This window comes from Pseudomonas sp. JL2, assembly GCF_031570495.1.
Lineage (GTDB): Bacteria > Pseudomonadota > Gammaproteobacteria > Pseudomonadales > Pseudomonadaceae > Aquipseudomonas > Aquipseudomonas rhizophila.
On the sequence record NZ_JAKUDH010000028.1, the window covers coordinates 1 to 55,914 of the forward strand.

A 55,914-nucleotide genomic window follows, 5' to 3' on the forward strand; every position below is an offset into this window, starting at 1 on the left:
GATGGCCACGGCTGCGACGACGATCCAGAGGGCGTTGATCGCCTCTCCCCGACGCAATGCCACGACGCCCAGGGCGCTCGCTCCCAAGACGGCCAGCAGTAGCCAGGGTATGTGGCGCAGCAGGCTATTATTATTCGTCATTTTTATATTCCGGCCAGGGTGGACAAGAAAGACAGCCATCGGAGTTTAGCGCTAACGAGAACAAAGGCCACCCCCGACATTTGTCTGCCCAGCAGCCCAACGGTGACGACGGCGCGCCAGTTGGGTCTATAGTCAATCAATCTCCAGAAAGGAATGCGTAATGAGCGAACGCCGCCGCTTCGTACGAATCGAGTTCCATGCCCGAACCGAGCTGAGTCAGGGCAAGGACGAGGACAAACTGACTTGGCCGGTCGAACTGCTGGACCTGTCTCTCAAGGGCCTGCTGATCAAAAAGCCCGAGCCCTGGCTTGGCAATCCCGAGAAGACTTTCGTAGCCGACATTCACTTGAGCAACGACGTGGAAGTGCAGATGGAGGTTCGGTTGACCCACGACGACCATGGCCATCTGGGCTTTGTCTGCGAGCATATCGACCTGGACTCCATCGCCCATCTGCGCCGGCTGGTGGAGTTGAACCTCGCCGATCAGGCTGAGCTTGAGCGGGAATTGGCGGCGTTGGTACATATTTGAATAACCCTGCACCACGCAGCAGGCCTCGGAGTTATTCGAACAATGCATCCAGCGCCTGTTCCAGGCGAGTCACGGCAATGATCTGCAACCCGGCAGGCGCTTCCTTCGGCGCGTTGCCCTTGGGCACGATGGCGCGTTTGAAACCGTGCTTGGCCGCCTCCTTGAGCCGCTCCTGTCCGCTGGGCACCGGCCGGACTTCCCCCGACAGCCCCACTTCACCGAACACCAGCAGATCATGGGGCAGCGGCCGATTGCGCAAGCTGGACATGACCGCCGCCATCAACGCCAGGTCAGACGCGGTTTCCAATACTTTGACGCCGCCCACCACGTTGAGGAAAACGTCCTGATCGTGGGTGGGAATGCCACCGTGTCGATGCAGGACCGCCAGCAACATGGCGAGCCGATTCTGATCCAGCCCCAAGGTGACCCTACGCGGGTTCGCCAAATGGCTGTCATCCACCAGCGCCTGAACCTCCACCAGCATCGGTCGGGTGCCTTCCCAGGTCGCCATGACCACACTGCCCGGCACTTCTTCCTGGGCGCGCGTGAGAAAAATCGCCGAAGGATTCGAGACTTCTTTCAAGCCTCTGTCGGTCATGCCGAACACACCCAATTCATTGACGGCGCCAAAGCGATTCTTCACTGCCCGCAACAAACGCAGGCGACCGTCGGACTCACCCTCGAAATACAACACGGTATCCACCATGTGCTCCAGCACCCGCGGGCCAGCCAGCGCGCCTTCCTTGGTGACGTGGCCCACCAGGAAAATCGCCGTACCGCTCTGTTTTGCGTAGCGCACCAGCAACGCCGCGCTTTCACGCACCTGGGACACGCCGCCCGGCGCCGATTGCAGTTGTTCGGTGAAAATCGTCTGGATCGAGTCGATCACCATGACCTTGGGTTTTTCCAGGCGGGCCGTGGCGATGATGGTTTCGATGCACGTCTCGGTCATGACCCGCAGTTGATCCTGGGGCAGCCCCAGACGCCGGGCGCGCATGGCGACTTGCTGCTGGGATTCCTCGCCAGTGACGTACAGCGCCGGCATGCGCGTGGCCAGGTTGCACAAGGTTTGCAACAGGATGGTGGACTTGCCGATGCCCGGGTCCCCGCCAATCAGCACGACCGAACCGTCCACCAGACCACCGCCCAATACGCGGTCCAGCTCGCCGGACGCGGTGGAAAACCGTGGAATTTCCTCGACGCTGACTTCGGCGAGGGTCTTGATTTGCGCCTGCTGACCGGCCCACCCCGTGCGACCGGTGGGGGCTGCGGCACCGCCACTCTCCACCATGGTTTCGGTCAAGGTGTTCCAGGCACCGCACTCACTGCACTGGCCGGCCCATTTGGGAAAGGTCGAGCCGCACTCGGTGCAGCCATACATGCGCTTTGCCTTGGCCATCTGAACTCCGGGATAAAAACCGCGATGATAGCCCACGCGGGGGTCAGCGCGGGGCCGGCATTCTGATTTCACCGTTGGCCAGGTTCGCCGCGGTATTGCCCAGCGGATCCTGGGCCTGCAGGTCCGCCCCTTTGGCCGCCAAGGCGTCGAGCAACTCGACGCGCTTGAACAGGCCGGCGTACATCGCTGCGGTCTGTCCGGCACCGTTGCGCTGGTCCGGGTTGCAATCGGTGGACAACAAACGGCGCGCGATCTGCACTTGGCCCTTGAAAATGGCGCCCATCAGCGCCGTGTTGCCCCGGTTGTCCTGGGTGCAGGCATCGGCGCCAGCGGCCAGCAGCCGCTCCACCGCCGCGCCATGGCCGTGGTAAGCGGCCAGGATCAGCGCGGTGTAGCCCTTTTCGTCCTGGCGGTTGAGCGAGTAACCGGCCTCGATAAAGGTCTCGAGCATCGGCACGTCGCCCCGGCGGGCGGCGTCGAAGTAATAAGTTTGCAACTGCTCTTGGACAGCAACCGGGTCGGTGGGCATGGGCTGATCGGCCCATACGCTCAACGACCCGATTGCGAGCATCGAAAACAGGAAGTTACGCAGCATGACGTCTCCTTGGCGCAAGGCTGTAGATGCCGGGTTGCGGGAGCATGGCTTGCCCGCAACGCAGACGACTCGGTCTGGCTTCAGACCGCAGCGCCTGCTTCGCGAGCAAGCTTTGCTCCCACGGGTTATGCACGTGCCAGGCTGTGGATCAGTCGCTGAGTTTTTCCGCCAGCGCCTTGACCCGGGTCAGATCGCCTTTGGCGACACGGGCTACACCAGTGCCGTATTCAGGATCAGCCTTGTAGAGGAACGACAGGATGATGTGCTTGCTCTCCTCATCGGTGGTCGCCAGCGATCCGCCGAAGCTTTCGATCAGGTCATTGCGCTCTTTCTGGTTGAACGAGCGGTACAGGTCACCGGCTTGCTTGAAGTTCTGCTCACGCTGGATCTTCGCCTGCTGGGTACTGCCAGTCAGCGCGGTCTTGCTGTAGCGTGCCGTTGGCTGTTCCTGGCGAGGCATCAGGCGGCTCGGCTGATAATTCACGCCGGTGCTGGTGGCGCCCGAATTCATCGCGCCGTCCTGGTTGCCATTGTTGACCGCCACCTTCGGCGCATTGATGGGCAACTGAAGCGCGTTGGGTCCCACTCGATACATTTGCGTATCGGCATAGGAGAACACCCGCCCCTGCAACAGCCGATCTTCCGACGGCTCGATGCCCGGAACAAGATTGGCCGGCGCCATCGCCACCTGCTCGGTTTCCTGGAAAACATTCGCCGGGTTACGGTTCAAAACCATTTGCCCGACTTTGCGTTCAGGCACACCCGGCCAGATTTTTGTCGCATCAAGAGGATCGAAATCAAACGTGGAAAGGTCCTGCGGGTTCAGCACCTGAACGTACAAGTCCCATTTCGGGAAGTCGCCCTTATTAATATGACTCACCAGATCGTTAGTCATATGGCTGTAATCTTGCCCCTGAACTTTCACAACTTCTTTCGGATCGAGGTTTTTCAGCCCCTGCAAACTTTTCCAATGAAACTTTACGTAGTGAACTTCACCCTTTGCATTCACCAACTTGTAGGCATGCACACCGTTACCGTCCATTTCACGATAACTGGCCGGCGTGCCGGAATTGGAATACAACTCGGTCAGCGTGCGCGTTGCTTCGGGCACGTGAGAAAAGAAATCGAAACGGCGGGCGTCATCATCCAAGTTGGTCCGAGGGTCGGGCTTGAAAGCATGGACCATGTCTGGAAACTTGATGGCATCGCGAATGAAGAAGGTCGGGAAGTTGTTACCCACCAGATCCCAGTTACCCTCGGCCGTGTAGAACTTGGTGGCAAAACCACGGGGGTCACGCAGGGTTTCCGGCGAATGGTTGCCATGCACTACAGCAGAAAAACGCACGAACACCGGCGTGGCCTGGCCAGCGGCGAAGACTTTGGCCTTGGTCAGATCACTGAGGTCGTCGGTGACTGTAAATGTGCCATGGGCGCCGGTTCCTCGTGCATGCACCACGCGCTCGGGGATGCGCTCGCGGTCGAAGCGCTGGAGTTTCTGGATCAGTTGCACGTCTTGCAACAAGGTCGGCCCGTTAGGACCGGCTGTTTGCGAGTTCTGGTTGTCGCCCACGGCCGCACCGTTATCGCGGGTCAGGGTGGCCGCGTTAACGGACAAGGACAACAGGCTGGCGGTGAGCACAAAAAAAGCACGGCGAGGGGTAAAAGTCCCGCCGCCAAGGGAAATGTTCATAGGCGTTTCCTCTGATGTTATAGAGCGCATCCATGTGCGCCTTGCAGAGGCTAGTGCTCGAAAAAGAAAAACCTAAATAGAAATGCCGCACCGATCCGATAGAAAAATCCTTATAGGGAATCGGCTCGGGACCGCGTATCACGCGCGATTGATGGCACTTTGTAAACTTTTCCTCCTGTCCCGAGTCGATAACTGAAGCTTTGTAAGCAGGCGTTTCGAGCAGGACGCGTTTGGCTGATTTACACTGCCACCATCCACTTCATCTGTCACAAGGAACAACTCATGGGCGTGATTAACGAGTTCAAGGCCTTCGCGGTCAAAGGCAATGTCGTCGACATGGCCGTCGGGATCATTATCGGTGCTGCTTTCGGCAAAATCGTTTCGTCCTTCGTTGGCGACGTCATCATGCCTCCGATCGGCCTTTTGATTGGCGGGGTGGACTTCAGCGACCTGGCCATCACACTCAAGGCGGCACAAGGCGATGCGCCGGCGGTGGTATTGGCCTATGGCAAATTCATTCAAAGCACCATTGATTTCATCATTGTGGCGTTCGCCATTTTCATGGGCGTCAAGGCCATCAACCGTCTCAAGCGCGAAGAAGCCGTTGCTCCCAGCGCGCCACCGGTTCCGACCAAGGAAGAACTGTTGCTGAGCGAAATTCGCGACCTGCTCAAGGCCCAGAACGAGAGGCCCTGACTCACGCTTCGCCGCCTGTGGCGTGGGTTTTTATCTCCTCGCCACAGGCGCCTTTTCTACCAATAGTTTTCCACGGCCACCTGACCTGGCCGACGGCTGAGACTCAGTTGCAGGCCCCTGGCCTTGAGCAGCTTGCGCGTGTCATCAATCATCTGCGGATTGCCGCACAACATCACCCGCGAGTGTTCCGGCGTCAGCTCGATGTCAGCCGCCCTTTCCAACTCGCCATTTTCGATCAGTGTCGTGATTCGTCCGCTGAGCGCACCGGGATGCTGTTCACGGGTGACGGTCGCGATGAAACGAAACTTGTGGGCGTAGCCGGCCAGGTAGTCGCGCTGGGTCAACCCTTTGATCAGCTCCTGATATGCCAGCTCCCGTGCCTCGCGGACGCTGTACACCAGGACGATCGTCTCAAATTTTTCCCATGCTTCGAAATCCTGGAGAATCGAGAGGAACGGTGCGACGCCCGTTCCCGTGGACAGCAGCCACAAATCGCGCCCGTCAACGAAACGATCAAGCGTCAGGTAGCCAAAGGCCTGGCGATCAACCAGCAGGCTGTCGCCTGGCTGCAGCCGACTCAGTTCGCTGGTGAACTCGCCGTCCGGTACCACGATGGAAAAAAACTCGAGGAATTCATCGAACGGCGAAGACACCATGGAATATGCCCGCCAAACGATGGTGCCATCCGCTTTAGCGACCCCGAGCCGGGCGAACTGGCCCGCCCGAAAACGAAAACCGCGATCCCGTGTGGTACGCAACGTAAACAAATGAGGTGCCACGGGCTGCACATCGAGCAAGGTTTGACGGGTGAACTTCTCTGAGCTGTCGATCATGAGCCACTCCAACGAGACAAGACTTACAGTGTCCCGCAAAGTGAGCCCCTTCACCACTGACAACGAGTAGTGGCACTTTAGCTACTAATGCCTCCGTCGCCGAGCATATCTTCTACCAGACTTATACAAAACTATCCCAACTGTAAAATCATACTCAAAAAGTTTATTTCTTAAACATTTCAAACTGTAAGCAAATAAAAAAAAGCTCACTGCAATTTAAGAATAGTCCTACACTAAAAATTCGCATCATGGATTGGATCCGCATGGACGAACTCAACCCAGGAGAGAGCGATGGACAAGTGGAAGGACTTGCTGTTGAGGAAGTTATCCTGTGAAAAGGACTTACAGACGGCCTATCGTCTAGTCCTGAATTTCTTTAACAATCAGGGATTTGAATATTGTGCATTCTCAGCCTATCTCGGAAGCCCGGACAAGCATACCAACAAGGTAAACCTGAATAACTACCCTTATGGATGGGACAGACTATATGAACAGAACGGCTATGCATCGAACGACCCACTAGTAGCACATTGCAATCAATCACCGCTTCCAATCTTGTGGGATGAGACTGTTTTTGCTCAGGCCCCCAAGTTGTGGCGAGAACTTAATCGACAGGGACTCAAGTATGGCTGGACCCAGGCCGTTCATGATGAACAGGGGGCACACTGCAGCCTTTTCAGCCTGGCCCGGACTCATTGCCCCATCGATATCGACGAGCACTACGCAAATCTGGGCTACGCCATTTTCGCCAGTCAAAGACTGCATGCGCTGGCCAGCAAAAAACTGGCTGACGCTGCCGCGACTCCACAAAAATGTCATTTATCACCCAGAGAGATCGAAGTATTGAGGTGGTCGGCCGAAGGCAAGACGGCTTCGGAAGTGGGCAGAATCCTCTGCCTCTCCGAGCGCACCGTGAACTTCCATGTGTGCAGTTGCATGCGAAAGCTGAACGTCAACAACAAAATCTCAGCGGTAGCCAAGGCGGCCCACATCCATGTGATCTGAACCGTGCGGCGCACTTACCAACCTGAAAAAACCCGCGAGTAATGCCTGGAAAAAAAACGTACCATTTACGGCTCCACTTGAATGATGACGCGCCCAGTACGCGACGAAGTTCATTCAGGCGGTCCCGCTGAGACACCTGCCCCGGGGCAGCGGGACATTCGTTGATCTCCAGAGTCCCAGCCATGCCCTTGCTCGACAGTCCCTTCGCCCAACTTGACCTGATCCGCCAACCCGAACAGCAGAACGAGCCGCTGCAAGCCTTTGACGCAGCCGACGAATACCTGCTCGCGTATCTGGCCGAGCAACAGCCGCTCGCCGATACCCGGGTCCTGGTCCTCAATGACAGCTTTGGTGCCCTGGCGGCGAGCCTTGCCGGCAAGGTTGAAGTCATCAGCAGCAGCGACTCGTACCTGGCCTTGCAGGCGCTGGAGAAAAACCTGGTGCGCAACGGCCTGCCCTTTGATGCAGTGCCGACGTTGCCGGCCAGCGAACCGTTGACCGGACCTTTCGACCGCGTCCTGATCAAAGTGCCAAAAACCCTGGCCCTGCTGGAAGAACAGTTGATTCGCCTGCAAGGCCAATTGGCCCCCGGTGCCCAGGTGATTGCTGCTGCGATGGTCAAGCATCTGCCACGGGCCGCCGGTGACCTGCTGGAACGCTACGTTGGCCCGGTGCAGGCCTCGCTGGCAGTGAAAAAAGCTCGCTTGTTGATCGCCACGCCAGAAGCGCTCCAGCCAGAAACCCGAGTGCCGGCCGCATCCCCCTACCCCACGCGCTATTGGCTGGAAGAGCCGAAGATCGAATTGCTCAACCACGCCAACGTGTTCTGTCGCGAAGGCCTGGACATCGGCACCCGGGCATTTCTGCCGCATCTGCCAAAGAACCTGGGCACCGCCCGCGTCGCGGACCTGGGGTGCGGCAACGGTGTACTGGCAATCGCCAGCGCCCTGCAGAATCCCGAGGCCCACTACACCTTGGTGGATGAATCGTACATGGCCGTGCAGTCGGCCGCCGAGAACTGGCGCGCCGCCCTGGGCGAGCGTGAGGTGACCATTCGAGCTGGGGACGGTCTGGCCGGGCAAGAGGCGCAGTCATTGGATGTAGTGCTGTGTAATCCGCCTTTCCACCAACAGCAGGTGGTGGGCGACTTCCTCGCCTGGCGGATGTTTCAGCAGGCGCGCGAAGCACTGGTGGTCGGCGGCGCGCTGTACATCGTCGGCAATCGGCACCTGGGCTACCACAGCAAACTGGCGCGGTTGTTCCGGGGGGTCGAACAAGTGGCCGCAACCCCGAAATTCGTCATCCTCAAGGCCCGCAAATAATTTGACCCTGCCCGGGAGCGTCAGTGGGTGGTCAGCCCTGCGGCGTTCATGAACATCCGCATCAGGCTGGCGACGATAAACAGGGCCAGCACACTGCCGGCCCAGATCAGCGCCAGCCAGCCAAGTCGCTGCCAGAGCGGCTTCTTTTCAGCCGCTTCGATGTCTTTCAAATCAGGCTTGGCCATTTTCAATGCCTCGCAGGTCAATCAATGGTAGCCGTCGTCATGGGTCACCTTTCCCCGGAACACGTAGTAGCTCCAGAAGGTGTACACCAGAATCAAAGGAATGATGAACAGCGTCCCGACCAGCATGAACCCCTGGCTCTGTGGCGGTGACGCCGCGTCCCAGATGGAGATGGATGGCGGCACGATGTTCGGCCACAAGCTGATGCCCAGACCGCTGTAACCGAGGAAGATCAGCGCCAGCGTCAGAATGAACGGCGTGTAGTTGGCGTTGCGGGCAACGGCGCGAAACAACCCGTACATGGTCACCAGCACCAGGATCGGCACCGGCAGGAACCAGAACAGATTTGGCAGGGTAAACCAGCGCGCCGCGATATCGGCGTGAGCCAGCGGAGTCCAGATACTGACGATACCGATCACCGCCAGCACCCCGAACGCCAGCGGCCTGGCCAGGTTATGCATCTGCTCCTGCAACTTGCCTTCGGTTTTCATGATCAGCCAAGTGCAGCCGAGCAAGGCGTAGGCGACGATCAAGGCCAGGCCACAGAAGACGGTGAACGGTGTGAACCAGTCCAGGGAGCCGCCGGCGAACTGGCGATCGACCACTTCGAATCCATCAATGAACGCCCCCAACGCCACCCCCTGGAAGAAGGTGGCCGTCAGGGAACCGCCGATGAACGCCTTGTCCCACAGATGGCGCTTGTGAGCCTTGGCCTTGAAGCGAAACTCAAAGGCCACGCCGCGGAAAATCAGCCCGATGAGCATCAGGATCAGCGGCAGGTACAGCGCCGAAAGCACTACCGAATAAGCCAGCGGAAACGCCCCGAACAGGCCCGCGCCACCCAGCACCAACCAGGTTTCGTTACCGTCCCAGACCGGCGCTACGGTGTTCATCATCACGTCACGATCACGCTCAGCCTTGATGAAGGGGAAAAGAATGCCGATCCCCAGGTCAAAGCCATCCATGATCACGTACATCATGATGCCGAAGATGATGACCACGGCCCAGATCAGCGGAAGATCAATACCCATGACTCAATTCCCCTTGTGCGAGCTGTCGTTATGGTCCACTTCGTCGTCGCCATCATCGGCGGCCGACAATGGACGGGCCGGGGTACGTTTCTGACCCGGGCCACCGTCGGCCGGCTCATCTTCATGGGCTTCCGGCCCTTTGCGCACCAGGCGCATCATGTAGCTCAGCCCCGCACCGAACAGCGCGAAATACACCACGACGAACAGCACAAGCGTGATGCTCATCTGCGCAAAGCTGTGGCCGGAGGAAGCATCGGCCGTGCGCATCAGGCCGTAGACCACCCAGGGCTGGCGACCGATTTCGGTGGTGAACCAGCCTGCCAGGATCGCGATCAGGCCGGACGGCCCCATCCACAAGACCATGTGAAGGAACGGTCGAGACTGGTAGAGCCGGTCGTTGCGGCGCAACCAGAGACTGCACAGACCGGTGAAGATCATCAGCAGCCCCAGGCCAACCATGATCCGGAACGACCAGAACACAATGGTCGAATTCGGTCGGTCTTCAGGCGGGAACTCCTTGAGGGCCGGCACCTGCTTGTCCAGGCTATGGGTCAGGATCAGGCTGCCCAGGTAGGGGATTTCCACGGCGAACCGGGTCTTTTCCGCCTGCATGTCCGGCCAGCCAAACAGGATCAGCGGGGTAGGCTCATTGCCGACGTTTTCCCAGTGACCTTCGATGGCCGCGATCTTGGCCGGTTGATGCTTGAGGGTGTTGAGGCCATGGAAGTCGCCAATGACGGCCTGGATCGGCGCCACCAGCAACGCCATCCACATCGCCATCGAGAGCATGCGGCGAATGGCCGGGGTATCCCGACCGCGCAACAAGTGCCAGGCCGCCGACGAACCGACGAAAAACGCCGTGGCGACAAACGCTGCCGTGGACATGTGCAACAGGCGATAGGGGAACGAGGGGTTGAACACCACCGCCAGCCAGTCCACCGGGATGACCCGGCCATCGATGATTTCGTAGCCCTGGGGAGTCTGCATCCAGCTGTTGGAGGACAGGATCCAGAACGTCGAGATCAGCGTGCCGATCGCTACCATGACTGTGGAAAAGAAATGCAGACCACGCCCGACGCGGTTCCAACCGAACAGCATCACCCCCAGGAACCCGGCTTCGAGGAAGAACGCCGTGAGCACCTCGTAAGTCAGCAGCGGCCCGGTGACCGCACCGGCGAAGTCAGAGAAACGACTCCAGTTGGTGCCGAACTGATAGGCCATGACCAAACCGGATACCACCCCCATGCCGAAGTTGACGGCAAAGATCTTCGACCAGAAGTGGTACAGGTCGCGGTAGGTGTCGTCGCGGGTCTTGAGCCACAAGCCCTCGAGTACCGCCAGGTAACTCGCCAGGCCGATGGTGATGGCCGGGAACAGGATATGGAACGAGATGGTGAACGCGAACTGGATTCGGGCGAGATCGAGCGCCTCCAAACCGAACATAAGTCTTCCTCTGTCAGGTAAAACCGGCTGCGGGCGGGGCTTGCATCGCAACCTCCAGGGATATGGAGTGCGATGCTTTTCAAATCGTTCTTTTTTTAAACCGTCACAACGCAGGAACGTGGCCGGATGGCCGCCAGCCCAAGGCCCCGGAGGGTATTGACCTGGATCAAGCAATGCTCAAAGAGTAGTCGCATTATGGCCGCCGGACGGCGTGGTCTTTTGTCGCGTGACAGGTTGTCTCAGTGCTGCAATCCTGCTCTAAGCCAAGATTTCTTGAATCTTGAGGAGTGCACTGTTGTGGTGAGGGGATTTATCCCCGATCGAGTGCGCAGCGCTCGCAAAAGCTTGGGGCCGCTTCGCACCCCAGCGGGGATAAATCCCCTCGCCACAAAAAAAGCGTGCTATGTGAAAAGTAGATGCTTGGCTAACTATTTTTCCAGCAACCGCAACCTCCAGTTACAACTCGGTGATAATCTCGATGCCCTCATCACCGGACCCGTCATAGATGCCCAGCCAAGCGCCATTGCTGCTCCGCCATCACCGCCCCTTCATCGCCTTCTGGCTGGCCCGGATTTTCACCGCCAGTGGCTTCCAGATGCTCACCGTGGCCATCGGCTGGAACCTCTATCAACTGACCGGCAACGTATTGGACCTGGGTCTTGTAGGGTTGGTGGAGTTTGCTCCGCGTGTGCTGTTCATGCTGCACACCGGGCATGTGGCCGATCGCTATGATCGCCGCAAGGTCGCGGCGATCTGCCAGTCGTTGCAGGCGATGATTGCCCTGGCGCTGGTCATCGGCAGCGCCACCGATAACGTCACGCGGGAGATGATCTTCATCCTCGCCTTCCTGCTGGGCGCCGCCCGCTCCTTTGAGATGCCGACCACCCAAGCGCTGCTGCCGAGCATCGTGCCGGCCGCGCTGTTTCCCCGCGCCGTGGCCGCCGCGCAGTCGGCCCAGCAGTCCGCGACCATCGTCGCCCCGGCACTGGGCGGTCTGCTCTATGCCTTCGGCAGCGTCTGGGTCTATGGGCCGACCGTGTTGCTCTACGTCATCGCCTGCTGCCTGATGCTCAACCTGCCCGCCCGCCAGACGCCGCTGAACAAAGGCAAGGCAACCATGGATTCGTTGCTGGCCGGGATTCGCTTCATCCGCAGCCGCCCGGACATTCTCGGGGCGATTTCCCTGGACCTGTTCGCGGTACTGCTGGGCGGCGCGACCGCGCTCTTGCCGGTGTTCGCCAAGGATATTCTGCTTACCGGCCCTTGGGGCCTGGGCCTGCTGCGCTCGGCTCCGGCGGTGGGGGCCTTGCTGATGTCGCTATGGCTGGCGCGGTTTGCCGTGGAGCGCAAGGTCGGTCGGGTGATGTTCACCGCCGTGGGCGTGTTCGGCGTCGCCACCATTGCCTTCGGCCTCTCCACTTCGTTCTGGTTTTCCCTGGCGGTGCTGGTGGTGCTAGGCGCGGCGGACATGATCAGCATGGTGATCCGCGCCTCCTTCGTGCAGTTGGAAACGCCGGACGAAATGCGCGGCCGGGTCAGCGCCGTGAACGGGCTGTTCATCGGCGCCTCGAACCAGTTGGGCGAGTTCGAGTCCGGCCTGACCGCCCACTGGTTCGGCACCGTGCCGGCGGTGGTCATGGGCGGTGTCGGCACACTGCTGGTGACCGGGGTCTGGATCAAACTGTTCCCGACCCTGGCCAACCGTGACCGGATGCACGAACCGGTGGACGCTACGAAAACCTAAAGCAATTTATCCAGCGTGATGGGAAAGTCCCGGACCCGTTTGCCGGTGGCGTGATAAATCGCATTGGCCACGGCCGCCGCCACACCAACGATGCCAATCTCACCGACGCCCTTGGAGCCGAGGGCATTGACGATCTCGTCGTGCTCGTCGACAAAAACCACGTCAATGTCCCCGATGTCGGCGTTCACCGGCACATGGTATTCCGCCAGGCTGTGATTCATGTGCCGGCCCAACGCATGGTCAGTCAAGGTTTCTTCGTGCAAGGCCATGCCGACGCCCCAGACCACGCCGCCGAGGATCTGGCTGCGCGCGGTTTTCGGGTTGATCACCCGTCCGGCGGCGATGGCGCTGACCACCCGATTGACCTTCACCGTGCCCAAGTCCTCATCCACCAGCACTTCGACAAACACCGCCGAATGCGTGGCCGTGGCGTAGGCTTGGCGTTTTTCCTCCGGCTCGGCAGTGACCTGAACCTGCAAGGGCGTCTCGCCGCTTTTTTGCGCCAACTCTGCCAACGAGACACAGGCCTCGCCCAACCGTAGCTGACCGTCGGCAAACGTCACTTGCTCAAGGGTCGCGCCAGCAAAGGCCGGACAGCTCTGCCGCGCCACAGCCAGGAGTTTTTCCTTCAGGGCTTCACAGGCCTGCTGCACAGCGGTGCCCACCGACGAGACGGTGAACGAGCCGCCCTGCAGCGGCGCAGTCGGCAGCGACGAATCACCGAGGACAAAGGTGACGTTTTCCAGGGAAATCCCTGACGCTTGGGCGGCGATCTGGGTCATGACTGTGTAGGTGCCAGTACCGATGTCAGTGGTGGCACTGCTGACGGTCAACTGACCGTTGGCATCCAGCGAGGCCCGAGCGCTGGCCTTCTGCTGCATGGCCTCCCACACACCGCCCGCCATGCCCCAACCGACCAACTGCCGACCTTCACGCATGCTGCGCGGTTCCGGGTTGCGCTTGTCCCAGCCAAAACGACGGGCACCTTGGGCATAGCACTCACGCAACTCCTTGCTGGAATATGGCTTGTCTTCGTTCTCGTTACGCTCGGCATAGTTGAGCAACCGCAGTTGAACCGGATCGATCGCCAGGGCACAGGCCAGTTCATCCATGGCGCACTCCAGGCCGATCAGTCCCAAGGCAGCGCCAGGGGCGCGCATGTCCAGCGGCGTATAGACGTCCAGCGGCACCAGTTTGTAGGTCAATTCAACGTTGTCGCAGTGATAGAGCATGCCGCTCCACTCCACCACATGCTCGGTGAAATCTTCAAAGCGCGAGGTCTGGCCGATGGCGGTATGCGCCACCGCCAACAGTCGCCCGTTGGCCGCGGCCCCCAGTTGCAGGCGCTGAAAGGTCCGTGGTCGATAGCCAAAGGTAAACATCTGCTGGCGCGTCAGACTGACCCGCACCGAGCGTTTGAGCGTCAGCGCTGCCATCACCGCCAGGGGCAGTTGGTACTGTGGCCGCAGCCCGGAACCGAAGGCGCCGCCCACATAGGCGGCAAACACTCGCACCTGCTCTTTCTCAAGCCCGAAGACCTTTTGCACATAGGCTTGGCAGTTTTGCGTGCCTTGGGTCTTGTCGTGGATGTGCAGGCTGCTGTCAGGCTGATACAGCACGGTGGAGGCATGAGGCTCCATCGGGTTGTGGTGTTCGATCGGTGTGCTGTAGGACACGTCCACACTGAGGGCCGAACTGGCGTACTCGCCCTGAAAATTCCCACGGGGCTTGGGCAATTCTGCCGGCGCCGGATGGGCTTCGTTTTGCAGGATTGCCAGATCGGTCTGATGGTCCCGGGCTTCATATTCGATTTCAATAAGCGAACCGGCGTAACGGGCCAGCTCGAGGTTTTCAGCGACCACCAAGGCCAACGGCTGGCCGCCGTAGAGTACCTGATCGTTGTACAGCGGTCGGAACGGCGAACCCTCTGCCGCATCGGCGTCCTCGTAAGGCTCGTCGTAGCTGGCGATCCTGGGGCGGTTGGTGTGGTCGATCACCGTGACCACCCCGGGCAACGCCAACGCTCGGGTGGCATCGATGCGCAGCACGCGGCCACGGGCGATGCTGCTGGAGACGACGCTGCCGTGCAGCAAACCGTCCTCGGGGTATTCGCCGGCATATCGGGCCTGGCCGGTGACCTTGAGCAGGCCATCGACCCGGTCAAGTGGTTGCCCTATGGATTTGCTCGAAGCATTCATCAGGCTTGTCCTCCCACCAGTGCGGCATCGCTCAAGGCGCGGACCACTGCCCGGCGCGCCAGTCTGACCTTGAAGCCGTTATGTTCCAGCGGCTCGGCGTTTTGCAACAGCGCGTCAGCGGCAGCAGTGAAGGTTTCGCGGCTGACGGTCTGGCCGGTCAGCCAGCTCTCCACGGCCCGGTCGCGCCAGGGTTTGTGGGCCACGCCGCCGAGGGCCAGGCGCGCCTGGCGGATCACCGGCCCGTCCAGCTCGAGCGCCGCCGCTACCGAAACCAGCGCAAAGGCGTAGGAAGCCCGGTCCCGAATTTTCAAGTAATGGCTGTGTTCAGCGAAACCGGCGGCAGGCAACTCAATGGCGGTGATCAGTTCATCATCGGCCAGTTGGTTGTCCCGTTCCGGGGCATCGCCGGGCAGACGGTGAAAGTCAGCGAACTCGATGGTCCGTGCCCCGCCCCGACCGATAACATGCACCACGGCCTCCAAGGCAGCCAGTGCCACGCACATGTCGGAAGGGTGCGTGGCGACACATTGATCACTGGCGCCGAATATCGCGTGCATACGGTTCAAGCCGTCCCGAGCCGGACAGCCGCTGCCTGGCCGTCGCTTGTTGCACGGCACGTTGGCGTCATAGAAGTAATAACAGCGGGTGCGTTGCAGGAGGTTACCGCCGGTGCTGGCCATGTTGCGCAACTGCGGCGAGGCGCCCGCCAGGATTGCCTGGGAAAGCAGCGGATAGCGGCGCTGGATCCAGGGATGCCAAGCCAGATCGGCATTGCTCACCAACGCGCCGATCATCACCCCACCGGAAGGGGTTTCGCTGAGGTCCGCCAGGGGCAGCCCGGTAATGTCGATCAGGTGCTCGGGGCGGGTGAGGTTTTCTTTCATCAGGTCCAGCAGGTTGGTGCCACCGGCAATGAAGCGTGAAACCGGGCTCGACAAGTCGACGGCGGCCTGCACGGTGTCGGGCTTGCTGTATTGGAAAGGGTTCATTGATCACCTCCCTGCTGACAGAGCGGCAATGCCTCTTCGATAGCGTCACGAATGTTGTTGTAGGCGCCGCACCGGCAGAGATTGCCGCTCATCAGTTCGCTGATCTGCGCCCCAGTCTGTGCCCGGCCTTCATTGGCCAATCCCACCGCGGAACAGATCTGCCCAGGCGTGCAGTAACCGCACTGGAAGGCGTCGTGCTTGATGAAAGCCTGCTGCATGGGATGCAACTGATCACCGTTGGCCAACCCCTCGATGGTGGTCAGCTCAGCGCCGTCGCACATCACCGCCAGGGTCAGGCAGGCGTTGATCCGCTTGCCATCGCGCAGCACCGTACAGGCACCACATTGACCGTGGTCGCAACCTTTCTTGCTGCCCACCAGATCCAGTTGCTCACGCAGCAGGTCCAGCAGCGTGGTCCAGGGCAGCACGTGCAGTTCGCGCGCCTGACCATTGAGCGTCAGGCGGATCGGATGGCGGACGAAGGACGCCGGTGTCGCTTCGGACAGGGTCGCGCTCATAAACACCTCACGGTTGGTCGTACACTCGCGGCGTTTTCGCAAACCGCCGTCATAAGGGGTACGACTTCGGGGTGGGGTGAGCGTTCAAGGCAATTTCGACGCGCCGAAAAAGCCTTGGCCATCGCAGGACACACAGATTTGCCTGGCATGTGCGGTATATATGTACCGCACCGAGTGTAATGTATCGCCTTACACTCGATTCCATGATTAAATCCTTCCGACACAAAGGCCTCAGGATCTTCTATGAAACGGGTTCGACCCGTGGAATCCGGGCTGACCATGGAAACCGCCTGGCTCGCATGCTCCAGTTCATGGACCGGGCGCAGTCGCCTGACGACTTGGATATCCCCGGATGGCGACTGCATCCACTCAGAGGTGAGCTGGTTGAATACTGGTCGCTGAGTGTTTCGGGAAACTGGCGGATTATTTTTCGTTTTAGCGGATCGGATATCGAACTGGTCGATTATCTGGACTACCACTGACAGGAGGCTGGAACATGCCCATGCACAATCCGCCACACCCTGGCGAAACGCTACTGATGGATGTGTTGCCCGAACTGGGCATCACAGTCACCGAGCTGGCGCGGCATTTGGGCTTCGCCCGACCGCATCTCTCTCGGGTATTGCACGGCCATGCCCCCGTCAGCCCCGATCTGGCGGTGCGCCTGGAACGGGCCGGGATCGGCAAGGCCAGGGTCTGGCTGGGTGTTCAGACGGACTATGATCTGTGGCAAGCCGAGCAGCGTGAACAACCTTTGATCGAACGCTTACCTCACCACGCCTGATGCCTGTCAGGCCAGCAACTCCGCCGCCACCACGCCCCTCACGCCCTTGCCACAGAGTTGTTCCACCAGCGTCAAGGCAAGCGCCAGGGCGGCAGCCGAGCCTTGGGCGGTGATGCAGTTGCCGTCCACCACCACCGGCTGATCGACAAAATTGCAACCGGACAGTTGCTGGCTCACGGCGGGCAGGCAGGTCATGCGGCGCTGGCGCAGTACGCCGAACGCCTGCAAGGCAAGGGCCGGGGCTTCGGCGATGGCGGCGAAGAAACGTCCAGTGGCGGCCTGGTCCTTGATCAGTTGTCGCAGTGGCTGATGGGCCGCCAGGTGTTGGGCGCCGATGATGCCGCCGGGCAGGACGATCAGATCAAAGTCCTGCGCCAACAAGTCCACCAGCATACCGTCGGCGGTCAGGCGCGTGCCGCGGGCACAGGTGAGCATCCGCCGCCCTTCGATACTTGCCACCACCACTTCGACCTGAGCTCGACGCAGCACGTCGATCAGCGTAACGGTCTGCAAGTCGTCGACACCTTCGGCGACGGCTATCAGGGCTCGGGGGATCTTGGTTCCAGGCATCATCGGTGTTCTCCGCTGGGTGGTTTATGAAGCCTAGTCAGGTTTGCCGGGCCGCGTGCGGCTTGTCAGGCTGGAAGGTCATTTGATGTACAGCTGGGTCGACATCCGGTTGCCTGGTGCGTTGATCGACTGGTTGCTGAAGCTGAAGGTGCCTTCCTGCTTGCCCTTCAGATCGAAGACATACAAATAGCCAACCGTTTTGCTCCGCACGGAACAATCATTCAGGTTGCCATTGCTGAACGCACAGACCGGCGAGCGGGTGCCATCGACTTCAAAGCCGTCCAGCGTGACGTGAGGCTGACGGCCATACCCCACCTCCAGCACATAGACCTTGATACTCGGGCCGCTGTGATTGCAACGAGTCTGTTCTTGCCCTTGGGCGATGTCCTCGAAGCCGCAGGCGGGCGACTCGACCTTGAGCACCTTGACCTCGCTCAGGGGCGGCGCCGAAGCGGCATTGACGGCCTGCCCGGATAACCCCAGGCCCAGCGCACACCCCCATGCGACCAACAGGTGTTTTTTTATACGATGCATAAAGACCTCCCGGAACCGCGCGCAGTATGGCCGACTTGGCGCTTGGGCAAAACATCGACGAGGATCGCAGCCACAGCGCCACGCTGCTGGTATGATGCGCGGCTTTTTCCGACCCACAGAAAATTCCCGAGCGCCCCTGGCGGTCTGTGCTTTGCTGTTGAGGTCGATACATTCACGGCGCCCGGCGCGCCACGGGGAGCAGACATGCTGGAAAGGCTGTTTCAACTCAAGGCACACAACACCAACGTGCGGACCGAGATTCTGGCGGGCGTCACCACCTTCCTGGCCATGGCCTACATTCTGTTCGTCAACCCGAGCATCCTCGGCGAAACCGGCATGGACAAAGGTGCGTTGTTCGTCGCCACCTGCCTGGCGGCGGCCATCGGCTCCACCACCATGGGCCTGATCGCCAACTACCCGATCGCCCTCGCGCCGGGCATGGGCCTGAATGCGTTTTTCACCTACACCGTGGTCCTGCACATGGGCCATACCTGGCAGGTGGCGCTGGGTGCGGTGTTCATTTCCGCCGTGTTGTTCTTCCTGCTGTCGATCTTTCGTATCCGCGAGTGGATCATCAACAGCATCCCGCTGCCCCTGCGCTCGGCCATCGCCGCCGGTATCGGCCTGTTCCTGGCGCTGATCGCCCTGAATAACGCCGGCATCGTGGTGAAAAACCCGGCAACCATGGTCGGCCTCGGTGATTTGAAACAACCCGCGCCGATCCTCGCTACCCTCGGCTTCGTCCTGATCGTCGGCCTCGAAGCGCTGAAAGTGCGCGGTGCCGTGCTCATCGGCATCCTGGCGGTCACCGTCGTTTCGATCCTGATGGGCTTCACCCCGTTCGGCGGCGTGATGTCGATGCCGCCGTCCCTGGCGCCGACCTTCCTGCAACTGGACATCAAGGGCGCCCTGGACATCGGTCTGGTGAGCGTTATTTTCGCCTTCCTGTTCGTAGACCTGTTCGACAATTCCGGCACCCTGATCGGCGTCGCCAAGCGCGCCGGACTGATGGGCAAGGACGGCCACATGCCGAAGATGGGGCGGGCACTGATCGCCGACAGCACCGCCGCCATGGCCGGTTCGCTGCTGGGCACCTCCACCACCACCAGCTACATCGAGTCGGCGGCGGGCGTCAGCGCCGGCGGCCGCACCGGCCTGACCGCCATCGTCGTGGCGATCCTGTTTCTGCTGGCGCTGTTCTTTTCGCCACTGGCCTCCAGTGTCCCGGCCTTCGCCACCGCACCGGCGCTGTTGTTCGTCGCCGTGCTGATGACCTCAGGCCTGGCGGAAATCGACTGGGACGACATCACCGTGGCCGCTCCCGTGGTGATTACCGCGCTGGCGATGCCGTTCACCTATTCCATCGCCAACGGCATTGCCTTCGGCTTCATCGCCTGGACCGCCATCAAACTGGTGTCTGGCCGTGGCCGTGAGCTGAACCCGGCGCTGGTCATCCTGTCGATTCTGTTCGTGATCAAGTTGGGTTGGTTCAACGCATGACTTTTGATTCCCAGGCCTACGCCGCCCAACTCCAGGACAAGGTCAGCCGCTTGCGTGACCTGCTGGCCCCGTTCGATGCACCGGAGCCAGCGGTGTTCGACTCACCGCTGGAGCACTTCCGCCTGCGGGCCGAATTCCGCCTGTGGCGCGAGGCCGGCGAACGGCATTACGCGATGTTCTCCCAGGACGACAAGCGCACGCCGATCCTCATCGAGCAGTTTCCCATCGCCAGCCTGCGCATCAACCAGTTGATGCCGCAACTCAAGGCGGCCTGGCAAGCCAGCGCGCCGCTGAGTCACAAGCTGTTCCAGGTGGAGTTCCTGACCACCCTGGCCGGCGATGCGATGATCACCCTGTGTTACCACCGCCCGCTGGATGAGCACTGGCACGCAGCGGCCACGAAACTGGCGAGCGACCTCGGTGTGAGCATCATCGGTCGCTCCAAAGGCAAACGGGAAGTGATCGGCCATGATTACGTGGTGGAGAAACTCGACGTCGGTGGCCGCACTTTCAGCTATCGCCAACCTGAAGGCGCCTTCACCCAGCCCAACGGCACCGTGAACCAGAAGATGCTCAACTGGGCCTACGAGGCCTTGGGCGATCGCAGCGACGATCTGCTGGAGTTGTACTGCGGCAACGGCAACTTCACCCTGCCTTTGGCCACCCGCGTGCGCAAAGTGCTGGCGACCGAAATCAGCAAGACGTCGGTGAACGCCGCGCTGAGCAACCTCAGCGAAAACGCTGTGGATAACGTGACTCTGGTGCGCCTGTCCGCTGAAGAACTGACCGAAGCCTTGAACGAAGTCCGCCCGTTCCGTCGCTTGCACGGCATCGACCTCAAGAGCTACGCATTCGGCAGTGTCTTCGTCGACCCGCCCCGCGCCGGCATGGACCCGGACACCTGCGAACTGACCCGGCGTTTCGAGAACATCCTCTACATCTCGTGCAACCCGGAAACCCTCGCCACCAACATCGCGCAACTGCACGACACCCACCACATCACGCGCTGCGCGATGTTCGATCAATTCCCTTGGACCCATCACATGGAATCCGGGGTGTTGTTGACTCGGCGCTAGACGCTGCGGGGCTGGACAGGGCAAAGCTATGTGGGAGCAAGGCTTGCCCGCGATACAGGCAATGCGGTCGTTCAGAATTTGAGCCGCCTGTATCGCGGGCAAGCCTTGCTCCCACAGATAAATCCCCTCGCCACCATTGCCCTCCCTCACCTCCCGACCAAGATCATGTTCGATCATCGAACACTTATTGCCCGATGCCATCGGCTTTGTTTGACCAAATTAACCATCTAGTACAATTTATCTCCACCGGCTGAAATCCGCCGACACCAACAATAAAAATTGTGGAGAAATTGCGATGCCTCCGATCGTTCTGGTGCTCAACGGCCCGAACCTGAACCTGCTCGGCACCCGCGAGCCGGCGACTTATGGCCACGAAACCCTGGCGGACATCTCCGCACTGTGCGGCCGCGCCGCTGAAGAATTCGGCCTGGCGGTGGAGTTTCGCCAGACCAATCAGGAAGGCGAATTGCTCGACTGGGTGCATGGCGCCCGCGGTCGGTGTGCCGGCATCGTCATCAACCCGGCAGCCTGGACCCACACCTCGGTAGCGATCCGTGATGCGCTGGTCGCCAGCGAAGTCCCGGTGATCGAGGTGCACCTGTCCAACGTTCACGCCCGCGAAACGTTCCGTCATCACTCCTTTGTTTCATCGGTCGCCATCGGTGTGATGTGCGGGTTTGGCAGCCATGGTTATCGCCTGGCGCTGGAGCATTTCAGTCAGCGGTTGAAGGGTTGATGAGCATGTCGAATATCACCGTGCTTGCCGGCCTGATTGGTGCGGGCATCCAGGCGTCGCGCACCCCTGCGCTCCATGAGCGCGAGGGCGATGCCCAGGGCATGCGTTACCTCTATCGACTGATCGACCTGGACGCCCTGGGACTCGACAGCGGCGCCCTGCCCGATTTGCTCAAGGCCGCCGAGCGCATGAACTTCACCGGCCTGAACATCACCTTTCCCTGCAAACAGGCGATCATCCCGTTGCTCGACGAACTGTCGCCCGAGGCCAGGGGCATTGGCGCGGTGAATACCGTGGTGTTCAAGGAGGGCAAACGTATCGGCCACAACACCGACTGCCTGGGGTTCGCCGAAGGGTTTCGCCGCGGCCTGGGTGAAGTGGCGCGCAAGCACGTGGTCCAGATGGGCGCCGGCGGCGCAGGCGCGGCGGTGGCCCACGCGCTGTTGGCAGAAGGCATACAGACGCTGAGCATTTTTGATGTTGAAGTCAGCCGTGCCGAAGCACTGGCAAACAACCTGAATCAACACTTCGGTCCTGGCCGCGCCCGGGCCGGACATGATTTGCCTACAGCGATGGCCGAGGCGGACGGCCTGGTGAATACCACGCCCATGGGCATGGCGAAACTGCCGGGCATGCCGGTGCCGGTGGAGCTGCTGCGGGGCCAATTGTGGGTCGCGGAAATTGTCTACTTCCCCCTGGAAACCGAACTGCTGCGCAACGCCCGCGCCCTGGGTTGCCGCACGCTGGATGGCGGCAACATGGCCGTGTTCCAGGCGGTGAAGGCGTTCGAGCTGTTCAGCGGCGTAGCGCCGGATGCGCAGCGGATGCTGGAGCATTTCCAGAGCATGAATCACTGAAACCACCCTTGTGGGAGCGAGCCTGCTCGCGATAGCGGTGAATCAGTCAGTGTTGATGTGACTGACATACCGCTATCGCGAGCAGGCTCGCTCCCACAAAGGTTTCAAGGTCAGGCCTGCAGATACCGCAACACCGACTCACAAATCATCTGGCGATGACGCTGCTTGATCGCTTCGTCCGGCAAATCGATCTGAAAAATCTCACCGAATGTGTGGCGGTTGGACACGCGGTAAAAGCAGAACGAACTGATCAGCAGATGCACATCCAGCGGTTCCAGGCCGGCGCGGAACACCCCCTCTTCGGCACCTCGGCGCAGGATCACGCCCAAGGAATCAAGGATGGTATTGGTCATTGCCTTGATGGCGCCCGATTGCTTGACGTACTCGGCGTTGTGAATGTTTTCGATGCAGACGATGCGCACGAAATCCACATTGCGGTCATGGTGGTCGAAGGTGAATTCCACCAGGCGCCGGATCGCATCGACCGGGGCCAGTTCCGCCAAGTGCAGGCGGCTCTCAGTGTTGCGGATATCGCCGTAGAGTTTTTCCAGCACCTCGACGTACAACTGCTCCTTGCTGCCGAAGTAGTAGTAGATCATGCGCTTGGAGGTGTGGATGCGCTCAGCAATGGCGTCGACCCGAGCGCCGGACAGGCCCTGCTGGACGAACTCGACGATGGCTTCCTGAAGAATGTTTTCCCGGGTTTTCTCCGGGTTGTTCTTGCGACTCTTGCGCGGCTCGACGACAGGTTCGTCGAGGTCTGCGGAAAGCTCTGAATTCGTAGTCATTGCGGGGCTCACGGCCATCACTGCACAGGTTGGCGATTATGGGCCGCACCGCGCAGTCAAGCCAAGCCACGGGGTTGCCCTTTACCGCCGCGTTTACGATTTGCCTACAACTTGGCGTGCCGCAAGCCACCGCTGCGGGACTTGGCCATGGCTGCCAGCCTTACCGCGACATTGGCGGCGCCGTAGCCGGCATAGCCGTTCTTGCGCTGGATGATTTCAAAGAAGAAGCGCCCTTCGAACGGCTCGGTGTAGACGTGAAACAATTCACCGCCCTGGGCATCTCGGTCGTACAACACGTTGAAATAAGCCAGCTCGCTGAGAAACTCATCATCGAAATCGAAACGCGCCGCGAGGTCATCGTAATAGTTGAGCGGAATGTCCAGCAGCGGCACGCCGGCCTCTTTGGCGCGGCTGACCTGGGCAAAGATGTCATCGCAGTCGAAGGCGATGTGGTGCACGCCGGAGCCGCGATAACTGGACAGCGCATGGGAGATCGCGGTGTTACGGTTCTCGGAAATATTGAGCGGTAAGCGGATCGAACTGCAACGGCTACGCAGGGCGCGACTCTTTACCAGGCCATACGGATCGGGCAACACCACTTCGTCGTCGGCTTCGAAATCCAGCAGGCTCTTGTAGAACAGCACCCAGCTGTCGAGGCTATCGGCCGGCAGCGCCATCGCCATGTGGTCGATGCGCTTGAGTCCGGCACCGATGACAGCGCCCGGCTGCAGGTTGAAATCGGTGCCGTAGACGTCGGCGTCCTGATCCACCAGGTAAATCAGGCTGCCGTCCGGTGCACGCACCGCCGCCAACTCCAACTCGTTGGGCCCCACCAGGCCGCGATAAGGCTGGCCCTTGTAGGCCACGGCCCGCTCCAGGGCGCTGGCGCTGTTTTTGACCCGCACGGCGGTGGCGCACAGCGATGGCCCGTGAGCTTCGAAAAAGCTGTGGGCAAACGAATAGGGTTCGCAATTGAGGATCAGGTTGATGTCGCCCTGGCGCAGCAGGCTCACGTTCTTGGAGCGATGCTGGCCGGCCTTGACGAACCCCAACCGTTCCAGCCAATGGGACAGCTTTGCGCCAAGGCTGTCGTCCACGGCAAACTCAAGGAATTCGATACCGTTGTATTCGCTGGCCGGTGGTGTGGCGAACAGGATGTCAGCATGGCTTGCCGGTTCGGCCTCTTCGGCCAGCCGCTGGCGGGTCTTCTCCTCCAGGTACAGCAACGAACGCAGGCCGTCGGCGGCATTGGCCCGTGGTGGCGCGGCGCGGAAACCGTCGTTGAAAATCTCCAGCGACAATGGCCCGGTGTAGCCACTCTTGATGATCGGTGCCAGGAAGCCCGGCAGATCGAACTCGCCCTGGCCCGGGAAGCAACGGAAATGCCGGCTCCATTCCAGGACATCCATCGCCAGGATCGGCGCATCGGCCATTTGCACGAAGAAAATCTTGTCACCGGGGATCTGGGCAATCGCACTCGGATCGCCCTTGAGGGACAAGGTATGGAAGCTGTCGAGCAACACCCCCAGATTGGGGTGGTCGGCCTGACGCACGATGTTCCAGACCTGTTGATAAGTATTGACGTGCCGGCCCCAGGCCAGCGCCTCGTAACCGATGCGCAAGCCTCGCGCCCCGGCTCGTTCGGCCAGCAATCGCAGGTCATCCACCAAAATCTGCTCATCACCCAGGCTGTCGGCCGAGGCATTACTGCACACCAGCACCAGGTCGGTGCCCAGCTCCTGCATCAGGTCGAACTTGCGCTCGGCCCGCTCCAGATTGCGCGCAAGGCGTTCGCGACGGCAACCTTCAAAATCCCGAAACGGTTGGAAAAGCGTGATGGCGATGCCCAGGTCGGCGCACATCTGCCTGATTTCCCGAGGGCTGCCATCGTAATAGAGAAGGTCGTTCTCGAAGATCTCCACGCCGTCGAAACCGGCGGCGGCAATGGCTTCAAGTTTCTCCGGCAGGGTACCGCTCAAGGACACGGTGGCAATGGAACGCTGCATGACTTCGGCTCCCGGGACAGGCATCGGCTACACACAGGTGTGCCGCTTTTGAAAGAGTGAGCCGATTATTGAGCTGGAGGTTTGTTTCAGCAATTTAATATGTACCATCCGGTTAGTTTTTTGGGCGATTATCGAACACAATGCCCGATCAGCGAATTGACGGTTTTTTGCTCACTGCGCACCATCGGCCCCTCATTGAGGCCGCCCTGATCGTCGGCACCTTTGAACAGACCCAGACCACACCATAAGAATTTCAAAAACGGGTACACGCTATGATTCCTTCCCAAAGCTCCCGCCTGCCCCCCGTCCTGGGTGCCACCACCGCTGGCGTCGGTGACAAGATCCGCGGCGCCCTGGCCGTGGGCAAAACCCGTTGGGGCATGCTCGCCCTGGTGTTTTTCGCCACCACCCTGAACTACATCGACCGCGCCGCACTGGGCGTGATGCAGCCCATTCTCGCCAAGGAAATGAGCTGGACGGCGATGGATTACGCCAACATCAACTTCTGGTTCCAGGTTGGTTATGCCATCGGTTTCGTGCTGCAAGGCCGACTGATCGACCGGATCGGCGTCAAGCGCGTGTTCTTTTGCGCCGTACTGCTCTGGAGCCTGGCGACCGGCGCCCATGGCCTGGCCACGTCGGCGGTGGGCTTCATGGTCTGCCGATTCATCCTGGGCCTGACCGAAGCCGCCAACTACCCGGCCTGCGTGAAGACCACACGGCTATGGTTCCCGGCCGGTGAACGGGCCGTGGCGACCGGTATTTTCAACGCCGGAACCAACGTTGGCGCGATGTTCACGCCAATGCTGCTGCCGCTGGTCCTGCAGGTGTGGGGCTGGCAGGCTGCGTTCCTGTGCATGGCCGCGCTGGGCGGGATCTGGCTGGTGTTCTGGGGCCTGAAATACTTCAACCCGGAGGATCATCCCAGCGTCAAACAGGCGGAACTGGACTACATCCAGGCCCAGGACGAACCCGATCAGGTCCGCGTGCCCTTCTCCCGTATCCTGCGCATGCGCGGCACCTGGGCGTTCGCCCTGGCCTACTCGATCACCGCACCGGTGTTCTGGTTCTACCTCTACTGGTTGCCGCCGTTTCTGAACCAGCAATACAACCTGGGCATCAACGTGACCCAGATGGGCATCCCGCTGATCATCATTTACCTCACCGCCGATTTCGGCAGCGTGGGCGGCGGGATTCTGTCCTCATTCCTGATCGGCCGCGGCCTGAACCCGATCAAGGCACGGCTGATTTCCATGTTGCTGTTCGCCTGCTGCATCATCGGCGTGATCCTGGCCGCCGGTTCCAGCAGCCTGTGGATGGCGGTGTTTGCCATCTCCCTGGCCATCGGCGCGCACCAGGCCTGGACCGCCAACATCTGGAGCCTGGTGATGGACTACACGCCCAAGCACATGATGAGCACGGTGTTCGGCTTTGGCGGCATGTGCGCCGCCGTCGGCGGGATGTTCATGACCCAGTTGGTGGGCCACATCCTCACGGTGACCCACAACAACTACACCGTACTGTTCACCCTGATCCCGGCGATGTACTTCATTGCCCTGATCTGGTTGTACTTCATGGCACCACGCAAGGTGCCGACGCTGGAAAGCTGATACCAGTCAGCCCGGGATTCATCCCCATGTGGGAGCAAGGCTTGCCCGCGATGCAGGCACCTCGGTTCACTCAGGACCGTATCGTCTTCATCGCGGGCAAGCCTTGCTCCCACAATCGATCCCACCACGGTGCGCGTTAGCTCCGCCGCTGTTGCCACGCCGCCGCCAGCCCGCTGAGGCAGATCAGCACGATGCCGAACACCGTGGTCAACGTTGGCGTATGGCTGAACAGCAACCAACCCAACAGGCCGGCAAATACGATCTGGCAATACCCGAACGGTGCCAACAGCGCCGGGGCGGCGAAGCGGAAGGCCTGGGTCAGCATCAGGTGCGCCGTCATCCCACACGCTCCCAACGCAAGCATCATTGCCCCATGCACCAGGCTTGGCACCTGCCAGAAGAACGGCACCAGGGCGCTCATCACCAACGTATTGCACAAGCCGGCGAAGAAGTTGCTGGTGGTCGGGCTGTCAATCTCACTGAGCTTGCGAGTGAGCAGTTGATAGAAACAGAAAAACAGCGCCGAACAGAACGGCAATAACACCGCTGGCGTGAACAGGTCACCGCCCGGATGGACAATGATCAACACCCCGATAAAGCCGAAGATCACCGCGATCCACTGACCGCGTGTCACGTGTTCGCCCAGCAAAGGCACCGACAATGCAGTGACCAGCACGGGCGCCAGGAAGTTGACCGCGGTCGCCTCCGCCAAAGGGATGTATAGCAGCGCCGTGGTGAAGAACAGGCTGGTGCCCAACAGACACAACGCACGCGCCAACTGCCATAACGGACGCTTGGTACGCAGCACCCGCAGCCCCGAACGCGGCAGGAAAATCCCTGCCATCAACAGCGTGTGCACCACATAACGCGCCCACACCACCATGATGATCGGATAGAACCCTGAAAGGTATTTGGACAAGGCGTCATGGCTGGAGAACAGGAACGTCGCGCAGAGTATCAACAGGATGCCCTTGAAGGCCTGATTGACGCCGGAAAGCGGAGTGCTGACGGTCATGTAGGAATCCTGTGTTGCTTGATGTAGGGAGCCGATGTCTGCGACGGCGATTCAGCTGAACAACTCCGATGCCTGGCTGGCGTGTGACAATTCCTCGGTAAACGCAAGCAAGGTCGGCGCCAGCTCATGCAGCCTCGATCGCGTCATCCGGGCGGTGGGGCCGGCGATGCTGAGCACGCCCAAGACCCGGCCATCCAGCGGATGACGCACCACGGCTGCAATGGCAGAGGTGCCGACCGCCGAACTCTCCTCGACACAGGCATAGCCCTGCTCCCGGGCCTGACGCAGGTATTGAAGCAGTTCAACGCTGTCACGCGGCGCGTTGGGGCCCACGTCCGCCGGCATTTTCAGGGCCTGGCGGTCCACCAGCGACAGCGCCTCGACATCGCTCATGCACGCCAGCCAGGCATGGCCCGACGCGGTATAGACCAATGGCGTCTCGCGGCCCATGTCAGGGTCGTAGCGCAACCCGGAGCGAGCGCCCTGGGACTTGGCAATCCAGGTCTGGCGATCACCCTCGATCACACCCAGGCGTACCAGTTCACCGCTTTCCCGAGCCAGACGATCGAGCACCGGCTGCACGATGTCGGCACCACTGCGCGACAGGTAGCGAAAGCCCAGGGCGACCAGGCGGGTCGACAAGTGATAACGCAGGTTCTCGGGATTCTGGCGCACGTAACCCAGGCGCGTCAGTTCAGCAAGCAGGCGGTGCGTGGCGCTCTTGGGAATCTGTAATTGTTCGGCCAACCCTTGCAGAGCCCAGCCGTGGGGATCGCTGGCGAGACTTTCCAGCACATTGAAAACCCGTTCGATTTGACTGCCGGCCATGGAAAATCCAGAGGAGAGAGGCTGATTCCAAAATATGCGAAGTGTAATGCAAATTCTGGAACCCGACATTCATTGTTGACGGATGAACCAAAACCCGTGGCGATTGCCTGAGAGCTCAGGCGTACAGCCTGCGCCTTCAAACGCTAGACTCACTGCGAATGTCTGTCCGTGAACTGGCGGCAACCCCACTCAGCGGCAACACTCTTCACACGGTCAATCAGAGGATTTCCCACATGTTATGGAAAAAAGGTCGCCGCAGTGACAACGTGGTGGACGCCCGCGGTGACGGTGGCGGCGGTGGTGGGATGCGTTTCGGTGGCGGCAAGGGGCTGAGCCTGACGGCCCTTGTCCTGATCGTCGGTATCGGCTGGATCACCGGCCAGGACCCCATGCAGATTCTCGGGCAACTGGCCGGGCAGATGGACCAGACCTCGGCCCCCTCCTCCCAAACCCGGCAGGCGCCGCCCGCGAACGATGAACAGGCCGAGTTCGTGCGCTCGATCCTGGGTGATACCGAAGACACCTGGGGCCAGGTCTTCCAGCAGGCCGGGCGCCAGTACCAGCAACCCAAACTGGTGCTGTTCAGCGGTCGGGTCAACTCGGCCTGCGGCCTCGCTTCATCAGCCACCGGCCCGTTCTATTGCCCGGCCGATAAACAGGTCTACCTGGACATGAGTTTCTTCCAGGAAATGTCCCAACGGTTCTCCGCCGCTGGGGATTTCGCCCAGGCCTACGTCATCGCCCATGAGGTAGGGCATCACGTCCAGACCCTGCTCGGGGTGTCGGCAAAAATCCAGGAGGCTCGCCGTCAGGGCCGCCAGATGGAAGGCGATGGTGGTCTGCTGGTCCGTCAGGAATTACAGGCCGACTGCCTGGCGGGCGTCTGGGCCAACCATGCACAGAAGCGCCTGAACTGGCTGGAGCCGGGAGACATTGAAGAGGCCTTGACCGCCGCCAACGCCATCGGTGATGACCGCCTTCAGCAGCAGGGCCAGGGCCGGGTAGTGCCGGACTCCTTTACCCACGGCACCTCGGCGCAACGGGTTCGCTGGTTCAAGACCGGGTTTGCCCAGGGTCAGGTCAGCCAATGCGACACCTTCGCGGCAAAAAATCTGTAATGAAGTGGGGCGTCCTCCTCAGCCTGCTGCTGTGCTGCACTTTTACCCAGGCAGACGAACAGGGCGTGGGCGTGGTCGCTCAAGGGCGACTGCAGCTCAAGGGCGGCGCCATGGTCGTCGGCGTGAGTCCACCCCCGGCGTCTATCCAGCGCGTGTTGATCATCCTCCATGGCCGGCTGCGCAACGCCCAGACCTATCTGCACAGCGCCGAAAAGGCCGCCGCACACGCCGGTCAACTGACCACGACTCTGATCATCGCCCCGCAGTTTCTCAACGAACATGACGTTGCCCGCCATCAGTTGCCCAATGACCTGTTGCGCTGGCAAGGCAACGACTGGATGGCCGGCGGCTTATCCACGGGGCCCAAGGCGGTCAGTTCCTTTCAGGTCATCGACGACATCGTCGCCCGGGTCAGTGACCGGCAGCAATTTCCCGAGGTAAAAGAGATCGTCATCGCGGGCCATTCCGGCGGCGCGCAGGTCGCGCAGCGCTACGCCTTGCTCGCTCGCGGTCAAACCCGGATCGCCCCCAGATTCGTCATCGCCAACCCGTCCTCCTATGCCTATTTCGATGCGCAGCGCCCCATGGCCTTCGACCCGGCCGGTTGTCCCGGCTTCAACCATTGGAAGTACGGCCTGCAGAACCTGCCCGCCTATGCCGCCGGTCAACCCCCCGCTCAACTGGAAGACAACTACATCAAACGCGACATCGTTTATCTGCTTGGGCAACAGGACATCGACCCTGAGCACCCTGCGCTGGATAAAGGCTGTGAAGCGCAGACCCAAGGGCCGTATCGGTTACTGCGCGGGCAGTTCTTTTTCGACTACCTGACCCGGCGTCATCCCGAGGGGCTGAACCAGCGGCTGATCGAAGTGCCGGGGGTGGGGCATAACGGGGATGGGATGTTCAATTCGGCTGAGGGGCAGAAGGCGCTGTTTGGTCCGTGAGTGGTGTAGTGGTAGACAGGGCCTCATCGCGAGCAAGCTCGCTCCCACAATAGATCTGCGGTGGACACACACTTTTTGATCGACTCAGATCCCCTTGTGGGAGCGAGCCTGCTCGCGATAGCTATCTATCAGCCAACCCCTCTTTCAAGCCGACAGCATCCGCCGCAACTCCCCGCAATCGCGCGCATGCCAGTCCGCCAGCTCCGGCCAAGGATTGTCCGGCAGGTTCACCAGCACCGTCCGCGCACCCGCCGCACGGCCGCAGTCCAGGTCGAAACGGTAGTCACCCACCATCACCATCGCCTCAGGCGCCACACTCCAGGCCTCGGCCAGTTTCAACAGGCCGCCGGGATGAGGCTTGGGCGGCGCTTCGTCGCGGCCCAGCACATCTTCCACGGCGAAACAGTCCGCCAGACCGATAGCTTGCAGGGTCACGTGGGCCAGTTCGCGAGCGTTGCGCGTCAGGATCCCCAGGCGGTAACCCCGCTGCGCCAGCTCGCGTACCAGCTCGACCGCTCCCGGCGCAGGCCGGGAGCCCAGCGCCAGGTCCCGCTCGTGCTCCAGCAACCAGGCATGCTTGGCTGCGGCTTCGTCGGCCGGCAATGCCGCCAGGTGGGTCAGAATGTCGTCTTCGGCCGGGATCGCCAGGGCCACGCGAATCGCCGCAAAATCATGCACGGCGATGGTCAGCGTACCGTCCATGTCGAACACCCAGTGCCGCACATCGGCCAGACTCATGCCCAGTCCTTGCGGTGGCGAATCAGGCCTTCCTGGGTCACCGACGCCACCAGTTGTCCGGCGCGGTTGAACACGCTGCCACGAGAGAACCCACGGGAGTTGCCGGCCCACGGGCTGTCCATCGCATAGAGCAACCAGTCATCGGCACGCAGGTCGGCGTGGAACCACAAGGCGTGGTCGAGGCTGGCGACCTGCATGTCCTTTTGCCAAACCGATTTGCCGTGGGGCAACATCGAGGTGGTCAGCAGACCGAAATCCGAGGCGTAGGCCAGCAGGTACTTATGCAGGGCCGGCGAGTCCGCCAGGGCACCATCGGCCCGGAACCACACGTACTTGACCGGATCGGCCGGCTGCGGATTGTAGGGATCTTTCTCGGTGACCGGGCGCACCTCGATCGGTTTGGGACACAGCAGTTTTTCCCGCATGTGCTCGGGCAGCAGGTGCGCCCGCTGCTGGGTCAGTTCCAGCTCCGAAGGCAGGTTCTCCGGCCCGACCACCTGGGGCATGGAGTTCTGGTGCTCAAAACCCTGCTCGTCGTATTGAAACGAAGCGCTGCACGTGAAAATCGGGTTGCCCTTCTGGATCGCCGTGACCCGGCGGGTGCTGAAACTGCCGCCGTCACGCACCCGGTCCACCTGGTAGACCACCGGCAAGGCCGCATCGCCCGGACGCAGGAAGTAGCCGTGCATCGAATGCACATGACGGGCCTCTTCCACGGTCTGGCTAGCCGCCGACAGTGACTGGCCCAGCACCTGGCCGCCGAACAACTGGCGAAACCCCAGGTCCTGGCTGCGACCGCGAAACAGGTTCTCTTCGATGGGTTCCAGGGTCAGCAGGTCGACCAGATCTTCCAACACGTGGCTCATTCAGACTTTCCTCACACAGCTCAACCGCGCAGTCGGTGCTGCGACGGTGGATCGATTGTTGGCCCGGGCCATTGTGGCGGGCATTGTAAACGTCCGTGTCGGCTAACCGTGCAGGGTCTGTAGCCACTGTTCACGGTTGATACGATAGAGCACATGTTGACGCAATGGATGACCGACGGCGAGCTTTGGGTGTTCAAAGTCATCGGCCGGGTCATGATGCATGCCGATGGCTTGCATGACTTTCTGCGATGGCAGGTTATCGACGGCGGCGAACGCCACCACCTCATCCAGCCCCAGGCGATCGAACGCACACCGCAAGGCCGTCCATGCGGCTTCGCTGGCATAACCCAGGCCCCAATGCTCCCGGGCCAGACGCCAGCCGATCTCGATCGCCGGAGTGAAGTGCGCGTCGAATCCGACCACGCCCAGGCCGGTAAAGCCGATAAAGGCCCCGGTGTCCTTGCGCTGCAGGGCCCACAAACCAAAGCCATGCTCGGCAAAATGCCCCCGCACGCGCCCGATCAGTGCGGCGCTTTCCAGGCGGCTCAGGGGCGCCGGAAAATAACGCATCACCTGCGCATCGGCAGACATGGCGGCAAACTCCGGCAAGTCCGCGTCGCGCCACTGGCGCAGTATCAACCGCGCGCTTTGCAGTTCCAGTATCGGCTCCATTTGCTTCCTCTCCATGCCCCAACGCCTACTCAAGCGAAATCGCCACGCCCAAATAAACGGCCCACGGCCGCTGCCGGGATCAAGGTGGGAGACGCAGGCGACGTGCCCAGCTTGATCGAGTGAGCCACGCGGCTGCGCCAGGTATCAATTATCGACAGGCTTGGCTTGGCTGGCGAGGAGTTCGTCGCGCTCGTAGGGTGCTACCGGTTCAGACTGCGTTCGTAAGCGGCCAGAACGGTGCGCTCCGACTGCACCAGATAGGCTTCAAGCAGCCGGGTTGCCTCCTCTGATCGTCCTTCTTCGATACAACGCAGGATTGAAACGTTCATATCGACATAGGGCATATGCAGGAACTCCGGATCTTTGAGCAGGCCGAATGCCAGCCGCAGCTCGGCTGATATCTGACCGTAGAACACCACCAATCGCGGGCTGTCGGCGAGTTCGACGATAGCCTTGTGGAACATCATGTTGGCGGTGCCGACAGCCTTCCAGTCCTTGACTTCACGCGCTCGCATGCCCGCCTCCACCGCCTCACGCATATGCAGCGTTCCCGGATGCAGCGGGTAACCCTGGGCAATGGCCTTGCATTCGATAAAGCGACGGACACGATAGATGTCGATGATCGACGCCATATCGGGCACCGCCACGCTCACCCCGCGATTGGGTTCATGTTTGAGCAACCCCTCGCGGGTCAGGACCCTGAACGCTTCCCTCAAGGTGTTGCGGGAAATCTGCAGGCTTTCGGCCAGGGCCGCTTCGGACAATCGTTGGCCCGGAACCAGTTCACCTTCGACCAGCATTCTGCGGACCTCCTGGGTAATGGATTCTCCCAGCGAGCGAGGAAGGGAAGGTGAAACGTCGTTCATGTGCAATCCAGAATAAGAATAAGAGAAGTCACTTTGATGTTCCATGAGAGCCCCGCCCATGGCAAGGAGCAAGGGTGTCGCCTGCATCATTAAGTAACACCCACGAGTGACAAGGTTACAATTTGGTGCGAATTGTAGCCTTACACTAAACTGATTGTTGAACAATTCAGACGCTATAGATCAACACTTCTAGGCCGATGTTTGAGTCCTGGCACGCTCGTTGCTCAATAAAAAATATCTCCCACCGTAGGAATTGATGCCGTGACACAGACAGCCGTGACACAGACCGCTCAAGATTTTACAAAGACGCGACGCGCTTCCCTGATCGCAGCAATTTTCATGATGGCAACGTCCGCCATCGGCCCTGGCTTCATCACCCAGACCGCCACGTTCACGGCCAAAATGGGTGCGGCATTTGCGTTCGGTATCCTGGCGTCGATTCTGATCGACTTCGTGGTTCAACTTAACGTCTGGCGTATCGTCACCCTGACCCGAATGCGTGCCGCAGACGTGGCCAACAACGCGATTCCAGGCAGTGGTTACCTGCTGGCGGTGCTGGTGATTTTCGGCGGGCTGGTGTTCAACGTCGGCAACATCGCCGGTGCCGGGCTGGGCCTGAACGCGTTGATGGGGCTTGATGCAAAATGGGGCGGCGGTCTCAGCGCCTTGCTGGCTATCGGCATCTTCCTTTCCCACCGCGCCGGAGTGGCCGTCGACCGGCTGATCGTCGTGCTGGGTCTGGTAATGATCGCCCTGACCCTGTTCGTGGCCTTCGCTTCCAACCCGCCACTGGCCGAAGCCCTCTATCAAACCGTCCTTCCGGACCAGATCAACTTCGCCACCATTACCACCATTGTCGGCGGCACGGTCGGCGGTTACATCACTTATGCGGGGGCTCACAAACTGCTGGACCGCGGGACTACCGGGGTAGAAAACCTCCAGGCAGTGACCAAGGCAGCCTTGGGCGGCATCATGGTCACCGGCCTCATGCGCTACATCCTGTTTCTCGCCATCCTCGGCGTCGTTGCCAGCGGCGTAGTCATCGACACTTCGGGCCAGGGCGCCAATCCGGCCGCACAAGCCTTCCAGGCAGCAGCCGGGCAGTTCGGCCTGCGCGTCTTCGGTCTCATCCTCTGGGCCGCCAGTATCACCAGCGTGATCGGCGCCGCTTACACCTCCATTTCCTTTGTCACCGTGTTCAAGCCGGACATCACTGAGCAGGGGCGCAACCGCGCCACCACCGTGTTCATCGCTCTGTCGCTGCTGATCTTTGCCCTGATGGGAACGGCTCCCGCCGCACTGCTGCTCTTCGCGGGCGGTTTCAATGGCCTGATACTGCCAATCGGCCTGAGCATCTTTATCTACGTCGGCTGGCGCCGGTCCGACCTCATGGGCGGTTACCATTACCCACGCTGGCTGTTGGTGCTGGGCGCCCTGACCTGCCTGCTGACCTGGTACATGGCAATCAAATCCGTTGGGCCGATCTTCGCCTTCCTCAACGTTGCCTGAGCCCGATAACGAACAAGGAGTCACGTGAATGCCAACCATAGATATCAACAGCGACCTGGGCGAAAGCTTTGGCGCCTGGCACATGGGCGACGATGCCGCGATGCTCGATGTCGTGACCAGCGCCAATGTCGCCTGCGGTTTCCACGCCGGTGACCCGGCCGGCATCCTGCGGACACTGAAAGCGGCGGCGGCCAAAAATGTCACCATTGGTGCCCATGTCGCTTACCCGGACAAAGTGGGCTTTGGCCGCCGAAACATGGACGTGGCCAGCGATGAGCTGACGGCCGACGTGATCTACCAGATCGGCGCGCTGCAAGGCCTGGCCAAGGCCGCCGGCACGTCGGTGCGCTACGTAAAACCCCACGGCGCCTTGTACAACACCATTGCTCACGATCGCCGTCAGGCGCTGGCCGTGATCGAAGCCATCCGCGCGATCGACTCCAACCTCATATTGGTTGCCCTGGCCGGCTCAAGCCTGATTGAACTGGCCCGTAACGAGGGTTTGCAGTGTATCGCCGAAGCGTTCGCTGACCGTGCCTATACGCCACAGGGCACCCTCGTCTCTCGCCGCGAACCAGGCGCGGTGCTGCACGATCCCAAGCTCGTCGCCCAACGTATGCTGCGCCTCGTTGAAGACGGCTGCCTCGAAGCGATCGATGGCAGCCTGACCAAAATCCAGGCCGACTCGATCTGTGTCCATGGCGACAGCCCCGCAGCGGTGGAAATGGCCCGCGAGCTGCGCCGGGTATTGGAACAGGCGCACATGTCCTTGCAGCCCTTTGCCGGAGCACGCCCATGAACGCCCTTGATCTCGCCCGCCAGGCGGCGATTGCCGCTGCCCGGGATGCACGCAGCACTTACCGTAACGGCCTGGTCGCCCCCACGGCGGGTATCGCGCCGGGCATGACCCAGGCCAACCTGATCGCCCTGCCGCGCGCCTGGGCGTACGACTTCCTGCTGTATGCCCAGCGCAATCCCAAAGCCTGCCCGATCCTTGACGTCAGCGACGCCGGCAGCCCGAGTACGCTGCTGGCTGAAGGGGCGGACCTGCGCACTGACATCCCGCTGTACCGCATCTGGCGTGATGGAAAGCTGGCCGAGGAAGTCAGCGATGCCACTCAGGCCTGGGCTGAACACGACGACATGGTGGCCTTTTTGATCGGCTGCAGCTTCACCTTTGAAACCGCCCTGCAAGAGGCCGGCATCGAAGTGCGGCATATCACCGATGGTTGCAACGTACCGATGTACCGGACCAACCGTGCCTGCCGCCCGGCCGGACGTCTACAGGGTGAAATGGTGGTATCGATGCGACCGATCCCCGCCGATCGCGTGGCTGAGGCGAGCACTATTTCCGGACGCTATCCCTCAGTCCATGGCGCCCCGGTGCACATCGGCGAACCCGCGCTGCTCGGCATCCAGGACCTGGGGCGCCCCGATTTCGGCGATGCCGTACGCATCGAACCCGGCGAGATCCCGGTGTTCTGGGCCTGCGGCGTCACTCCCCAGGCCGCGGTCATGGCCTCGGGCGTGCCCTTCGCCATCACCCATTCGCCGGGCCATATGTTCATCACCGATGTGCCTGACAGCACCTACCACGTCTAGGAGTCTCCCGTGCGTTTTCTACCGGTCAACCTGGACGCCCTGCTCGTCGAATTGAAAGACCTCGACGAGACACTGGCGTTGTTCGACGCCCTGATGGCCGAGCCGATTGCTGGCGTGGAGGAAATCATTCCTGCCGCACGAACGCTGCTGATCCAATTTCGCCCCAGCGCCATTGCGCAGCAGGCGCTCGTCAATCGTATCGCTAGCCAAGACCTGAGCCAGCGCCGCGCGATCGAGCATCGCCGGGTGGAAATTCCCGTCCATTACAATGGCGAAGACCTCGACGAGGTCGCCACGCTGCTGGGGATCAGCCGCGCCGAGGTGGTCCAACGCCACACCGCCCATGACTACAGCGTGGCCTTCTGCGGATTCGCGCCGGGCTTCGCCTACCTCACCGGCGGTGCGGGTTTCCAGGTGCCTCGCCGACAAACTCCACGCACCCGCATACCCGCGGGTGCGGTTGCCCTGGCGGGGGAGTTCAGCGGTGTTTATCCCCAAGCCAGCCCCGGCGGATGGCAGATCATCGGCGTCACGCCTTTGCAGATGTGGGACCTGAACCGCGCTGAATCGGCCTTGCTGCGTCCAGGCTATAAAGTGCGCTTCACCGATGCTGGCCCGCTCCCGGCGGGTGGCCTGCCCGCCCCCACGGTACCGGCAAGTGCCGCCGCGCCCAGCGGCGCCTATCTGGAAATCATCACCCCCGGTTTGCACAGCGTACTGCAGGATATGGGCCGCCCCGGCCAGACCGGCCAAGGCGTATCCCGTTCCGGCGCGCTGGACCTGGGCGCGCTGCGGGCAGCCAACCGCGCGGTCGGCAACCGCTCGGACATGGCCTGTGTGGAATCGGTACTCGGCGGCCTGAGCTTCGTTTGCCATGGCCGTGCCGTGATCGCCGTCACCGGTGCGCAAACCCCGGTCACAATCACCAACGCCAGTGGCCTGCAATGGCAGGCAAGTCACTACCAGCCCATCGAGCTGGACGCGGGTGACCGCGTCAGCCTGGGTTCCCCCCTCGCGGGGCTGCGCAGCTACCTGGCGATTCGCGGCGGCTTTGACGTCACTCCGGTGCTGGGCAGCCTGTCCACAGACACCCTGGCCCAGGTCGGCCCCCCGGCGCTCGCCGCCGGCGACCTATTGGGCTTTACGACACTGACAACGGGAACCAGCGTATCGCTGAACGAAGCCCCAGTCTTTGAGCTGCCTACTGCTGCCAACATCGTCACCCTTGACGTGATCATGGGACCGCGGACCGACTGGTTTACCGAAGACGCCATCCAGCGTCTGAGCAGCCAGCTCTGGCGCGTCACCTCACAGTCCAACCGCGTCGGTATTCGTCTGGCCGGTGAAATACCGCTAGCGCGCAGCAACCACCATGAGTTGCCCAGCGAAGGCACCTCCGTGGGCGCCATTCAGGTCCCGGCCAGCGGCCAACCGGTTCTGTTTCTCGCCGATCACCCGTTGACCGGTGGCTATCCAGTGATCGCCGCAGTCGCCAGCTACCATCTCGACCTGGCTGGCCAGATCCCTATCAATGCGCAGATTCGCTTCAACCCTGTGGACGGCTTCAAAGAGATTCAACCCGTTACGCAAGCTTCTTCAACTGCCGATGTGAAAAAAATTCCATGAAAAAATTACTGATTGCCAACCGTGGTGAAATTGCCGTCCGCATCGCCCGCGCCTGCCGCGACTACGGCGTGCAGTCTGTCGCGGTCTATGCCGACGCGGACATCGACGCCCTGCACGTGCGCCAGGCCGACGAAGCCTACTCACTGAATGGCCAGCGCCCGGCCGAAACCTACCTGGATATCGGCAAACTGATTGCCGTGGCCAAACGCAGCGGCGCCGATGCCGTGCACCCCGGCTATGGTTTTCTGTCTGAACGGGCCGACTTCGCCCGGGCGGTGATCGACGCAGGATTGATCTGGATCGGTCCCAACCCGCAGACCATCGACGTGCTCGGCGACAAGGTCGAGGCGCGAAAAATTGCCCAACTGGTCGGGGCGCCTCTGGTAGCCGGTACGCCTGGCCCGGTCGAAAGCGCCGCCGAAGTATTGGCCTTTGCCGAACAGCACGGCCTGCCAATTGCCATCAAGGCTGCCTTTGGCGGCGGTGGACGCGGCATGAAAGTCGCCTGGCGCATGGATGAAGTGGCTGAATTGTTCGCCTCCGCCGTGCGCGAAGCGCAAGCAGCCTTTGGTCGTGGCGAGTGCTATGTCGAGCAGTTCCTCGACCGCCCTCGGCACATCGAAGCGCAGATCCTCGCCGACAAACACGGCAAGGTCGTCGTCATCGGCACGCGTGACTGCTCCTTGCAGCGGCGCAATCAGAAGCTGGTGGAGGAAGCGCCAGCGCCCTTTATCAGCGACGAACAGCGCCAGCGTATTCATCAATCCGCTCAGGATATCTGCGCCAAAGCCGGCTACGTCGGTGCCGGCACGGTGGAGTTCCTGCTCAGCCAGGATGGCACCCTGTCGTTCCTTGAGGTCAATACCCGCTTGCAGGTCGAGCACCCGGTGACCGAAGAGACCACTGGGGTGGATCTGGTGATCGAACAACTGCGGATCGCCGACGGTTTGCCGTTGTCCTTCAGTGAGACGCCGACCCCACGTGGCCATAGCTTCGAATTTCGCATCAATGCGGAAGACCCAGGCAAGGGCTTCCTGCCCACCCCCGGTCAGATCACCGATTTCCTGCCACCGTCTGGCCCGGGTGTGCGCCTGGACAGCGGCGTGATAAGCGGCTCGCGAGTGCCCAGCACCTTCGACTCGATGATGGCCAAACTGATCGTCACCGGCGCCACCCGCGAACAGGCTATTGTCCGCGCCCGACGCGCCTTGGCGGAATTCAACATTGAAGGCATTGCCTCGGTACTGCCGTTCCACCGGGCCGTGATGGACCATGACGACTTCACCGGTGCCGATAAATTCGCCGTGCACACGCGCTGGATCGAAACCGATTTCGCCGAACAGATCACGCTCGCCCCACGTACCGCGGTATCGGCCGACCCAGGCATCCTGCGCACGTTTGTCGAGATCGACGGCAAGCGCCACGAACTGGGCCTTCCGGCTGCGCTGCTGCGAGGCGTCAGCCTGAATGCAGCGGGTACCGCCAGCGAAAACACGGCCCCCTCCGAGGTCACTGATCCGCAGGCGGTACTGACGCCCGTGGCGGGTAATCTGCATACCTGGGTCGTCGAGGACGGCGAGTCGGTGAGCACCGGGCAAGTGATCGCGGTTGTAGAAGCCATGAAAATGGAAACCTCGGTCCTCGCACCTTGTGAAGGCCAGGTGCAGATCGCCAAACAGGCCGGCGACTATTTTGAAGCCGGCTCCGTCATTGGCCGCATCAAAACAGCTCTCTGATTTAAAACTTTTCTTTTCGCAGTCAGTACGCGCAACGGGGTAATAACCCGGTTGCCGCGTGCTGCCCGCAGAAAACTGTAGATGTAACTTTGCAATCAAAATAACGATAAAACCCAACACATAAATCTGCTGTTATCTGGAGCATAAAGAGCATGTCAATCAATAAGACTTTGGCTATTGCGGGTACTTGCGCGTTGATTTTCCCTTTTACGGCATCTGCAGATTTTATTGCCGACAGTAAGGCCAGTGTGGAACTGCGTAACTTCTACTTCAATCGTGACTTTCGCAACGGTCCTCCCACGGCCCAGCGGGACTCGGCAAAAGAATGGGCCCAGGGCGCCATGTTGCGATTCGAGTCAGGTTATACCGCCGGCACCGTGGGCCTGGGCATCGACGCGGTTGGCATGCTCGGCCTCAAGCTTGACGGCGGTGATGGTTCCGGTGGCACGGGCCTGTTGCCGGCTGACCTTAGTTCGAAAAACGGCCGCGGCTCACAGGACGAATATTCCAAACTTGAGTTGACGGCCAAGGCGAAGGTGTCGGAAACCGCTCTAAAGGTTGGCTCACTCGCCTTCCGTACGCCCGTGGTATCGAGCAATGACACACGCCTGTTGCCCTCCACCTTCGAAGGCGCGCTACTGACCTCCAAGGACATTGATCAGTTGGTCCTGCAAGGCGGCAAGCTGGAGCAAATCAAGTTCAACAGTTCCTCGAACTATCAGGACTTCACGGGTAACCGCATCGGCGGTGTCAGTGATGGCTTCCGCTTTGCCGGCGGTACTTACAGTTTCAACAAGGCCCTTAGCACAAGTCTGTTCTACGGCAATCTGGAAAATGTCTACCGACAGTTCTTTGGCGGCGTCGTCTATGAAATCCCTCTTGCCGCGCAGCAGTCGCTGAAGTTCGATCTACGTTATTCGAAAAGTATCGATGACGGTAACTTCCGCCCCCTCGATAACCGCGCCGCGAACGGACTGGTTGCCTACACTCTGGGCGCCAACGTGTTCACCGCCGCCTATCAACGCATGAGCGGTGACGATCCCTTCCCGTACATTGCCAATAGCGACCCATACCTGGTCAACTTCGTCCAGATCAATGACTTTGCCAACACCCAAGAGCGCTCCTGGCAGCTGCGTTATGACTACAACTTCGCCGCGCTGGGCATTCCCGGGCTGACGTTCATGAGTCGTTATGTCCAGGGTGACAACGCGTTGGTCGGGGGCAGTAATACGGGCAAAGAGTGGGAGCGCGATACGGATATCGGTTACGTGGTCCAAAGCGGTTCGCTGAAAAACCTCGGGGTCAAACTCAGAAACGCTACGGTTCGTTCGAACTTCAGCAATGACCTGGATGAAACCCGCCTGATCGTCAGTTACACATTAGCCCTCTAAGAATCACCGCATCCCCCTGTGGGAGCGAGCTTGCTCGCGATGGCGGCTGATCAGCCTGCATGGATGTTGGCTGACAGATCGCTATCGCGAGCAAGCTCGCTCCCACAGGGATCTGTGCTGATAGAATGCCCCGCTTATTCCCGTCCTCCGCAGCTCACGCCATGACCCCAACCGTCTGCCCCCATATCCCAAACGTCGCCATCATCGGCGGCGGCCCTGCCGGCCTGATGGCGGCCGAGGTGTTGAGCCAGGCCGGGATACAGGTCGACCTGTACGACGGCATGCCTTCGGTGGGCAGGAAATTTCTGCTGGCCGGGGTCGGCGGCATGAACATCACCCACTCGGAAGACTTCTCGCCGTTCCTGTCCCGCTACGGCGAGCGCGCGCCCAATATCGCCCCGCTGCTGCGGGCATTCGGTGCGCACGAGTTATGCCAATGGATTCACGGATTGGGCATCGAGACCTTTGTCGGCAGTTCCGGGCGGGTATTTCCTACCGACATGAAAGCCGCCCCGCTGCTGCGCGCCTGGCTCAAACGCCTGCGCGATGCCGGCGTGATGATCCATACCCGCCATCGCTGGCTGGGCTGGAACCCCGACGGCAGCTTGCTAGTCGCCGCTGCGGACGGCGAAAAAACACTGCGCCCCACTGCGACATTGCTGGCACTGGGCGGTGGCAGTTGGTCACGCCTGGGCTCCGATGGTGCCTGGATGCTGCCACTGGAACAGCGCGGTGTAGGCCTTGCGCCCTTGCAGCCGAGCAATTGCGGATTCGAAGTGCCGGCCTGGAGCGATCTGATGGTCAGCAAATTCGCCGGCGCCCCGCTGAAAAATATCGCCATCGGCCTGAATGACGATGTACCGCGCCTCGGTGAATGCGTGATCACCGCCACCGGCATCGAAGGCAGCCTGATCTATGCCCTGTCGGCGCCGATTCGCGAAGCCATCAACCAACATGGCAGCGCGACGATCCATCTGGACCTGCTGCCAGGCCGACCTGTGGATAAAATCCAGCAAGCCCTGAGCAAGCCACGCGGTTCGCGCTCAATGGCCAAGCACTTGCACAGCCAGTTGGGGATCGACGGGGTCAAGGCTGCGCTGTTACGCGAACTCACGCCCGCCAATTGTTTTAGCGACCCGGCGCGGCTGGCCCAGGCAATCAAGGCCTTGCCCCTCACCCTGGTGAAACCCCGCCCGCTGGACGAAGCCATCAGCAGTGCCGGTGGCGTGACCTTCGAAGCCCTGGACGAACGCCTGATGCTCAAGCAGATGCCTGGCGTGTTCTGCGCCGGGGAAATGCTCGACTGGGAAGCACCGACCGGCGGCTATCTGCTCACGGCCTGCTTTGCCAGCGGCCGGGCGGCTGGGCTGGGAATGTTGGAGTGGTTACAGCGCAAGGTTTGAAAACCCAAGCGCGGCCATCGCGAGCAGGCTCGCTCCCACATTGACGGTATACACAAATCAAATGTGGGAGCGAGCCTGCTCGCGATGGCGGCCTATCAAACGCTGCGGGTCATCAAGGCTTACGCTTGCGCGGCCCGGTATTGAACACCGGCACTTTACGCACAGGCTTGACCGAAGGCTCCACGGGTGAGGCGTCGCCGCTGTCGACCCACTTGCCCAGGTTGCGCTTGCCGCCACCGCCCGAGGCTTTCGGTTTCTTCGGTTTTTTCGGCTTCTTGATGACCTGGCCGCTGGCATCGGTCTCCGGCACCCGGTGTTCTGGCTCGAAGTCCTGTTCCATCTGCCGTGGCAACGTCTGACGGGTCAGGGTTTCGATGGCTGACAGCAGATTCACTTCATCGGCGCAGACCAGGGAAATCGCTTCCCCGGTGGAACCCGCCCGACCAGTACGACCGATACGGTGGATGTAATCCTCAGCGACGATCGGCAAATCGAAATTCACCACCAACGGCAAGTCTTCGATATCCAGCCCGCGAGCGGCGACGTCGGTGGCCACCAGGATCTGGATCTCACTGGCCTTGAAACGGTCCAGCGCGCGCTGGCGGGTGGCCTGGGGTTTATCGCCATGGATGCCGTCGGCATTGACACTCATGCCCTGGAGTTTTTCCACCAGCGCATCGACACCGTTGCGGGTCTTGGCAAATACCAGCACCTGTTTCCACTTGTTCTTGCGCATCAGGTGCACAAACAACTCTGGCTTGCGCTTCTTGTCCACCGTCACCACCCATTGCTTGACGGTGTTGGCGGCCACGTTGCGCGGGCTCACTTCGATGCTCAACGGGTCGTTGAGCATTTGCCCGGCCAGCAAGCGGATCGCGTCGGAGAAGGTTGCCGAGAACAGCAGCGTCTGGCGCTTCTCCGGCAGCGCTTTGTAGATATTCGCCAGTTCCTCGGAGAAGCCCAGGTCGAGCATGCGATCGGCTTCGTCCAGCACCAGGGTCTGCAGCTGATTGAACTTCAGCGCGTTCTGGCGGAACAGGTCGAGCAAGCGTCCCGGCGTGGCAACCAGCAGATCAACCCCTTTGCGCAGCTTCATCATCTGCGGGTTGATGCTGACACCGCCGTACACCGCATAGGTGCTCAACGGCAGGTTTTGCGCGTATTGGCGCACGCTTTCGTGGACCTGCTCGGCCAGTTCACGGGTCGGCACCAGAATCAGCGCCCGTACCGAGTTGGCGCTGACCTTCGGCCCCTCGGTAGTCAGCAACTGCAACAGCGGCACGGCGAAACCGGCGGTCTTGCCGGTGCCGGTCTGGGCCGCGGCCATCAGGTCGCGACCGGCCAACACCGCCGGCATGGCTTGGGCCTGCACCGGGGTTGGGGTCTGGTAGCCGAGCGTCTCGAGGGCGCGCAGCAAGGGTTCGATCAGGCCAAGGGTGGCGAAAGTCATGGAAGTACCGTAGGAAAATCAGCGCAAGGTGTGCAATGCGCGGCAGTTTACCCTAAATCAGGATTCGGCCGGCGCAGGCTTGGGTTTGCGCCACTGGGGCAATCCAATCAACACCACGGCACTGATGATCACCAACATCGCCAGGGCCTCTTCGATCCCGATGGTTTCACCGGCGAACACAATGCCCAGCAACACCGCCACCGCCGGGTTGACGTAGGCATAGCTGGTGGCCGCCGCCGGACGTACGTGCTTGAGCAGGTACATGTAGGCGTTGAAGGCAATGATCGAACCGAAGCAGGTCAGGTAAGCCAGCGCGATCCAGCCTTCCAGCGGCGGCATGCTGTCCAGGTGTTCGCCGCTGGCCACGCTGCCGATCAATAGCACCACACCGCCCACCAGCATTTCCACGGCACTGGCCATCGCCCCCGCCGGCAGCGGCAAGTGCTTGCTCAGCACCGAACCGAAGGCCCAGGACGCCGCCGCGAACAGCAGCAAGGTCGCGCCCAATGGGCTCGATTGCAGGTTGGAACCGAGGTTGAGCATGGCAATGCCGATCAACCCCAGCACAATCCCCGCCCACTCCAGACGGGTATTACGGGCGCCCCAGAAATATCCGCAGAGCAAGGTAAACAACGGCACCGTCGCCACGGCCAGCGCCGCCACCCCGGACGCCACACCCGTGTGTTCAGCGACACTGACCGCGCCATTGCCGAAACTGAGCAACAACACGCCGATGACAGCCCCCGCCTTCCACTGCGCCCAAGTCGGTGCCGGCGCCCCGCGCCAGCGCAGGAAACCGTACATCAGCGAGCCGGCGATCACGAAGCGAATCCCGGCCAGCAGCAGCGGCGGCCAATGCTCCACACCGATGCGAATCACCAGGTAGGTCGACCCCCAGATGACGTACAAGGCAAAAAATGCAGCGATCAATGGCAAGGGGAAACGGCGTGGGCCAGGCATGGTCAGCTCGAAGTCAGGACAATGAAAGACGCTATTCTAGAAAGGCGACAGGCGGAAAATAAGTTACAAAACCTGTTTATCCGAACCGTACACTTTTAAAAACACGGAGATCAGCGTTATAAACCGTACTTTCGAAAGTCAGCCCCTTGGGAGCCCGAACCGTGGATAAATACGACCGCATGCTGCTCAGCGCCCTGTTGGAAAACGGTCGTGCGTCCTATGCCGAACTGGCCCGCAAAGTGAACCTGTCGGCCCCGGCCGTGGCCGAGCGGGTCAGCAAGCTGGAAACCAGCGGCGTGATCACCGGCTACCAGGCGAAAGTCGACATGGCGAAGATCGGCTTGCCGGTGCAGTGCGTCATCGAACTGCGCATGAACCAGCACGGCAACCAGAAGACTTACGATGAACTGTGCAGGATCCCGCAACTGACCGAATGCCACCGGGTGACGGGCGACCCGTGCGTGATCATGCAGGCGGCGGTCGGCTCGATGCCGGAACTGGAAGAGCTGATCAACCGCATCGCCAAGTTCGGTTTCAGCAAGACCTCGATCGTGCTGTCCAGCGCGATTGAAAAGCGGGTGCCGTTGGGGCAGTTGGAAGGCAACGGGAAGTAACACTGATCGAAACTGTGGGAGCGAGCTTGCTCGCGATAGCTTTGGATCAGCCAACATTCATGTTGACTGACACACCGCAATCGCGAGCAAGCTCGCTCCCACAGTTTTTGTTTTGTGGTGTGTTTAGAACCCGCGATGCCGCTTGAGGTGCTCGTTGATCTTCGCCGCCGGCACTTTCTGCAAACTGCACAGCAAATCGTGGGACAACTCCCGCAGCCCGTGCTGTTGCCGCAGTTGCGTCGCCAGGTGCGCGGTGAGGTTGGCGGCCATTTCGGCGTCGGCCATGGCCCGGTGAGCCTGGCCGGTGTGGGGCAGGCCGGCGAAGGTGTTGAGCGTGCCGAGCTTGTGGTTCGGCGCCATCGGCATCAGGCGCCGGGCCAGCAGCAGTGAACAGGCAAAATTCTGCAAGCGGGTGCGTTTGATCCGGCCTAGCTCGAAATCCCAGAACTTCTGGTCGAATGCGGCGTTGTGGGCCAGCAGCGGCGTGATGCCGACGAACTCGTTGACCTCGTTCATCACCTTTTCCGCCGGCGGGGCGCTGCGCAGCATGGCGTTGCTGATGCCGGTCAGTTGCTCGATGAACGCAGGCACGCGCACACCGGCGTTCATCAGGCTCTGATAGCGATCCACAATCCGGCCCTGTTCGAGAATCACCACGGCGATTTCGGTGGCCCGGCAACTGCTGCTCGGCGTGATGCCGGTGGTTTCAAAGTCGATGACTGCGATGCGTTCCAAACCTGTCTGAACTCCGTAAAAATCAATTCTTGAGCAGCAACGCGCCTTCGATCGGCACGTAGCGGCTGGCGGCGCGAATCAGCGAGTTGGCCGTCAGCCCCGGTACGCCATAAGCCACCGCCTGGACCCCGTGTTTGCTGATGATGCGTTCGAGCAGCATGTCGAAATCGCCATCACCGGAGGCCAACACCACTTCGTCAACGTGATCAGCGGCGTCCATGATGTCCAGGGTGATGCCCACATCCCAGTCACCCTTGGCCGAGCCGTCGCTGCGCTGGATGTAAGGCTTGAGCTTCACGACAAACCCCAGGTTGCGCAGGATCTGCTGGAATTGCTGCTGCTTGCTGTCGCCGCGATCGATCGCATACGCGTAGGCCTCGACGATCTGCCCCTGCTTGCTGACATCGGCCCACAAGGCCGCGTAGTTGAAATGGCAACCATAAGCCTGGCGCACGGTGTAGTAGAGGTTCTGGACATCGGCGAACACTGCGATTTTTTTCACCGCGTTTCCTCTTGAATGCACAAGCCGGCAGAGCGGGCCCGAAAAGTTGCCCAGTATGCCAGCCCAGAGGAATGTTCCGCGAATAATCGGTCCGAGGCACCTGGGCGCCCCGGACGAATGGCAGGTCAGACGAAGGAGTCGTCATCGCCGAAGAAGGATGAATCGTCGCTGTAGTCGGCGTCGGCGAAACCGCTCTGGTCGTTGCCATAGGCATCGCTACCAGCGACGTTTGAGTCATTGCCCCAGCCGCTGTCACTGCTTGCCGTGTCGTTGACCGGTTGGGCCGGCTCTGGCTCGATGACCTCGACGACTTCCTGAGGCTGCTGGGCACCGTGGAACAGACTGCTGATGCCCTGGGCCAGCATCACGCCCCCGGCCACGCCAGCCGCGGTTTTCAGCGCGCCGCTCATGAAGCTGCCGGCCCCTGGAGCCTGCTGTTGCGCGGCGCCGTAGTTAGCGGGCGGCGCGGCGTAGTTCTGCTGGGGTGGCGCATTGAAGCCAGGCCGCGCCGGTTCGCGCCAGCCGCCACCGCTGGCGGGCGAAGCGCCTGGAGCGGACGTTGGCCGTGGGTCGCGCGAGCTGCCACCGAAAATACTCGAGAGAAAACCACCACCGCTGGGCGCTGGAGGCTGTTGCCGGGCCTGTTGCAGGTCCGCTTGCAACTGCTCGATCTGCTGGGTCAGTTGCCTGTTCTGCTCGTCGAGGCTTTTGAGCGCCGTCTCTTGCACCAGACTCGCCTGGGTCATGAAATAGCCCGCCGCGGGCTGGCGGGTCATATGTTCCTTGATCCGCGCCTCGGCCTGGACATCGCGCGGGGCTGCATCCTTTTCGGCCTGTTGCAGCCGTGAAAACAGTCCATCGATCAGGGTTTGTTCTTCGCTGTTCATGGCGACCTCATCAGATTGCCGGGTAGAAAAACCATGCCGGCCCTACAGGACCGATGCCAGCCAGTAATGGGGCTGGGCACAGAGGTTTCAATGGTCTTTACCTGATGTTTACGTTTGCTTGTGCAGGCGCCTGATCGGTTAAAGTGTCGGACCGCTTTTTGACCTGCGATACCGACTCATGAATCCGTTTGACGTGCTGCGCGACTCTTTGTATTTCTTCAAACGCCATCTTGGCCGGATCGCCCAGCTGTGCCTGCCGCTGGTGATCCTCGAGGCCGTGCTGCAACAAGGCGTGGACAGCGCCGTGGGCCCCGAAGGTTTTTCCGGCTACAGCCTGATCGTCGGGCTGCTGATATACCCGCTCTACACCGCCGCGCTGATTCTGTTTCTCGACGCTCGCAGTCGCGGTGAATCGCCCCGTCCCCGTGACCTTCTCGCCACGGCCCTGACCCTGTGGCCACGCTTTGCCCTGCTGACCGCACTCAATACGTTGCTGATTCTGGTGGGCATTTCGTTGTACTTCCTGCCGGGCCTTTGGCTGATGGTGGTCCTGGCCTTTGGCGAATACCTGCTGGTGCTGCGCGGCCTGACTCCGCTGGCAGCAATGAAGGAAAGCCTGCGCCTGAGCCGCGGCAGTTTCTGGCGCATCCTGTTGTGCATTCTTTGCGTGATGGTCCCGCTCTGGCTGCTCAAGGGCGCCAGCCTGTCGGTGTACCCGCCGCCCCAGAACCCGTTGATCACCTTGCTGATCGACAGCGTTCACAGTTTCCTGCAGCTGTTCACCACCGTGGTGCTGTTCCGGATGTTCATGCTGGTCGCGGAAAAACCTGACAGCCGTTGACGACTGCTGCGCAGGTTACGGGCTTGGGCTCGGCGACTGCTCTCGGTTATGCTCGGGATCACTTTTGCGTATTGCCCATTTAAGTCGAGCCATGACCCGTCTATTGCGCTACACCTTGCTGGGCCTGTTGTTGATTCTCAGCCTGGCCGCCCTGTCGATCTATAGCCTGACCTGGCGCCCACAATCCCGGGAAGCACTGCCGGTCAGTTGCCCCGCCAACACCGCAACGCTCGTGCCTGGCCAGGCCTTGAAGGTGATGACCTGGAACGTCCAGTTCCTGGCCGGCAAGCGCTACGTGTTCTGGCACGACCTGGCCCAGGGTGACGATGAAAGCCCGACCCTCGAAGACATGGCCTTCAGCCTCGACGAAGTGGCAAGGGTCATTCGCGACGAGCAACCGGACGTCGTGTTGCTCCAGGAACTGGACGACGGCGCCAAGGCCAGCGACTACCAGAACCAGCTCAAGTTGTTGCAGGAACGATTGACCGACCTGTATCCGTGCAGCACCAGCGCCTTTGACTGGAAAGCCGATTTCATCCCCGACCCGCATATCTTCGGCAGCGTCGGCCGGCAGTTGGCGACGTTGAGCCGTTACCGCATCGATCAAGCGGAACGGGTGCAGTTGCCGGTGGCCGGGGCCAATTTCATCAGCCGTCAGTTCCAGCCGAAAAACGCTTTGTTGGTCAGTCACCTGCCGCTGAGCAGTGGTGGCCACCTGGTCGTGCTCAACACCCACCTGGAACGGGCCACGCAGCCGGATGAAACCCTGCCGAACCAGGTCAAGGCCGTGAGCAAGGTACTGGACAAACTTGAATCGCGAGGCAAACCCTGGCTGATCGGTGGCGACTTCAATCTGCTACCCCTGGGCCAATACCGGCGCCTGCCAGCCGCGCAGCGCACGCCCTACTCCGCCGACAGCCCTCTGCACCTGCTGTGGGACAAATACCCGATGATCCCCACCAACAACGAAGCCAGCGGCATCGATCGCAGCCACTGGCTGACCCACTACCCGAACGACCCCGGCCTCAACGGCCCTGACCGCACTGTCGACTACCTGTTCTACAGCCCTCGGATCAAGCGGGTCGAGGCTCGGGTGCGGCAAGACGATACCTTGCGTATCTCCGATCATTTGCCGGTGATTGCCCGATTCCTGTTGCCGGCCACGCCGTGATGCCAAGCCACATTCGCCGTCAGACGAGTGTGGCGCTGGTCCGAATCACCCACGCTTGATCAGGGACGAGTACCTGTCTCGGCTTCCTGAACCGTCCAGGGTTTGACTTGTTCGCTCAGCGTCAGTCCCAAACCGGGGCGAGTGGGCACCAACATCCGACCGTCGCGGGTTTCCAGACGCTCGTTGAACAGCGGCTCAAGCCATTCGAAATGCTCGACCCAGGGCTCGGTCGGATAAGCGGCTGCCAGGTGAACGTGCAGTTCCATGGCGAAATGGGGAGCCAGCATCAGGCCCGCCTGCTCGGCCATTGATGCGACCTTCAGGTAAGGGGTGATGCCGCCTACTCGTGGCGCGTCGGGCATCAGGAAATCAGCGCCGCGCTGCTTGATGAACTCGGCATGTTCAGCAACGCTGGTGAGCATTTCACCCGTGGCAATCGGTGTATCGAACTGCTGCGCCAACGCGGCATGGCCTTCAGCGTCATAGCAGTCCAGCGGCTCTTCAATCCAGATCAGGTTGTACGCTTCAAATTGCCGACACATGCGCTGGGCCGTCGGGCGATCCCATTGCTGGTTGGCATCCACCATCAACGGGAAGTTGTCACCCAAGTGCTTGCGCACCGCACTGACCCGTTCAATGTCGATGGCGCAATCCGGTTGCCCGACCTTCAACTTGATGCCGCCAATTCCCTTTTCTCGCGAGAGGTCAGTGTTCTTCATCAACTGATCAAGCGGGGTGTGAAGGAAGCCACCGGAAGTGTTGTAGCAACGCACCGAGTCACGTTGAGCACCGAGCAAGCGCGCCAGCGACAGGTTGGCGCGCTTGGCCTTCAGATCCCACAACGCCACGTCGAACGCCCCGATGGCCTGGGTCGACATACCGCTGCGGCCCACCGACGCGCCAGCCCAGCACAGCTTGGTCCAGAGTTTGGCAATGTCACTGGGGTTTTCCCCGATCAGCGCCGGGGCGATTTCCTTGGCATGAGCGAATTGTCCCGGCCCCCCGGCCCGCTTGGAGTAACTGAAACCCAGGCCTTGATGCCCATCGACGGTCTCGATTTCGGCAAACAGGATGGCGATTTCAGTCATCGGTTTTTGCCGTCCGGTAAGGACCTTGGCATCACTGATGGGATTGGCCAGCGGCAGGATGACCGAAGCGACACGAACCCAGGCGATTCGGTCGTCATCGGAGGACTTGAGCGATTGTTCTTGTACGTGCATAGGGCTCTCCTTGGACAGGCTCTGAAGGTGACAATGATTGCGCAATCATCAAGAGACATAAAAAAGACCTTCGTCGATGCTTCAGAAGGTCTCTTGCCTCGATACTACACTGATTGCGCAATCATTCAATCCCGTAAATCCCCGGAAAATCGACTGCCAGGCTCAGGTACTGGCGCGGTCGATGAACGTGAAGCCGGTGTCAATTCGCACGGGTTTGAGATGGGCGCCGGGATTGTCGAATCGTTCAAGCAGTGCTTCAGCCACTTGCAGGCCAATCCTGCCGCCGTCGACGCTGACGGTCGACAGCGCCGGGTAAACCTGCGCCGCGCTGCTGAGATTCCCGAAGCCCATGACGGCCAAGTCAGCGGGCACCTTCAAGCCAAGGCTGGCGGCTTGCGCCAACACACCTTGAGCCACGGTATCGGAGCTGCACACCACGATGTCGGGGCGCACCGGCAGATCCAGCAGCCGCCGCAGCCCCTCGCGCCCCACCTCCAGCGTGGCGGGGGGCGCCAGGACTTCCATCGGCACCTCCTCAATGCCCTGGCGCTGCAGCTCGGCGATAAGACTGTTGCAGCGACGCAGGCCACGCGGGTCGCTGATGGTCACCACGGAAAAGCGCTGGTAACCCTTTTCAAGCAAATGTCGCGCGGTCTCTTGCCCGACTTTTTCATGGGAGAAGCCAACCAGCATGTCCAAAGGGTCTTCACTCAGATCCCAGGCCTCGACCACGGGAATTCCCGCCTGGGCGAGTCGCAAGCGGCTTGATTCGGTATGAAGCGTACCGGTCAATACGATGCCGTCCGGACGACGACCGAGTACGGCTTCAAGCAGTTTTTCTTCCTGCTCCGCGCTGTAGCCGGTCAGACCGAGCAGGGTTTGATAGCCCGCTTGGGTCAGGCGGTCCATCAGCGATTGCACGGTGTCTGCAAAAATGGAGTTAGCGATGGTTGGAAGGAAAATCGCCACCAGACGACTTTTGTTGCTCGCCAGGCTACCCGCCAGCATGTTCGGCACATAGCCCGATTGGCGCACCGCTTCGCGGACCTTCTCCCGCGTGTTCTCGCTCACCAGCTCCGGGCGATGCAAAGCCCTGGAAACGGTCATTGGCGAGACGCCTGCAATCTTTGCCACATCGATCAACGTCAGGCTCGAACCCCTGGTGGCCAAGGTCATCGGTGCCTGGGAGGTGGGCGCTGCTGGTTTCTTTGCCATGAACTGTTCCGAATCTGAAGCCAAGTAACCGAGACTGCGTATAAAGCAGTTGATGGGCCGGTGAATCTACCATTTGCGCCGCCGTGCTGGCGGGCCAAACCGGCGCTTTATCACTTACGGGGTTTGATCCGGGCCGTGGCTTCGGCCACTAGCGGATCGTCCGGCCAGTAATGCTTGGGATAACGTCCCTTGAGGTCTTTCTTCACTTCGGCATAGGTGCTGCGCCAGAAATTCGCCAGATCCTGGGTCACCTGCACCGGTCGCCGCGCCGGTGACAACAGGTGCAGTTTGACGACCTGTCGGCCGCCGGCAATGCGTGGGGTGTCGGCCAGGCCGAACAGTTCCTGCAAGCGTACCGCGAGAATCGGCGGGTGTTCGCTGTAGTCCAGGCGAATCGACGAGCCCGAGGGCACGCTCAGATGATGGGGTGCCCATTCATCCAGCCGTTGCGGCAAGGGCCAGGGCAGCAGGTTGTGGACAATACTCGACAGGTCCAGGTTGGCGAAATGGCTGAGACGTGACACGCGTCCCAGGTACGGCATCAACCATTGCTCAAGCGTGTTCAGTAGCGCTCCGTCGCTGACATCTGGCCAATCACTCTCGCTCTTGGCCTCCAGGTCGAGCCGGCGCAACAGTGCCACCCGCGCCTGCCATTGCCGCAGCTCCGGCGTCCAGGGCAGCAACTCCAGTCCCTTGCGCCGTACCAGGTTCACCAGCGCCTGGCTGCGCGCCGACTCATCCAGGCCGGTCAGTGGCTCACGGCTGAGCACCAGTTCGCCGACCTTGCGCTGGCGCTCGGCCCGCAGCACGCCTTCACGCTCGTCCCAATCCAGTTGATCCACCGTGCGCACCTGTTCGGCCAACACCGAATCAAACAGCGCCGGCTCGAAATCCGTCGCCAGGTAGATTCGCTCTTCCCGCTGCCCCTGTCGGCTGCCCAGGTCGGCGATCACCAGCCACGGCTGTTTCATCAGGCTGTCCGCTTCGGCAAACAACGCTGCACGGCCGTTGGCCAGGCGATACTCCGCCCCGCCGGGCCGCCGCTGTTGAGCGACGCGATCCGGGTAGGCCAACGCCAGTAAAGCGCCCAGCCAGCGCGGATGTTCGGGGTCGGCGACGGCGTCTTCGGCTTTGCCCCGCAGGTAACCGCGATATTGCCGGGCCAGTTGCCGCGCCCGCTGTACCCCGCCCTGGGCGCCACGGGCCGCCCGCTCTTCACCGGACAGCAACGCCAGGCGCGTGTGCAGGTCCGCCCCGGCGCCACGCAGAATGTCTCGCTCACCCAACAGCGCCGCGACGTTGCACGCCATGTCCGCCAGCCCCAGCGACTGCCCGCGCAGCAACAAATGCGCGATGCGCGGGTGAGCCGGCAGTTCGGCCATGGCTTGGCCATGACGGGTCAGTTGCTCGCCGTCCAGCGCGCCCAGGCGTTGCAGCAGCTCCTGCGCCTGGGCATAAGCGGCGGTGGGCGGGATGTCGAGCCAGACCAATTGCTGCGGCGTCACGCCCCAACGCCCCAATTGCAGAGCCAGCCCGGCCAGGTCCGCCGAAAGAATCTCTGCGCTGCCATAAGCGGCCAGTTGTTCGTGCTGGTCTTCGGACCACAACCGATAGCACACCCCCGGCTCCAGACGCCCGGCCCGCCCGGCCCGCTGAGTGGCGCTGGCCCGGGAAATCCGCTGGGTGTCGAGGCGGGTCATGCCGCTGCCCGGATCGAAACGTGGCACTCGCGCCAATCCGGCATCGATCACCACCCGCACGCCATTGATGGTCAGGCTGGTTTCGGCGATGTTGGTGGCCAGCACCACTTTGCGCTGGCCGGGCGGCGCCGGGTCGATGGCCGCGCGTTGGGCGGCGAGGTCCAGCTCGCCATGCAATGGACAGAGCAGCACATTACCGCCTTCACCCAAGGCATCGGCCAGTTGCTGATGAACCCGGCGGATCTCCGCTTGCCCAGGCAAGAACACCAGCACGCTGCCGGTTTCATCGTGCAGGGCTTCGAGCACGGTCTGCACCAGGCGCGGCTCGATGAACTCGCCGGGCTGGAACGGCCGGCCCCAGCGCACCGTCACCGGGAACATGCGCCCCTCACTGCGCAGGATCGGCGCGTCGTCCAACAACCCGGCCAGACGCTCGCCTTCCAGCGTCGCGGACATCAGCAGGATTTTCAGCGGCTGGTCGTCGCGAAACAGCTCGCGGCCATTGAGACTCAAGGCCAGGGCCAGGTCGGCGTCGAGACTGCGTTCGTGGAACTCATCAAAAATCAGCAGCCCCACACCCTCCAGCGCCGGGTCGTCCTGCAAGCGCCTGGTGAGGATGCCTTCGGTGACCACTTCAATGCGGGTCTTGGGGCCCACCTTGCTGTCGAGACGAATTCGGTAGCCGACGGTTTCACCGACCTTTTCCCCCAGCTCGCTGGCCAGTCGCTCGGCCGCCGCCCGTGCCGCCAGGCGCCGGGGCTCAAGCATCAGAATCGTCTGCCCGGCCAACCAGGACTCATTCAACAGGGCCAAGGGGACGCGGGTGGTTTTACCAGCGCCGGGCGGCGCTTCGAGCACGGCTTCGTGACGCGACGCCAAGGCTTGACGCAGGGCAGGTAAAACTTCATCAATCGGCAAAGAAATCATGCTGGCTCCAAAACAGAGGGCCGAGTATAACGGCGAACTGTTTAGCGTGGTCTGGACTCCAACCAGCAACGCCTTTACCTGCTCAGGAGATTGCTATGCGTATTCCCTTTCGCGTGATCGGCGGCGTTCTGGTCGCCTCCCTGCTGACCCAGATCAGCGCCTGCGGCTCGATCTTCTACCCCGACCGTCGCGGCCAGATCGATGGCAAGATCGACCCGGCGATTGCCGCGCTGGACGCCGTCGGCCTGCTGTTCTACATCATCCCCGGCCTGATCGCGTTCGCCGTGGACTTCGCCACCGGGGCGATTTATTTCGAGCCCGGCAGAAGCGTCCAGATCGAGCCAGAAAAGCTCAAGCCGGCGATCAACGCCGACGGCAGCGTCAACAACCAAAAGCTGCAAGCGATTTTGGAGAGCGAACTGGGCCGCAGTTTCCCCCTGGACGACCCACGTTTGATCCAAAGCAAGGGCAACGCCCAGCAACTGGCCGCCCTCGGGCTTAAACCGGCCGCGTGATGGGCGCTATTGAAGGAACGACCGCGCCATGACCACCAGCACCGAACATGCCCGTCTGCTGCGTCTGGCCACCCGTGCTTCGG

At 61.2% G+C, this 55,914-nt stretch carries 55 protein-coding genes and 1 pseudogene (1 of these 56 only partly in view); 26 read left to right on the forward strand and 30 right to left on the reverse strand.

Annotated elements, in window-relative coordinates; genetic code table 11:
* A pseudogene (locus tag MKS85_RS25535) lies at positions 1–141 on the reverse strand (carbon starvation protein CstA); the annotation flags it as partial.
* A 160-nt stretch (positions 142–301) separates the two neighbouring features.
* On the opposite strand from MKS85_RS25535, the gene MKS85_RS25540 reads away from it, so the two are divergent.
* On the forward strand, positions 302–670 hold the full coding sequence (locus MKS85_RS25540) for a PilZ domain-containing protein (RefSeq protein WP_107322961.1): 369 nt from the start codon (positions 302–304) through the stop codon (positions 668–670).
* Positions 671–701: 31 nt separating this feature from the next.
* On the opposite strand, the gene radA is transcribed toward MKS85_RS25540, so the two are convergent.
* From radA to katB, 3 genes are all read right to left on the reverse strand, one after another.
* Entirely contained in the window at positions 702–2,069 is a 1,368-nt protein-coding gene (radA, locus tag MKS85_RS25545) for a DNA repair protein RadA (protein ID WP_030140305.1), read from the reverse strand.
* A 43-nt stretch (positions 2,070–2,112) separates the two neighbouring features.
* Positions 2,113–2,664, reverse strand: coding sequence for an ankyrin repeat domain-containing protein (locus MKS85_RS25550; RefSeq protein ID WP_372241376.1), 552 nt, complete (start codon positions 2,662–2,664; stop codon positions 2,113–2,115).
* Between the two features lie 148 nt (positions 2,665–2,812).
* Positions 2,813–4,354: a catalase KatB gene (katB, locus tag MKS85_RS25555; protein ID WP_188252413.1), complete on the reverse strand. Its 1,542-nt coding sequence runs from the start codon at positions 4,352–4,354 to the stop codon at positions 2,813–2,815.
* Between the two features lie 282 nt (positions 4,355–4,636).
* On the opposite strand from katB, the gene mscL reads away from it, so the two are divergent.
* Positions 4,637–5,050: a large-conductance mechanosensitive channel protein MscL gene (mscL, locus tag MKS85_RS25560; protein ID WP_047229580.1), complete on the forward strand. Its 414-nt coding sequence runs from the start codon at positions 4,637–4,639 to the stop codon at positions 5,048–5,050.
* A gap of 56 nt (positions 5,051–5,106) precedes the next feature.
* Here mscL and MKS85_RS25565 read toward each other — a convergent pair whose 3' ends face one another.
* On the reverse strand, positions 5,107–5,883 hold the full coding sequence (locus tag MKS85_RS25565) for a ferredoxin--NADP reductase (protein ID WP_076386408.1): 777 nt from the start codon (positions 5,881–5,883) through the stop codon (positions 5,107–5,109).
* A 291-nt stretch (positions 5,884–6,174) separates the two neighbouring features.
* Here MKS85_RS25565 and MKS85_RS25570 point away from each other — a divergent pair, with 291 nt between their 5' ends.
* Together MKS85_RS25570 and MKS85_RS25575 are read left to right on the forward strand one after the other, a co-directional pair.
* Entirely contained in the window at positions 6,175–6,888 is a 714-nt protein-coding gene (locus MKS85_RS25570) for an autoinducer binding domain-containing protein (RefSeq protein ID WP_047229578.1), read from the forward strand.
* 182 nt (positions 6,889–7,070) lie between these two features.
* The gene (locus MKS85_RS25575) at positions 7,071–8,210 is read left to right on the forward strand and encodes a class I SAM-dependent methyltransferase (RefSeq protein WP_188252414.1); all 1,140 of its coding nucleotides are present in this window, start codon (positions 7,071–7,073) and stop codon (positions 8,208–8,210) included.
* A 20-nt stretch (positions 8,211–8,230) separates the two neighbouring features.
* On the opposite strand, the gene MKS85_RS25580 is transcribed toward MKS85_RS25575, so the two are convergent.
* Genes MKS85_RS25580 through MKS85_RS25590 form a run of 3 tightly spaced genes read right to left on the reverse strand, consistent with a single transcriptional unit; the run spans position 8,231 to position 10,867 of the window.
* Positions 8,231–8,395: a DUF2474 domain-containing protein gene (locus MKS85_RS25580; protein WP_076386412.1), complete on the reverse strand. Its 165-nt coding sequence runs from the start codon at positions 8,393–8,395 to the stop codon at positions 8,231–8,233.
* Positions 8,396–8,416: 21 nt separating this feature from the next.
* Positions 8,417–9,424 carry a cytochrome d ubiquinol oxidase subunit II gene (gene cydB, locus MKS85_RS25585; RefSeq protein WP_047229576.1) on the reverse strand — a complete coding sequence of 336 codons (1,008 nt, stop codon included), beginning with the start codon at positions 9,422–9,424 and terminating at the stop codon, positions 8,417–8,419.
* Positions 9,425–9,427: 3 nt separating this feature from the next.
* Entirely contained in the window at positions 9,428–10,867 is a 1,440-nt protein-coding gene (locus MKS85_RS25590; protein ID WP_047229575.1) for a cytochrome ubiquinol oxidase subunit I, read from the reverse strand.
* A 505-nt stretch (positions 10,868–11,372) separates the two neighbouring features.
* Between MKS85_RS25590 and MKS85_RS25595 the strand changes: the two genes are divergently transcribed.
* Positions 11,373–12,611, forward strand: coding sequence for an MFS transporter (locus MKS85_RS25595; protein ID WP_188252415.1), 1,239 nt, complete (start codon positions 11,373–11,375; stop codon positions 12,609–12,611).
* Here MKS85_RS25595 and MKS85_RS25600 read toward each other — a convergent pair.
* From MKS85_RS25600 to MKS85_RS25610, 3 genes are read right to left on the reverse strand one after another with little or no spacing between them, the layout of a single operon-like run.
* Positions 12,608–14,809 carry a xanthine dehydrogenase family protein molybdopterin-binding subunit gene (locus tag MKS85_RS25600; RefSeq protein WP_188252416.1) on the reverse strand — a complete coding sequence of 734 codons (2,202 nt, stop codon included), beginning with the start codon at positions 14,807–14,809 and terminating at the stop codon, positions 12,608–12,610. The two genes, MKS85_RS25595 and MKS85_RS25600, sit on opposite strands and share 4 nt — an antisense overlap.
* On the reverse strand, positions 14,809–15,798 hold the full coding sequence (locus MKS85_RS25605) for a xanthine dehydrogenase family protein subunit M (protein WP_047229572.1): 990 nt from the start codon (positions 15,796–15,798) through the stop codon (positions 14,809–14,811). Before MKS85_RS25605 ends, MKS85_RS25600 begins: the two co-directional genes overlap by 1 nt.
* A complete protein-coding gene (locus tag MKS85_RS25610) occupies positions 15,795–16,316 on the reverse strand; it encodes a (2Fe-2S)-binding protein (protein ID WP_047229571.1) in 522 nt (173 codons plus the stop codon). Before MKS85_RS25610 ends, MKS85_RS25605 begins: the two co-directional genes overlap by 4 nt.
* Positions 16,317–16,519: 203 nt before the next feature.
* Here MKS85_RS25610 and MKS85_RS25615 point away from each other — a divergent pair, with 203 nt between their 5' ends.
* Both MKS85_RS25615 and MKS85_RS25620 read left to right on the forward strand, forming a co-directional pair.
* Positions 16,520–16,798 carry a type II toxin-antitoxin system RelE/ParE family toxin gene (locus MKS85_RS25615; RefSeq protein WP_188252417.1) on the forward strand — a complete coding sequence of 93 codons (279 nt, stop codon included), beginning with the start codon at positions 16,520–16,522 and terminating at the stop codon, positions 16,796–16,798.
* Positions 16,799–16,812: 14 nt separating this feature from the next.
* Entirely contained in the window at positions 16,813–17,100 is a 288-nt protein-coding gene (locus tag MKS85_RS25620; RefSeq protein WP_139051201.1) for a HigA family addiction module antitoxin, read from the forward strand.
* Between the two features lie 6 nt (positions 17,101–17,106).
* Here MKS85_RS25620 and MKS85_RS25625 read toward each other — a convergent pair whose 3' ends face one another.
* Complete coding sequence (locus MKS85_RS25625) at positions 17,107–17,673, reverse strand: DJ-1 family glyoxalase III (protein ID WP_188252418.1); 567 nt, start codon at positions 17,671–17,673, stop codon at positions 17,107–17,109.
* A 75-nt stretch (positions 17,674–17,748) separates the two neighbouring features.
* Positions 17,749–18,204, reverse strand: coding sequence for a DUF4879 domain-containing protein (locus MKS85_RS25630; RefSeq protein ID WP_188252419.1), 456 nt, complete (start codon positions 18,202–18,204; stop codon positions 17,749–17,751).
* A gap of 204 nt (positions 18,205–18,408) precedes the next feature.
* On the opposite strand from MKS85_RS25630, the gene MKS85_RS25635 reads away from it, so the two are divergent.
* The 4 genes from MKS85_RS25635 to MKS85_RS25650 all read left to right on the forward strand — a co-directional run bounded on the left by MKS85_RS25635 (position 18,409) and on the right by MKS85_RS25650 (position 22,373).
* Positions 18,409–19,704, forward strand: a complete 1,296-nt coding sequence (locus MKS85_RS25635; RefSeq protein WP_188252420.1) for an NCS2 family permease — start codon at positions 18,409–18,411, stop codon at positions 19,702–19,704.
* A complete protein-coding gene (trmA, locus tag MKS85_RS25640) occupies positions 19,701–20,780 on the forward strand; it encodes a tRNA (uridine(54)-C5)-methyltransferase TrmA (protein ID WP_188252421.1) in 1,080 nt (359 codons plus the stop codon). The genes MKS85_RS25635 and trmA overlap by 4 nt, the downstream gene beginning before the upstream one ends.
* A 295-nt stretch (positions 20,781–21,075) precedes the next feature.
* On the forward strand, positions 21,076–21,516 hold the full coding sequence (gene aroQ, locus MKS85_RS25645; protein WP_014340320.1) for a type II 3-dehydroquinate dehydratase: 441 nt from the start codon (positions 21,076–21,078) through the stop codon (positions 21,514–21,516).
* A 5-nt stretch (positions 21,517–21,521) separates the two neighbouring features.
* Positions 21,522–22,373: a shikimate dehydrogenase gene (locus MKS85_RS25650; RefSeq protein WP_370695173.1), complete on the forward strand. Its 852-nt coding sequence runs from the start codon at positions 21,522–21,524 to the stop codon at positions 22,371–22,373.
* A gap of 110 nt (positions 22,374–22,483) precedes the next feature.
* Here MKS85_RS25650 and MKS85_RS25655 read toward each other — a convergent pair whose 3' ends face one another.
* The 3 genes from MKS85_RS25655 to MKS85_RS25665 all read right to left on the reverse strand — a co-directional run bounded on the left by MKS85_RS25655 (position 22,484) and on the right by MKS85_RS25665 (position 25,436).
* Entirely contained in the window at positions 22,484–23,161 is a 678-nt protein-coding gene (locus tag MKS85_RS25655; RefSeq protein ID WP_047229564.1) for a TetR/AcrR family transcriptional regulator, read from the reverse strand.
* A gap of 104 nt (positions 23,162–23,265) precedes the next feature.
* Complete coding sequence (gene quiC, locus MKS85_RS25660) at positions 23,266–25,167, reverse strand: 3-dehydroshikimate dehydratase QuiC (protein ID WP_188252422.1); 1,902 nt, start codon at positions 25,165–25,167, stop codon at positions 23,266–23,268.
* 128 nt (positions 25,168–25,295) lie between these two features.
* Positions 25,296–25,436: a hypothetical protein gene (locus MKS85_RS25665; protein ID WP_157952141.1), complete on the reverse strand. Its 141-nt coding sequence runs from the start codon at positions 25,434–25,436 to the stop codon at positions 25,296–25,298.
* Positions 25,437–25,439: 3 nt separating this feature from the next.
* Between MKS85_RS25665 and MKS85_RS25670 the strand changes: the two genes are divergently transcribed.
* Positions 25,440–26,777 (forward strand): MFS transporter, encoded by a 1,338-nt coding sequence (locus MKS85_RS25670; protein WP_107322969.1) that lies wholly within the window; start codon positions 25,440–25,442, stop codon positions 26,775–26,777.
* A gap of 136 nt (positions 26,778–26,913) precedes the next feature.
* On the opposite strand, the gene MKS85_RS25675 is transcribed toward MKS85_RS25670, so the two are convergent.
* Positions 26,914–27,792, reverse strand: a complete 879-nt coding sequence (locus MKS85_RS25675; RefSeq protein ID WP_047229561.1) for a DMT family transporter — start codon at positions 27,790–27,792, stop codon at positions 26,914–26,916.
* Positions 27,793–27,843: 51 nt separating this feature from the next.
* Positions 27,844–28,620: an IclR family transcriptional regulator gene (locus tag MKS85_RS25680; protein ID WP_188252423.1), complete on the reverse strand. Its 777-nt coding sequence runs from the start codon at positions 28,618–28,620 to the stop codon at positions 27,844–27,846.
* Between the two features lie 233 nt (positions 28,621–28,853).
* On the opposite strand from MKS85_RS25680, the gene MKS85_RS25685 reads away from it, so the two are divergent.
* On the forward strand, positions 28,854–29,738 hold the full coding sequence (locus MKS85_RS25685; protein ID WP_188252424.1) for a neutral zinc metallopeptidase: 885 nt from the start codon (positions 28,854–28,856) through the stop codon (positions 29,736–29,738).
* Positions 29,738–30,685 (forward strand): alpha/beta hydrolase, encoded by a 948-nt coding sequence (locus MKS85_RS25690; RefSeq protein ID WP_188252425.1) that lies wholly within the window; start codon positions 29,738–29,740, stop codon positions 30,683–30,685. Before MKS85_RS25685 ends, MKS85_RS25690 begins: the two co-directional genes overlap by 1 nt.
* 144 nt (positions 30,686–30,829) lie before the next feature.
* Here the strand turns inward: MKS85_RS25690 and MKS85_RS25695 are convergent, their stop codons facing one another.
* The 4 genes from MKS85_RS25695 to MKS85_RS25710 all read right to left on the reverse strand — a co-directional run bounded on the left by MKS85_RS25695 (position 30,830) and on the right by MKS85_RS25710 (position 33,827).
* Positions 30,830–31,423, reverse strand: coding sequence for an HAD family hydrolase (locus MKS85_RS25695; RefSeq protein WP_047229557.1), 594 nt, complete (start codon positions 31,421–31,423; stop codon positions 30,830–30,832).
* Positions 31,420–32,289 carry an acyl-CoA thioesterase II gene (gene tesB / locus MKS85_RS25700; protein ID WP_047229556.1) on the reverse strand — a complete coding sequence of 290 codons (870 nt, stop codon included), beginning with the start codon at positions 32,287–32,289 and terminating at the stop codon, positions 31,420–31,422. The genes MKS85_RS25695 and tesB overlap by 4 nt, the downstream gene beginning before the upstream one ends.
* Before the next feature lie 102 nt (positions 32,290–32,391).
* Positions 32,392–32,961: a GNAT family N-acetyltransferase gene (locus tag MKS85_RS25705; RefSeq protein WP_047229555.1), complete on the reverse strand. Its 570-nt coding sequence runs from the start codon at positions 32,959–32,961 to the stop codon at positions 32,392–32,394.
* 200 nt (positions 32,962–33,161) lie between these two features.
* Positions 33,162–33,827: a GntR family transcriptional regulator gene (locus MKS85_RS25710; RefSeq protein WP_076386424.1), complete on the reverse strand. Its 666-nt coding sequence runs from the start codon at positions 33,825–33,827 to the stop codon at positions 33,162–33,164.
* 276 nt (positions 33,828–34,103) lie between these two features.
* Between MKS85_RS25710 and MKS85_RS25715 the strand changes: the two genes are divergently transcribed.
* From MKS85_RS25715 to MKS85_RS25745, 7 genes are all read left to right on the forward strand, one after another.
* A complete protein-coding gene (locus MKS85_RS25715; RefSeq protein WP_310663162.1) occupies positions 34,104–35,336 on the forward strand; it encodes a divalent metal cation transporter in 1,233 nt (410 codons plus the stop codon).
* Positions 35,337–35,364: 28 nt separating this feature from the next.
* The gene (locus MKS85_RS25720; protein WP_076386426.1) at positions 35,365–36,135 is read left to right on the forward strand and encodes a LamB/YcsF family protein; all 771 of its coding nucleotides are present in this window, start codon (positions 35,365–35,367) and stop codon (positions 36,133–36,135) included.
* Entirely contained in the window at positions 36,132–36,938 is an 807-nt protein-coding gene (locus MKS85_RS25725) for a putative hydro-lyase (RefSeq protein WP_188252426.1), read from the forward strand. The genes MKS85_RS25720 and MKS85_RS25725 overlap by 4 nt, the downstream gene beginning before the upstream one ends.
* A gap of 9 nt (positions 36,939–36,947) precedes the next feature.
* A complete protein-coding gene (locus MKS85_RS25730) occupies positions 36,948–38,564 on the forward strand; it encodes a 5-oxoprolinase/urea amidolyase family protein (protein ID WP_188252427.1) in 1,617 nt (538 codons plus the stop codon).
* On the forward strand, positions 38,561–40,300 hold the full coding sequence (locus MKS85_RS25735; protein WP_188252428.1) for a biotin carboxylase N-terminal domain-containing protein: 1,740 nt from the start codon (positions 38,561–38,563) through the stop codon (positions 40,298–40,300). The genes MKS85_RS25730 and MKS85_RS25735 overlap by 4 nt, the downstream gene beginning before the upstream one ends.
* 152 nt (positions 40,301–40,452) lie before the next feature.
* Positions 40,453–41,691: an OprD family porin gene (locus MKS85_RS25740; RefSeq protein ID WP_188252429.1), complete on the forward strand. Its 1,239-nt coding sequence runs from the start codon at positions 40,453–40,455 to the stop codon at positions 41,689–41,691.
* Positions 41,692–41,852: 161 nt separating this feature from the next.
* Complete coding sequence (locus MKS85_RS25745) at positions 41,853–43,094, forward strand: TIGR03862 family flavoprotein (RefSeq protein ID WP_188252430.1); 1,242 nt, start codon at positions 41,853–41,855, stop codon at positions 43,092–43,094.
* 112 nt (positions 43,095–43,206) lie between these two features.
* Here the strand turns inward: MKS85_RS25745 and MKS85_RS25750 are convergent, their stop codons facing one another.
* Positions 43,207–44,544, reverse strand: coding sequence for a DEAD/DEAH box helicase (locus tag MKS85_RS25750; protein ID WP_188252431.1), 1,338 nt, complete (start codon positions 44,542–44,544; stop codon positions 43,207–43,209).
* 57 nt (positions 44,545–44,601) lie between these two features.
* Complete coding sequence (gene yedA, locus MKS85_RS25755; protein ID WP_076386438.1) at positions 44,602–45,504, reverse strand: drug/metabolite exporter YedA; 903 nt, start codon at positions 45,502–45,504, stop codon at positions 44,602–44,604.
* 161 nt (positions 45,505–45,665) lie between these two features.
* Between yedA and MKS85_RS25760 the strand changes: the two genes are divergently transcribed.
* Positions 45,666–46,118, forward strand: coding sequence for an Lrp/AsnC family transcriptional regulator (locus MKS85_RS25760; protein ID WP_047229544.1), 453 nt, complete (start codon positions 45,666–45,668; stop codon positions 46,116–46,118).
* A gap of 123 nt (positions 46,119–46,241) precedes the next feature.
* Here MKS85_RS25760 and MKS85_RS25765 read toward each other — a convergent pair whose 3' ends face one another.
* The 3 genes from MKS85_RS25765 to MKS85_RS25775 all read right to left on the reverse strand — a co-directional run bounded on the left by MKS85_RS25765 (position 46,242) and on the right by MKS85_RS25775 (position 48,242).
* Positions 46,242–46,853 (reverse strand): PolC-type DNA polymerase III, encoded by a 612-nt coding sequence (locus tag MKS85_RS25765; protein ID WP_139051212.1) that lies wholly within the window; start codon positions 46,851–46,853, stop codon positions 46,242–46,244.
* Between the two features lie 22 nt (positions 46,854–46,875).
* A complete protein-coding gene (locus MKS85_RS25770; RefSeq protein WP_003185707.1) occupies positions 46,876–47,355 on the reverse strand; it encodes an NYN domain-containing protein in 480 nt (159 codons plus the stop codon).
* Between the two features lie 125 nt (positions 47,356–47,480).
* The gene (locus tag MKS85_RS25775) at positions 47,481–48,242 is read right to left on the reverse strand and encodes a DUF2076 domain-containing protein (protein WP_310663159.1); all 762 of its coding nucleotides are present in this window, start codon (positions 48,240–48,242) and stop codon (positions 47,481–47,483) included.
* Between the two features lie 178 nt (positions 48,243–48,420).
* On the opposite strand from MKS85_RS25775, the gene MKS85_RS25780 reads away from it, so the two are divergent.
* Both MKS85_RS25780 and MKS85_RS25785 read left to right on the forward strand, forming a co-directional pair.
* Positions 48,421–49,083, forward strand: coding sequence for a hypothetical protein (locus MKS85_RS25780; RefSeq protein WP_076386444.1), 663 nt, complete (start codon positions 48,421–48,423; stop codon positions 49,081–49,083).
* A gap of 91 nt (positions 49,084–49,174) precedes the next feature.
* The gene (locus MKS85_RS25785; protein WP_139051214.1) at positions 49,175–50,254 is read left to right on the forward strand and encodes an endonuclease/exonuclease/phosphatase family protein; all 1,080 of its coding nucleotides are present in this window, start codon (positions 49,175–49,177) and stop codon (positions 50,252–50,254) included.
* A gap of 59 nt (positions 50,255–50,313) precedes the next feature.
* Here MKS85_RS25785 and MKS85_RS25790 read toward each other — a convergent pair whose 3' ends face one another.
* From MKS85_RS25790 to hrpB, 3 genes are all read right to left on the reverse strand, one after another.
* The gene (locus MKS85_RS25790; protein ID WP_047229539.1) at positions 50,314–51,474 is read right to left on the reverse strand and encodes an L-talarate/galactarate dehydratase; all 1,161 of its coding nucleotides are present in this window, start codon (positions 51,472–51,474) and stop codon (positions 50,314–50,316) included.
* 162 nt (positions 51,475–51,636) lie between these two features.
* The gene (locus tag MKS85_RS25795) at positions 51,637–52,689 is read right to left on the reverse strand and encodes a LacI family DNA-binding transcriptional regulator (RefSeq protein WP_310663160.1); all 1,053 of its coding nucleotides are present in this window, start codon (positions 52,687–52,689) and stop codon (positions 51,637–51,639) included.
* Positions 52,690–52,799: 110 nt separating this feature from the next.
* On the reverse strand, positions 52,800–55,316 hold the full coding sequence (gene hrpB, locus MKS85_RS25800; RefSeq protein ID WP_047229537.1) for an ATP-dependent helicase HrpB: 2,517 nt from the start codon (positions 55,314–55,316) through the stop codon (positions 52,800–52,802).
* Positions 55,317–55,411: 95 nt separating this feature from the next.
* Here hrpB and MKS85_RS25805 point away from each other — a divergent pair, with 95 nt between their 5' ends.
* Positions 55,412–55,831, forward strand: coding sequence for a hypothetical protein (locus MKS85_RS25805; RefSeq protein ID WP_047229536.1), 420 nt, complete (start codon positions 55,412–55,414; stop codon positions 55,829–55,831).
* A gap of 28 nt (positions 55,832–55,859) precedes the next feature.
* Positions 55,860–55,914 carry the 5' portion of a cation diffusion facilitator family transporter gene (locus tag MKS85_RS25810; protein ID WP_047229535.1) on the forward strand. Its footprint extends 839 nt past the window's final position, so only the first 55 of its 894 coding nucleotides appear in the window; it begins with the start codon at positions 55,860–55,862; its stop codon lies off the right edge, out of view.

Bases quoted from the DNA above. Each gene is read 5' to 3' on its own strand.
- MKS85_RS25720 (WP_076386426.1), top strand. From the start codon at position 35,365: ATGCCAACCATAGATATCAACAGCGACCTGGGCGAAAGCTTTGGCGCC.
- MKS85_RS25620 (WP_139051201.1), top strand. From the start codon at position 16,813: ATGCCCATGCACAATCCGCCACACCCTGGCGAAACGCTACTGATGGAT.
- tesB (WP_047229556.1), bottom strand. From the start codon at position 32,289: ATGAGCCACGTGTTGGAAGATCTGGTCGACCTGCTGACCCTGGAACCC.
- MKS85_RS25575 (WP_188252414.1), top strand. From the start codon at position 7,071: ATGCCCTTGCTCGACAGTCCCTTCGCCCAACTTGACCTGATCCGCCAA.
- MKS85_RS25605 (WP_047229572.1), bottom strand. From the start codon at position 15,798: ATGAACCCTTTCCAATACAGCAAGCCCGACACCGTGCAGGCCGCCGTC.
- cydB (WP_047229576.1), bottom strand. From the start codon at position 9,424: ATGGGTATTGATCTTCCGCTGATCTGGGCCGTGGTCATCATCTTCGGC.
- MKS85_RS25805 (WP_047229536.1), top strand. From the start codon at position 55,412: ATGCGTATTCCCTTTCGCGTGATCGGCGGCGTTCTGGTCGCCTCCCTG.
- mscL (WP_047229580.1), top strand. From the start codon at position 4,637: ATGGGCGTGATTAACGAGTTCAAGGCCTTCGCGGTCAAAGGCAATGTC.
- MKS85_RS25745 (WP_188252430.1), top strand. From the start codon at position 41,853: ATGACCCCAACCGTCTGCCCCCATATCCCAAACGTCGCCATCATCGGC.
- MKS85_RS25725 (WP_188252426.1), top strand. From the start codon at position 36,132: ATGAACGCCCTTGATCTCGCCCGCCAGGCGGCGATTGCCGCTGCCCGG.
- MKS85_RS25735 (WP_188252428.1), top strand. From the start codon at position 38,561: ATGAAAAAATTACTGATTGCCAACCGTGGTGAAATTGCCGTCCGCATC.
- MKS85_RS25750 (WP_188252431.1), bottom strand. From the start codon at position 44,544: ATGACTTTCGCCACCCTTGGCCTGATCGAACCCTTGCTGCGCGCCCTC.
- MKS85_RS25610 (WP_047229571.1), bottom strand. From the start codon at position 16,316: ATGAGCGCGACCCTGTCCGAAGCGACACCGGCGTCCTTCGTCCGCCAT.
- radA (WP_030140305.1), bottom strand. From the start codon at position 2,069: ATGGCCAAGGCAAAGCGCATGTATGGCTGCACCGAGTGCGGCTCGACC.
- hrpB (WP_047229537.1), bottom strand. From the start codon at position 55,316: ATGATTTCTTTGCCGATTGATGAAGTTTTACCTGCCCTGCGTCAAGCC.
- MKS85_RS25580 (WP_076386412.1), bottom strand. From the start codon at position 8,395: ATGGCCAAGCCTGATTTGAAAGACATCGAAGCGGCTGAAAAGAAGCCG.
- MKS85_RS25705 (WP_047229555.1), bottom strand. From the start codon at position 32,961: ATGGAGCCGATACTGGAACTGCAAAGCGCGCGGTTGATACTGCGCCAG.
- MKS85_RS25635 (WP_188252420.1), top strand. From the start codon at position 18,409: ATGCTGGAAAGGCTGTTTCAACTCAAGGCACACAACACCAACGTGCGG.
- MKS85_RS25550 (WP_372241376.1), bottom strand. From the start codon at position 2,664: ATGCTGCGTAACTTCCTGTTTTCGATGCTCGCAATCGGGTCGTTGAGC.
- MKS85_RS25595 (WP_188252415.1), top strand. From the start codon at position 11,373: ATGCCCAGCCAAGCGCCATTGCTGCTCCGCCATCACCGCCCCTTCATC.
- MKS85_RS25670 (WP_107322969.1), top strand. From the start codon at position 25,440: ATGATTCCTTCCCAAAGCTCCCGCCTGCCCCCCGTCCTGGGTGCCACC.
- MKS85_RS25685 (WP_188252424.1), top strand. From the start codon at position 28,854: ATGTTATGGAAAAAAGGTCGCCGCAGTGACAACGTGGTGGACGCCCGC.
- MKS85_RS25600 (WP_188252416.1), bottom strand. From the start codon at position 14,809: ATGAATGCTTCGAGCAAATCCATAGGGCAACCACTTGACCGGGTCGAT.
- MKS85_RS25540 (WP_107322961.1), top strand. From the start codon at position 302: ATGAGCGAACGCCGCCGCTTCGTACGAATCGAGTTCCATGCCCGAACC.
- quiC (WP_188252422.1), bottom strand. From the start codon at position 25,167: ATGCAGCGTTCCATTGCCACCGTGTCCTTGAGCGGTACCCTGCCGGAG.
- MKS85_RS25615 (WP_188252417.1), top strand. From the start codon at position 16,520: ATGATTAAATCCTTCCGACACAAAGGCCTCAGGATCTTCTATGAAACG.
- MKS85_RS25740 (WP_188252429.1), top strand. From the start codon at position 40,453: ATGTCAATCAATAAGACTTTGGCTATTGCGGGTACTTGCGCGTTGATT.
- MKS85_RS25570 (WP_047229578.1), top strand. From the start codon at position 6,175: ATGGACAAGTGGAAGGACTTGCTGTTGAGGAAGTTATCCTGTGAAAAG.
- MKS85_RS25690 (WP_188252425.1), top strand. From the start codon at position 29,738: ATGAAGTGGGGCGTCCTCCTCAGCCTGCTGCTGTGCTGCACTTTTACC.
- MKS85_RS25590 (WP_047229575.1), bottom strand. From the start codon at position 10,867: ATGTTCGGTTTGGAGGCGCTCGATCTCGCCCGAATCCAGTTCGCGTTC.
- MKS85_RS25785 (WP_139051214.1), top strand. From the start codon at position 49,175: ATGACCCGTCTATTGCGCTACACCTTGCTGGGCCTGTTGTTGATTCTC.
- MKS85_RS25780 (WP_076386444.1), top strand. From the start codon at position 48,421: ATGAATCCGTTTGACGTGCTGCGCGACTCTTTGTATTTCTTCAAACGC.
- MKS85_RS25565 (WP_076386408.1), bottom strand. From the start codon at position 5,883: ATGATCGACAGCTCAGAGAAGTTCACCCGTCAAACCTTGCTCGATGTG.
- MKS85_RS25795 (WP_310663160.1), bottom strand. From the start codon at position 52,689: ATGGCAAAGAAACCAGCAGCGCCCACCTCCCAGGCACCGATGACCTTG.
- yedA (WP_076386438.1), bottom strand. From the start codon at position 45,504: ATGCCTGGCCCACGCCGTTTCCCCTTGCCATTGATCGCTGCATTTTTT.
- MKS85_RS25650 (WP_370695173.1), top strand. From the start codon at position 21,522: ATGTCGAATATCACCGTGCTTGCCGGCCTGATTGGTGCGGGCATCCAG.
- MKS85_RS25655 (WP_047229564.1), bottom strand. From the start codon at position 23,161: ATGACTACGAATTCAGAGCTTTCCGCAGACCTCGACGAACCTGTCGTC.
- MKS85_RS25775 (WP_310663159.1), bottom strand. From the start codon at position 48,242: ATGAACAGCGAAGAACAAACCCTGATCGATGGACTGTTTTCACGGCTG.
- trmA (WP_188252421.1), top strand. From the start codon at position 19,701: ATGACTTTTGATTCCCAGGCCTACGCCGCCCAACTCCAGGACAAGGTC.
- MKS85_RS25675 (WP_047229561.1), bottom strand. From the start codon at position 27,792: ATGACCGTCAGCACTCCGCTTTCCGGCGTCAATCAGGCCTTCAAGGGC.
- aroQ (WP_014340320.1), top strand. From the start codon at position 21,076: ATGCCTCCGATCGTTCTGGTGCTCAACGGCCCGAACCTGAACCTGCTC.
- MKS85_RS25695 (WP_047229557.1), bottom strand. From the start codon at position 31,423: ATGAGTCTGGCCGATGTGCGGCACTGGGTGTTCGACATGGACGGTACG.
- MKS85_RS25790 (WP_047229539.1), bottom strand. From the start codon at position 51,474: ATGCACGTACAAGAACAATCGCTCAAGTCCTCCGATGACGACCGAATC.
- MKS85_RS25680 (WP_188252423.1), bottom strand. From the start codon at position 28,620: ATGGCCGGCAGTCAAATCGAACGGGTTTTCAATGTGCTGGAAAGTCTC.
- katB (WP_188252413.1), bottom strand. From the start codon at position 4,354: ATGAACATTTCCCTTGGCGGCGGGACTTTTACCCCTCGCCGTGCTTTT.
- MKS85_RS25625 (WP_188252418.1), bottom strand. From the start codon at position 17,673: ATGATGCCTGGAACCAAGATCCCCCGAGCCCTGATAGCCGTCGCCGAA.
- MKS85_RS25710 (WP_076386424.1), bottom strand. From the start codon at position 33,827: ATGAACGACGTTTCACCTTCCCTTCCTCGCTCGCTGGGAGAATCCATT.
- MKS85_RS25630 (WP_188252419.1), bottom strand. From the start codon at position 18,204: ATGCATCGTATAAAAAAACACCTGTTGGTCGCATGGGGGTGTGCGCTG.